Here is a 57,671-nt window from a genome sequence, read left to right as displayed (position 1 = left end):
ATCCGTCGCGGCTTTGCACGCCGCGACATCGCCGCGCACCATGGCGGTCACCAGGCCCCCGCCGATCTGTTTCACTCCCACCAGCTTGACGCGAGCCGCTTTGACCATGGCGTCGGAGGCCTCAATCAGTGCAACCAGGCCCCGGGTTTCAATCATTCCTAATGCTTCCATTGTGTTTTCCTCTCATAAGGGGTCCTGAAGGGGACCATTCATTCAACCAGCGTGGACGAGTCGGGGATCCGGCTTGCGTCCGTCTGGCGCGGTACCGACGCCACCAGCGCCAGTTCGATAATTTCCTCTACGCTACAGCCTCGCGAGAGGTCGTGAAGCGGGGCGGCCAGGCCCTGGATCAGCGGCCCGATGGCGCGATATCCGCCCAGCCGCTGGGCGATTTTGTAGCCGATGTTGCCCGCCTCCAGCGACGGAAAGACCAGCACATTAGCCCGGCCCTGCAGCGGGCTGCCGGGCGCTTTGTGCGCAGCGACGTCCGGTACAAAGGCGGCGTCAAACTGCAGCTCGCCATCGACCATCAGCTGCGGCGCCCGCTGACGCACGATCTCCGTGGCCTGCTGGACGTTAGCCACACAGGGATGCCGGGCGCTGCCGTGTGTCGAGAAGGACAGCATTGCCACCCGCGGCGCTTCGCCAGCGATCGCTTGCCAGGTCTCGGCGCTGGCAATCGCGATATCCGCCAGCTGCGCCGCGGTCGGCTGCGGCACCACGCTGCAGTCGGCAAACCCCAGCGGCTGTCCGGTATACTGCGGCAGCATCAGAAACAGCGAAGAGAGCGTTTTACACCCCGGCTGCAGGCCGATAAGGCGCAGACCAGCGCGCAGCACGCTGGCGGTTGACGAGAGATTTCCGGCGATACACACCTCGGCCTGCCCGGCGCTGACCATCGCCGCGGCGAACATCAGCGGGTCGGCCAGCTTGTCGACCGCGTCAGCGGGCGCTTTATCGCCGGCGCGCGCCTGCCAGGCGGCGGCAAACGCCTCGCGCATCGCCAGGTTGCTGTGCGGATCGATGACCTGCACCCCGGTCAGCGGCAGACGTTCGCCAAGGGCGAACTGCCGCAGCGCGAAGGGGCTGGCGACGAGGATCGGATGCGCCAGGCCCTGCTGCTGCAGATAATGCGCCGCCTTCAACACGCGGACGTCCAGCGCATCCGGGAACACCACCCTGGCGGGGGCGCGCAGCGCCAGTTTGCGACACTGGTCAATGATCATCTTCACCTCCCAGCTGCTGCAGTTGGCTGAGCGCCGGCGGCGCGTCCGTCACGCCCAGGATCATCATCACGTAGACCGCGCTGGAGAGGCGGTTGAGCGCCTGTAGAATATCGGCACGCTGGACCGCAAATTGCGGCGTAATAAACACCTGCGCCGCGGTCACCTCCGCCTCGCGCACTTTGCCGCGCAGCAAATTAAGCAGCGCGACATCGCGCCCATGGCGGGCCTCCGGCACCAGGTGATCGTGACCCAGGTAACGCAGCGGCTGATGGGACAGACGATGCAGCTGCGCCTCGCTGAATCCGGCTATCGACTGCGCCGCCAGCGGTTCCTCCAGCGCATCGGCGCGCATGATGTTGCCCAGCCGCGAACGGATATCCGTCAGCCACGGCTGCCAGGGCTCCGCCAGTTCAATTTGCAGCCACACCGTCAGGGCGATGGTGCTGTCCAGCACCGCGCGGAAGGCCAGCCGCGGATCGTTTTTCGCCACCAGGGTATCGGCCGTCAGATGAGTTAAGGTGTCCGGCTTTTTGCCCACCGGCTGGTGACAAAGCTCGCAGCAGGCCTGGGGCGGATGGTCGCTGCTGGTCAGGACATGCACCGGCTGCGGCGTCTGTTCGTCATCCTCGACAAACAGGCGCCCCTGGCGGTCGAGAAATTTGACCCGCAGATGCCGACTTTCCAGCAGTTCCCTCGCCGAGGGCGTCAGGCGGGCATCGGCAGGAAGATGGATTTCACCGCCTTCGCTGAGCGTATGATTCGCTCTGAGCCACGCTTCGGTAATGAAATCGTTCATAGCGATTGCCAGTTTGCCGGCCAGGCGACGTACAGGAAGCGCACCGTCGACGGGGTACCGAATTCGATGCTGGAGCCTTTCGGGATGAACATGACGTCCCCCGCTTTGGCGACCAGCGTTTCCCCCTGATGGCGCACATGCAGCTCGCCCTCCAGCACCATATCGATTTCGTCGTAGTTCAGCGTCCACGGGAAGAAGGCGTTCTCCCACTGCATAAATCCGGCCGCCATGCTGCTGCCATCCTGGTCAGTCACCAGGTCCGTTAAGCCAACGCAGTGCGGCTGGGCGCCGTCGAAGCGGCCAAACTTCACGCTGCTGCCGTCGATCACTTTGATGCCGCCTTTGCCGGTCACGGAGTCAAATCCCGGCTGCATCGCCTCCTGCTCCAGGGACTGCTTCTCCTTCATCACCTTTTCCATCAGCTGCGCCACCAGGCTTTCGGTAAACTGGCCTTCCGGCAGCTGCGCCAGGATGGTTTCCCGGATCCGCTGGCTTTCCGTTTTGTCGCTGTCCGCCGCTGTCGCCGCCGGCGCGGCGCCATCGTCTTCGGTGATAGTGAATCCCAGCAGCTCGGCGACTTCGCGCGCTTCCGGGGTGATAATGCTGGCGCGCAGAACTACTGACATCGCCTGTTCGCCGCGCGCGTGGGCGGCACGAATATCGTTAGCGGTAATGAGTTTCTTCACCTGGCCCTTCCTCCTTTTGGCTGAGCTCACTCAAGTAATTCTCCAGCGGCGCAACGCTTTGCGGATCGCAACCGTTGAGGGCGAAAACCGGCGCCTGAAACCCCATCCCGTCCAGCAGCTGCCGCACCGCGGCGACATTGGCATCCGGCAGATCCGTTTTGCTGATCGCCACGATAAGGTGCTTTCGGCTGCCAATATCCAGCAACCCGGGTGGCAGGCGACTTTCGGTATCATTGGCCGCATGGACATAAATCAGGGTGTCCACATCCTGCAAGGTGGTAATTAAGGCGTGATACCAGCGCGGATGGCTGAAATATTCCCCGGGTGTATCGATGTCGCCACGATCGTTAAATTCCAGCGCCTGCGTTTTTCTGGCGAGGGAATAATTCCCCTGCAGGGCATTAAATAACGTGGTTTTTCCTGCACCGACGGCGCCGACAATCGCAATACGCTTCATGGTCGCTCTCAATTAACTTTTCGTTAATTCGCACAAGGTATAATTTAATAAGCGGCCTAATCCGCCGATGGTCTGCAGAAGCGCCTCCTCCACCGCGCCGACCGAGCCGTAGATCACCAGCGCGCCGCTAAACCGGTCGAGAAAACCGATGTGCACGTCGGCGGCCTTCATCGCCAGATCGCCGGCGATCATCGCTGTTTCTCCCGGCGTCAGCGTCATAATGCCGATCGCGCCGGATTCGGGTACGCCGATCTTTTTCGCCAGCTCCGCTCCCGGGTGGGCAATCAGATGCGCCAGCGTGACCTGTTTGCCTGGTACGAATTCCTGAATAATGCGTTCTTTATCCATGACTGATTGCCCCCTGAAATCTGTCCTCATGGTGACGACATTTCAGCGCGGCAAATAACAAATTTCGGCAAGTGGGGTTAAAAGGTGAAGTGGATCACTCAGGAGAGAAAATAATATTGCGGTGGAATTAAAAAGGCAGGCTCAGCGTTTTTTACTCACCGGCCTGCCTGATATTGCGCGCGGAAACGGATCCGCGCGTTAACGGGGGAAATAGAAAATTACAGCGGTTCGGTTTGCGCTTCAACAACCGCCAGCGCCACCATATTAACGATCCGACGTACGGAGGCGATCGGCGTCAGGATATGCACCGGCTTCGCCACCCCCATCAGCACCGGCCCGACGGTCACCCCTTCCGAACTGGAGACGCGCAGCAGGTTATAGCTGATCCGGGCGGCTTCCATATTCGGCATCACCAGAATATTGGCCGCCCCCTTCAGCGGGCTGTCCGGCATGCGATCGTTGCGGATGCTTTCCACCAGCGCGGCGTCGCCATGCATTTCGCCATCGATCATCAGCTCCGGGGCGCGGGCCTTCACCAGCTCCAGGGTTTTACGCATTTTGCTGGCTGACGGACAGTCGGCAGAGCCAAAGTTGGAGTGCGACAGCAACGCCACGCGCGGTTCAATACCAAAGCGTCGCACGCTTTCCGCCGCCATCAGGGTGATCTCCGCCAGCTCTTCCGGCGACGGATCGTGATTGACATAGGTATCGGCGATAAAGGTGTTGCCGCTCGGCAGCAGCAGCGCATTCATCGCCCCGGCGGTGCTGACGCCGTCGCGATAGCCAAACAGCGGCTGCACCACGCGGTAGTGATCGTGGTACTCGCCAATAGTCCCGCAGATCATCGCATCCGCTTCACCGCGATGCACCATGATGGCGCCAATCACCGTGGTGTTGCTAATCACCGCCCGCTGCGCCTGCTCCTGGGTAATGCCGCGGCGCTTCATCAGCTGGTAGTACTCGCTCCAGTACTCTTTAAACCGCGGGTCGGATTCATTATTGACGATCTCAAAGTCAACGCCGGCCTTGATCTGCAGGCCCAGCTTCTGGATGCGCATTTCAATCACGCTCGGGCGCCCCACCAGAATCGGTTTGGCCAGTCCCAGAGACACCAGCTCCTGGGTGGCGTGCAGCACCCGGGTCTCCTCCCCTTCCGCCAGCACCACGCGCTTCGGCTCTTTGCGCGCCTGAGAGAAGATAGGCTTCATAAACAGGTTGGTTTTATAGACGAACTCGCTCAGCTTCTCGATATAGGCGTCAAAATCAGCGATGGGGCGCGTTGCCACGCCGGAATCCATCGCCGCCTTCGCCACCGCAGGGGCGATCTTGACGATCAGCCGCGGGTCGAACGGTTTCGGAATGATGTAGTCCGGACCAAAGCTTAAATCCTGATCGCCGTAGGCAGAGGCCACCACTTCGCTCTGCTCGGCATGGGCCAGCTCGGCAATCGCATGCACCGCCGCCAGCTTCATCTCTTCGTTGATCGCCGTCGCGCCGACGTCCAGCGCGCCGCGGAAGATGAACGGGAAGCAGAGCACGTTGTTGACCTGGTTAGGGTAGTCGGAGCGGCCGGTACAGATGATGGCGTCATCGCGGACCTGCTTCGCCAGCGGCGGCAGAATTTCCGGCTCCGGGTTGGCCAGGGCGAGGATCAGCGGCGCCCGCGCCATCTTCTTCACCATCTCCTGAGTCAGCACTTTCGGGCCAGAGCAGCCGAGGAAAATGTCGGCGCCGTCGATCACGTCATCGAGGGTGCGTTTGCCATCGTCTTCCACTGCATAGGCCGCTTTGGTTTCCGCCATGTTCGGCTCACGGTCTTTATAGATAACGCCTTTCGAATCGCAGACCACGATGTTGTGCTTTTGCATCCCCAGCGCCACCAGCAGATTCATACAGGCGATCGCCGCCGCGCCCGCGCCAGAGACCACCATCCGCACGTCGGACAGATTCTTCTCGACGACGCGCAGACCGTTGAGGATCGCCGCGGTGCTGATGATCGCCGTGCCGTGCTGATCGTCATGGAAGACCGGGATATTCATCCGCTCGCGCAGCTGCTGCTCGATGTAGAAACACTCCGGCGCTTTAATATCTTCCAGGTTGATACCGCCGAAGGTTGGTTCGAGGGCGGCGACGACGTTAATGAATTTGTCCGGATCCAGCTCATCGACTTCGATATCAAACACATCGATACCGGCAAATTTCTTAAACAGGACGCCTTTGCCCTCCATTACCGGCTTACCGGCCAGCGCGCCGATGTTGCCGAGCCCCAGCACCGCGGTGCCGTTGGAGACGACCGCCACCAGGTTGCCGCGGGCAGTGTATTTGTAGGCGGCCAGCGGATCTTTTTCGATTTCCAGGCAGGGGGCTGCGACGCCCGGCGAGTAGGCCAGCGCCAGATCGCGCTGGGTGGCGAGAGGTTTGGTCGGCGAGACCTGGATTTTTCCGGGAACCGGAAATTCGTGGAAGTCGAGGGCGCTCTGTTTTAACTGCTCATCCATTTTCTATTCCTTTCTTTCACGTATCGTTCGTAGGGGAAAAGCGTGATGACCATCCTGTCGTTCACCTTTCAGTGGCAGACAGTATCCCTCCTGGCGGGGCGATAAACTTTGAACACCGCCAAACTCTGGCCATCGTTATGATTTTGTTGTTATCAATTTATAGCGGTTATGTTACCCGGAATCGCCGCCAATAATAGCCCTGTCTGCTATGCTTTTTGGTTATGTACCTCATCAATGTTTATACCGTATACCGGCAAGCACTCATGTAACACCTTGTTCCAGGAGGACTTATCCATGAATCAGTTAGACAGCATCAAGCAGTTCACCACGGTGGTCGCCGACAGCGGAGACATCGAATCCATCCGCCACTACCATCCGGAAGACGCCACCACCAACCCCTCTCTGCTGCTGAAGGCCGCCGGCCTGGCGTCCTATAGCGGCCTCATCGACGACGCTATCGCCTGGGCCAAAAAACAGGGTGGCGGCCGCGAAGCGCAGGTGGCTCACGCCTGCGATAAGCTGGCGGTCAATTTTGGCGCGGAGATCCTCAAAAGCATTCCCGGGCGGGTCTCCACCGAGGTGGACGCCCGGCTCTCCTTCAACCGCGAGAAAAGTATCGAGAAGGCTCGCCACCTGGTGGCGCTGTATCAGGAGATGGGCATTGATAAGTCGCGGATCCTGATCAAGCTGGCATCCACCTGGGAGGGGATCCGCGCCGCGGAGGTGCTGGAGAAAGAGGGGATCCACTGCAACCTGACGCTGCTGTTTTCCTTCGCCCAGGCCCGGGCCTGCGCCGAGGCCGGGGTTTATCTCATCTCCCCGTTCGTTGGGCGTATTTATGACTGGTATCAGGCGCGCAAACCGCTGGAGCCTTACGTGGTGGAGGAAGATCCGGGGGTGAAATCGGTGCGCAATATCTATGACTATTTCAAACAGCATAAATACAACACCATCGTGATGGGCGCCAGCTTCCGCCGCACCGAGCAGATCCTGGCGCTGGTCGGCTGCGACCGGTTGACCATCGCCCCGCCTTTATTAAAAGAGCTGCAGGCCAGCGATACCCCGGTGGTGCGCAAATTGATCCCTGCCAGCCAGATCCTGCCGCGTCCGGTGCCGCTCAGTGAAGCGGAGTTCCGCTGGGAACATAATCAGGATCCGATGGCGGTCGAAAAGCTAGCGGAGGGGATCCGCCTGTTCGCCGTCGATCAGCGCAAACTGGAAGATCTGCTTGCCGCCAAACTGTCACTTTAGTCTCACGGAGAAAAATATGTCCCGAAGAGAGCTTGCCAACGCCATCCGCGCCCTGAGTATGGACGCCGTGCAGAAAGCCAACTCCGGCCATCCCGGTGCGCCGATGGGGATGGCTGATATTGCCGAAGTGCTGTGGAACGATTTTCTCAAGCACAATCCGCAGAACCCTGACTGGGTAGACCGAGACCGTTTCATCTTGTCCAACGGCCACGCGTCGATGCTGCTCTACAGTCTGCTGCACCTGACCGGCTACGATCTGCCGCTGTTTGAACTGAAGCAGTTCCGTCAGCTGCACTCTAAAACGCCCGGCCACCCGGAGCATGGCTATACCCCTGGGGTGGAAACCACCACCGGCCCGCTGGGCCAGGGGCTGGCGAACGCCGTCGGGATGGCCATCGCCGAACGGACGCTGGCGGCGCAGTTTAATCGCCCCGGCCATGAGATCATTGACCATCACACCTGGGTGTTCATGGGCGATGGCTGTTTGATGGAGGGGATCTCCCATGAGGCCTGTTCGCTGGCCGGCACGCTCGGACTGGGCAAGCTGATCGGTTTTTACGATCACAACGGCATCTCCATCGACGGCAAAACCGAAGGCTGGTTTTCCGATGATACGGCGGAACGCTTCCGCGCCTATCACTGGCACGTCATAGGCGATATCGACGGCCACGATCCGCAGGCTATCAAACAGGCGATAACGGAAGCGCAGGCGGTGAAAGATAAACCGTCACTGATTATCTGCCGGACCATCATCGGCTTCGGTTCGCCCAACAAAGCCGGCTCAGAGGAGTCTCACGGGGCGGCGCTTGGCGAAAAAGAGGTAGCGCTAGCCCGCCAGCAGCTTGGCTGGAAATATCCTCCGTTCGAGATCCCGAAAGAGATCTACGCGGGCTGGGATGCGCGTCCGCGCGGGGAAAAAGCGGAGCACGCCTGGAACGAGAAATTCGCCGCCTACCAGCAGCAGTTCCCGGAGCTGGCCGCTGAGCTGACCCGACGTATGAATGGCGCCCTGCCGGAAGACTTTGCCGCGACCGCCCGCGACTACGTGGCGAAACTGCAGGCCGAGCCGGCGAAAATCGCCAGTCGCAAGGCTTCGCAAAACGCGCTGAACGCCTACGGCCCGCACCTCCCGGAACTGCTGGGCGGTTCTGCGGATCTTGCGCCGAGTAACCTGACCATCTGGTCTGGATCGACATCGATTAAAGAAGATCCTGCGGGCAATTATATCCACTACGGGGTGCGCGAGTTTGGCATGACCGCGGTGGCCAACGGCATTGCCCTGCACGGGGGCTTTATTCCTTATACCTCGACCTTCCTGATGTTTGTGGAGTACGCCCGCAACGCCGCGCGCATGGCAGCCCTGATGAAGGCCCGGCAGATCATGGTCTATACCCATGACTCGATCGGTCTTGGGGAAGACGGGCCGACGCACCAGGCGGTGGAACAGCTGGCCAGTCTGCGGCTGACGCCCAACTTCAGCACCTGGCGCCCCTGCGACCAGGTGGAGACCGCCGTCGCCTGGCAGGCGGCTATCGCGCGACAGAGCGGGCCGACGGCGCTGATCCTGTCGCGACAAAACCTGGCGCAGATGCCGCGTACCCCGGAACAGGTGCAGGATATCGCCCGGGGTGGCTACGTGCTGAAGGATGCCGGCGGCAAGCCCGACCTGATCCTCATCGCCACCGGCTCGGAAGTGGAGATCACCGTCCTGGCCGCGGAAAAACTGTTGGCCAAAGGGGTAAATGTGCGGGTCGTCTCGCTCCCTTCCACTGATGTGTTTGACGCCCAGGATGAGGCCTGGCGCGAATCGGTGCTGCCGTCGGACGTCAGCGCCCGGGTGGCGGTCGAAGCCGGGATAGCGGACTACTGGTATAAATATGTCGGCTTAAAAGGCAAGATCGTCGGCATGACCGGCTATGGCGAATCCGCCCCGGCAGAGCAGTTGTTCCCGTTCTTTGGCTTTACGGTCGACCATATCGTCGCCACCGCCGAACAGGTGCTTAACGGGTGATCCACAGCGTGGGCCAGGCATCTGGCCCCTGCCAGTTGTCGCACGTCGGCTGCTGCGCGTAGCGGGAGAGGCTGAACCGCTGGCCGTCAAAACGCCAGCGGGTTTGGATCCCGCAATCGCCGGCCCCGCGGCCTTTATCCAGGGTCACCAGCTCATGGCGGCGGTCATCATAGCTGGCGTTGATCAGCTCAATCTCACGCGGCGCCTCGCCCGGCGGCTGGAATGGCAACGTTAGCCGCACCTGACGGGCAACATAGGGGCGCTGGCGGGAGACCAGCCAGGCCAGCCAGACGGTGTTGTAGGCGCCGGATTCGCAGCTGGTCATCAGCAGCACTTTGTCATCCGTCAGCGCAGTAACGCGAATTTCACGGCGGAAGGGATCGAGGGAGCAGTGGCTGTTGGTCATCCGCTCATTACCGTAGTCCATCAGATCGTTGAGCTCCTCACGCCCCAGCGGCGACTGCGCCGTTTCCGCGCTCGCCACCGCGCGCAGCGCCGGCGCCGGCGGTACGCTGAGCGGCGGCTCTTCCCCTTTGCCGACCCAGGCCGTTTCGCTACCTACCCGCTTTTGCCGATCGTCGATAAAAAACAGAGCCGCTTTCAACCCCTGCAGGGAGATGGTCTGCAGGCCATTGGCCAGCGAGAGCGCTTTACCCTCCTGAACCTGCTGGAGAAACGCATCGATCGTCACGCTGTCGGCGGTTTTAATGAGCTTATCTTCAATGTGCCAGCGCTTGTCGGTCAGGGACAGCGGTTTACCATCCAGCAGCAGGCGCGGCGCTATCGGCGCGAGCGTCGCCACTGGATTGCCGGTGCCGCCCAGCTCGATACGCAGACTGGCGTCAGTGACTGCCCCAGCGCTGCGGCTGAGGGTCATCACCAGGCCATGATGCAGCCCCACGTTACGGGTGACGCAGAAATTTTGGTTGTTACAGGTGACCAGCCAGTCGTTGAAGCGCTGCTGCGTCGGTGCCGACCATGCCTGCGAGCAAGGCAGCACCGCCATAAAAAGGAAAAAGATGACGCGAAAAAGCATGAACCGCCCGACCCCAGATAAACCCGACCACGGCGCCTATCCTGGACAACGGCAGCGGGTTACTCAATCGGATTTGTCAGAGTTCCCCGACATCAGGCCGGAGGTTTGCAGATATTGCAGCAGAATGACCGCCTTACCGTCGCGGATCTCCCCGTCAGCGACCATCTGCAGCGCCTGGCTAAAAGGCAGCTCCAGCACCTCGATGGCTTCATCATCCACCCCGCCGCCGCTGGTGGTTCGCTGCGCGTCGCTGTACTCGGCGATAAAGAAATGCACTACCTCGGTGACGCCCCCTGGCGACATAAACAGCTCAAACAGCTTTCTCACCTCGCCCACTTCGTAGCCGGTCTCTTCCACCGCCTCTTTACGAATGCAGGCTTCCGGCTCGTCGTTGTCCAGCAGCCCGGCGCAGGTTTCAATCAGCATGCCGTCATGATTGCCATTGACCCAGGTGGCGACACGGAACTGACGCACCAGGACCACCGTCTGCTTATGGCGGTTATACAGCAGCACGGTGGCGCCATTGCCGCGATCGTAGACCTCGCGCTTGTGGCGCACGACGCTGCCGTCCGCCCGCGTCAGCTCATAGGTCATGTTGCGTAGTACGAACCAGTTCTCAGAGAGGATTTTATCTTTAATGACGTGAATATTGAGTGACATACCGACCCCACAGCGTAAAAGGACGCCCTCATACTACGCTGCGGAGCCGGGTTTGTCGTCAGTGAAGCGGCGTCGTTTTCCGCGCCAGATAGTCCAGGATCCCCTGCGCCGCGTGACGGCCTTCCGCCATCGCCGTCACTACAAGGTCTGCGCCGCGCACGGCATCGCCGCCGGCAAAGATCTTCTCCTGACTGGTCTGATAACGGTAACGGCTCTCCACTCCGGCTTTAATACGCCCCTGACTGTCCAGCGCCACCCCCGCCGCTTCCAGCCAGGGCATGCGGTGCGGGTGGAAGCCAAAGGCCATGATCACCGCATCTGCCGGCATAACAAACTCGCTGCCGGGGATCGGCGTCGGGCGGCGTCTTCCCCCGGCGTCCGGAGCGCCCAGCTCGGTGCGCAAAAAGCGTACCCCGTTAACCCGCCCGTTCTCGTCCAGCTCAAGCGTCACCGGCTGGACGTTAAACTCAAAGAGCGCCCCCTCTTCGCGGGCGTTTTTGACCTCTTTTTTCGAGCCCGGCATGTTGGCTTCATCTCGCCGATAGGCGCAGGTCACCTGGCGGGCGCCGTGGCGCAGCGCGGTGCGCACGCAGTCCATCGCCGTATCGCCGCCGCCCAGCACCACCACGTTCAGCCCGGCGGTGTTGACATAAGGCTCTTGCGCCGATGCCGCCAGCCCCATCACCTGTTTTGTGTTGGCGATGAGGAACGGCAGCGCATCGTAGACCCCGGGGGCCTCTTCGTTCGGCAGCCCCGCCTTCATGGAGCGATAGGTTCCGGCGCCGACGAACACTGCGTCATAATCGGCCAGCAGTGTCGCCATGGAGATATCTTTCCCCACCTCGCAATTGAGCTCAAAGCGGATACCCATCTCGCTGAAGATCGCCCGCCGCCGGGCCAATAGCGATTTATCCAGCTTGAACGCCGGAATGCCGAAGGTCAGCAGACCGCCAATCTCCGGATGACGGTCGAAGACCACCGGCTGGACGCCGTGGCGCACCAGCATATCGGCGCAGGCCAGCCCGGCAGGCCCGGCGCCGATAATCGCCACCCGCTTGCCGCTCGGCTTAACCTGCGAAAGGTCCGGACGCCAGCCGCTGGCCAGCGCCTGGTCGGAAATATAGCGCTCAATATTGCCGATGGTGACTGCCCCGCTTTCATCGCGCAGGGTGCAGGCGCCTTCACACAGCCGGTCCTGGGGACAGACGCGGCCGGTGATCTCCGGCAGGCAGTTGGTCTGATGGGAAAGCGCGACCGCGGCGGCGATATTCCCCGCTTTAACCAGCTCGATCCACTGCGGGATATGGTTATGCAGCGGGCAGGTCCATTCGCAAATACTGTGCTCCCCACACGTGAGACAGCGGGCGGCCTGCTGCTGCGCCTGCTGCGGGGTGAACGGCTGATAGATCTCCTCAAAGTGGCTCTTACGCACCTCCGCCGCCAGCTTATCCGGCTCCCCGCGCGGGGGCGTCATCGCCATTTGCCTGACCTTCGCGCCAGCATTGGGCTGGCTGCAGAGCGACGTAGCGCGCTGCCACGGCTGCACCTCCTGGCATGCCGAGCGCAGTCGCCGCTGCTTCGCCAGGGTGATCAACGTCTCATCGTCGGCGAGAGTCAGCGCCTGCGCGGGACAGTTTTCCACACAGGCCGGCCCCGCCTCGCGGCCCTGGCATAGATCGCACTTGTGCGCGCTGGCTTTCACCAGGCCTGCGGCCTGCGGCGTCACCACCACCTGCATCACCCCGAACGGGCAGGCCACCATGCAGGATTTACAGCCAATGCATTTCTCCTGACGGACCTGAACGCTGTCGCCGGACTGGGCGATGGCGTCGTTGGGACAACTGCGGACGCAGGGGGCGTCCTCGCAGTGGCGGCAGGTGATGGCGTTACGCTGGCCCTCCGCTTTGATCACGGTGATACGTGGCAAAAAGCGCTGCGGGGTCAGCACGTGTTGCTCCTCGTTATGCGCCATCACGCAGGCCACTTCGCAGGCCTGGCAGCCGATGCACTTTCGGCTATCGCTCAAAATAAAGTGGTTCATGGCTTCCTTTTGTCTTCTTGGTGAATAACCCCTCAATGCGCATGCCTATTTATTACCCGACAAGATGCCGCCGGAACAATGTCCAATTGCCCAGGATAAACTTTTTCTGGAGAGAATCCGTTTTGGATCAATTTTTTTGACTTAAATGAAATTAGGTTTCACACCGGCAAGGGATAATGCGCCGGTCTGCGGTGACGAAGCAGACTCGCTACCTGCTGGCAGGAAAGCTCGAGGTTTCTTTACGATACGGCAAAAGCAACATGATAAATTACACTATCTCCTTAATTTCTCCACGATTGCCGGAGAGGCTGGCGCTAAAGTGGCACAGGCTGTGCAATAACAAGAAAATGTGCATATGAGGTTTTTATTCTGATGGCGAATTTCTTTATCGATCGCCCCATTTTTGCATGGGTGCTGGCAATCCTGTTATGCCTGACGGGCACCCTTGCCATTTTGTCGCTGCCGGTTGAACAGTATCCCGACCTCGCCCCGCCGAATGTGCGGATCACCGCCAACTATCCCGGCGCCTCCGCGCAACCCCTGGAGAATACCGTCACTCAGGTTATCGAACAGAATATGACCGGCCTCGATAACCTGATGTATATGTCCTCCCAGAGCAGCGCCACCGGCCAGGCGACGATCACCCTCAGCTTTACCGCCGGTACCGACCCGGATGAAGCCGTGCAGCAGGTTCAGAACCAGCTACAGTCGGCGATGCGTAAGCTGCCGCAGGCGGTGCAAAACCAGGGGGTGACGGTGCGCAAGACCGGTGATACCAATATCCTGACGCTCGCCTTCGTCTCCACTGACGGCAGTATGGATAAACAAGATATCGCCGACTACGTCGCCAGTAACATCCAGGACCCGCTCAGCCGCGTCAACGGCGTGGGGGATATCGACGCCTACGGTTCGCAATACTCAATGCGCATCTGGCTCGACCCGGCGAAGCTCAACAGCTACCAGATGACCACCAAGGATGTTACCGACGCCATCAGTTCGCAGAACGCCCAGATTGCCGTCGGCCAGCTTGGCGGGACGCCTTCGGTCGATAAGCAAGCGCTGAACGCCACCATCAACTCGCAATCTCTGCTGCAAACCCCGGAGCAGTTCCGCAATATCACTCTGCGCGTCAATCAGGATGGTTCAGAGGTGACGCTGGGCGATGTCGCCACCGTCGAGATGGGGGCGGAGAAGTACGACTATCTTAGCCGCTACAACCGCCAGCCGGCCTCAGGCCTCGGGATCAAGCTGGCTTCCGGCGCCAACGAAATGGCCACCGCGGAGCGCGTGATCAATCGCCTCAATGAGCTGGCGCAGTTTTTCCCCCACGGTCTGGAATATAAGGTCGCCTACGAGACCACCTCCTTCGTGAAGGCTTCCATCACCGACGTGGTGAAAACCCTGCTGGAGGCGATCCTGCTGGTCTTCCTCGTGATGTATCTGTTCCTGCAGAACTTCCGCGCCACCCTGATCCCGACCATCGCCGTGCCGGTGGTGCTGATGGGCACTTTCGCGGTGCTGTATGCCTGTGGCTACAGCATCAACACCCTGACGATGTTCGCGATGGTGTTGGCGATCGGCCTGCTGGTGGATGACGCCATCGTGGTGGTGGAGAACGTCGAGCGCATCATGAGCGAGGAGGGCCTGTCGCCACGCGAGGCGACCCGCAAATCGATGGGACAAATTCAGGGCGCGCTGGTGGGGATCGCGATGGTGCTGTCGGCGGTATTCGTGCCGATGGCCTTCTTCGGCGGCACCACCGGCGCCATCTATCGCCAGTTCTCAATCACTATCGTCGCGGCGATGGTCCTCTCGGTGCTGGTGGCCATGATCCTCACCCCTGCCCTTTGCGCCACGCTGCTTAAGCCTGTTAAGCCAGGTGAATCCCATGAAAGAAAAGGCTTCTTCGGCTGGTTCAACCGCACCTTCAACCGCAGCGCCAGCCGCTACGAAACCTTCGTCGGCAAAATACTGCACCGCTCGCTGCGCTGGATGCTGATCTACGTCGTCCTGCTCGGCGGGATGGTGTTCCTGTTTCTGCATTTGCCGACCTCGTTCCTGCCGCTGGAGGATCGCGGGATGTTCACCACCTCAGTCCAGTTGCCGAGCGGCAGCACCCAGCAGCAGACGCTGAAGGTGGTGCAGAAGGCGGAAGATTACTTCCTCAATAACGAGAAGCAGAACGTCGAGTCGGTGTTCGCTACCGTTGGCTCCGGCCCCGGCGGCAATGGGCAGAACGTGGCCCGTATGTTCGTTCGTCTCAAAGACTGGGACCAGCGCGACCCGCAAACCGGCACCTCCTTTGCCATTATTGAACGCGCCACCAAAGCGTTTAATCAGATTAACGAAGCGCGGGTTATCGCCAGCAGCCCGCCGGCGATCAGCGGCCTCGGCAGTTCGGCAGGCTTCGATATGGAGCTGGAGGATCATGCCGGGAAGGGGCACGATGCGCTGATGGCGGCGCGCGATACGCTACTTGAGCTGGCCGGGAAAAATCCGCTGTTGACCCGCGTCCGGCATAACGGGCTCGATGACAGTCCGCAGCTGCAGGTCGATATCGATCAGCGTAAAGCGCAGGCGCTTGGCGTCTCCATTGACGACATCAACGATACGCTGCAAACCGCGTGGGGGTCGAGCTACGTCAACGACTTTATGGATCGCGGCCGGGTAAAGAAAGTCTACGTCCAGGCGGCGGCGAAATACCGGATGCTGCCTGACGATATCAATCTTTGGTACGTGCGCAACAGCAGCGGCACGATGGTGCCATTCTCGGCCTTCGCCACCTCGCGCTGGGAGACCGGCTCGCCGCGGCTGGAACGCTACAATGGCTACTCAGCGGTCGAGATCGTCGGTGAGGCGGCGCCGGGTATCAGTACCGGTACCGCGATGGACATGATGGAGAAGCTGGCCGCGCAGTTACCCACCGGCTTTGGCCTCGAATGGACCGCCATGTCCTACCAGGAACGCCTCTCTGGCGCTCAGGCGCCGGCCCTGTACGCGATTTCTCTGCTGGTGGTGTTCCTGTGCCTGGCGGCGCTGTACGAGAGCTGGTCGGTGCCGTTCTCGGTGATGCTGGTGGTGCCGCTGGGGGTGATTGGCGCCCTGCTGGCGACCTGGATGCGCGGGCTGGAGAATGACGTGTACTTCCAGGTGGGTCTGTTGACGGTGATCGGCCTGTCGGCGAAAAACGCCATTCTGATCGTCGAGTTCGCCAATGAGCTCAACGAGAAGGGCCAGGATCTGCTCAGCGCCACGCTGTCGGCTTGCCGTCAGCGCCTGCGCCCCATCCTGATGACCTCGCTGGCGTTCATCTTCGGCGTGCTGCCGATGGCGACCAGCACCGGCGCCGGTTCCGGCAGCCAGCATGCGGTCGGCACCGGAGTGATGGGCGGGATGATCTCCGCCACCGTGCTGGCGATCTTTTTCGTGCCGCTGTTCTTTGTGCTGGTGCGTCGCCGTTTTCCGCTAAAGGAGCGTCCGCAATAAACCGACGAGCTTCGGCGGCGAGGCGTAATAACAGAAAAGGCGACCACGGTGGTCGCCTTCTTTATGTGTTCAGAACCCTAGCGCGCTTATTTACTTCGCGTTATTCCCCTGCTCACATTGCGGAAATTTATTTACGAAGCATGCCTTCAATAAAGTCTTTCCAGTTCCCCAGTTCATGTTCAATCATAATAGCCTCTCTTATTATTATGGTCGATTCTATATAACTTCATTACCGATGGGAAGTTGTGCTCCCCTATTGCTCTGATTGTCTTATGGACCGCTGACAGAGATAAAACCTCTGGTTGTCGCTACTATGCCGCTTCGTATGTAAACATAATGTGACGTAGAGCAACCTCAGACAACATTTTTGCAATAATGTTAAAGCCCTCACATCATGCCCACAGGTGGCCAACATTTAACCACCCGATATATCGAATGAGATCCCCGGTAAAAAGTTATATTTATTCATCTGAATCACGTATTATTTCAGTAAGACTTATATATTCGGAAATATCTGAGTTAACCGCTTAATTGAATGTAAAAGGTTTATCTATGCTCACCATGTACGGAATTAAAAACTGCGATACCATTAAAAAAGCCCGCCGCTGGCTGGAAGCGCATCAGATTGAGTATCGCTTCCATGATTACCGCGCCGATGGCCTTGAGCGTGCGCAACTGGATACCTTTATTGCCGAGCTGGGCTGGCAGGCGCTGCTGAACACCCGTGGCACCACCTGGCGCAAACTTGACGAGTCGCTGCGCAATAGCATCGATAATGCCGACGCCGCAGCCGCATTGATGCTGGAAATGCCGGCAATTATCAAACGCCCATTGCTCTGCGCGCCCGGTCGTCCTATGCTGCTGGGTTTTAGTGAAGCAAGTTATCAGCAGTTTAACGAGGTATAGTCTATGTCTTGCCCGGTCATTGAGCTGGCTCAGCAGCTTATTCGCCGCCCTTCCCTTAGCCCCGATGATGCGGGATGCCAGGCGTTAATGATTGAACGCCTGCGTGCGATCGGCTTTACCGTTGAACCGATGGATTTCGGCGATACGCAGAATTTCTGGGCCTGGCGCGGCCACGGCGAGACGCTGGCCTTCGCCGGCCACACCGACGTAGTCCCGGCAGGCGACGCCGACCGCTGGATCAATCCCCCGTTCGAACCGACCATCCGCGACGGGATGCTGTTTGGCCGCGGAGCGGCGGATATGAAAGGCTCGCTGGCGGCGATGGTGGTTGCCGCAGAGCGTTTTGTCGCGCAGTACCCGAACCATAGGGGCCGACTGGCGTTTTTGATCACCTCTGATGAAGAGGCCAGCGCCAAAAACGGCACCGTCAAAGTGGTGGAGACGCTGATGGCGCGTAACGAGCGTCTGGACTATTGTCTGGTCGGCGAACCTTCCAGTACCGAAGTGGTCGGCGATGTGGTGAAAAACGGCCGCCGCGGCTCGCTGACCTGCAACCTGACTATTCACGGCGTGCAGGGGCATGTCGCCTATCCGCACCTTGCCGATAACCCTGTCCACCGCGCGGCGCCGATGCTGGCGGAACTGGTCAATATCGAGTGGGATAAAGGCAATGAGTTCTTCCCGCCGACCAGCATGCAGATCGCCAACGTGCAGTCCGGCACCGGCAGCAATAACGTGATCCCCGGCGATATGTTCGTCCAGTTCAACTTCCGCTTCAGTACGGAGCTGACGGACGAGATGATCAAATCCCGGGTGATCGCCCTGCTGGAAAAATACCAGCTGCGTTACAGCGTGGAGTGGTGGCTCTCCGGCCAGCCTTTCCTCACCGGACGGGGCAAGCTGGTGGATGCGGTCGTCAACGCGATTGAGCACTATAATGAGATCAAACCGCAGCTGTTAACCAACGGCGGCACCTCAGACGGACGGTTTATCGCGCGCATGGGGGCGCAGGTGGTTGAGCTGGGCCCCGTAAACGCAACGATTCACAAAATTAATGAATGTGTGAACGCCGCCGACCTGCAGCTGCTGGCGCGGATGTATCAACGCGTCATGGAACAGCTGGTCGCCTGACGAATTGACGTAAAGAGGAAGCGCGCATGGAATGGCTTATTAAACACTGGTGGATTCTGGTGCTGGTCTTTTTGGTGGGGGTAATTATCAACGTGATTAAAGATCTGAATCGCGTTGACCACAAAAAATTCCTCAACAACAAACCCGATCTGCCGCCGCACCGTGATTTTAACGATAAATGGGACGACGATGACGACTGGCCGAAGCACGACCAGTCGAAGAAACCGTAAGTTTGCCTTTATCGCGGTACCGCCCGCCTGTAACCCCGCTCTCCGGGGTTACAGCATTTCGATGATATCGTCCCCTTTTGGCGTACTGCCGCTCAGCGCCTCATCAAAATAGTGCTTCGGCACGGTATAACGCAGACGCTCGATCGCCAACTGCATACTGCGATCGTCAATGGCATGCCCGAGATCGTCGACAATATCTAAGGTCACGTCGCCGCCCGCCTGCTGTAACGCCTCCTCGGCCGACACCGCCCACGCCAGGTCGATAACCCGATCTTCACCACCGTGGATCAGGTGAATGGTGGTGGCCGTCGTTGCCGTCTCCGGCAGCGTCGCATAGCGGCCATTAAAGGCGATGACCCGCGAAGCCAGATCCGGCGCCGCTTTGATACTCTCCAGCGACATAATCGCCCCCTGAGAGAAACCGATCAGCGCGGTGGCCAGTGGACTGACGCCGCTTTTCTCCTGCCAGTAGCGCACAATTTCAATGAAGGTCGGCATAATGGCGTCGATGCGCTGCTGACGATTCTCTTCCGTCACCCCCTGCAGCGAAAACCACTGCCGACCGTTGGGGCCGCAAGGTTCCACCCCGCCAATGCTGACGATCAGCGCATCGGGAAACTGCGGCGCGAACCAGCTGCCGATTTGCCCCATGGAGACCGGGTTATCCCCTACGCCATGAAACAGCAGCAACAGCTGTTGCGCAGGCGTCGCAGGACTTTGAACAATAAAATGATCGTGTTTCATGGCTGTCTCCTTAGTGTTTGCGGGCAGTGTACGCCGCTCGCCAGATATGACCATGCCATTTAACTGAATGAGTTAGTTAAAAAAATTGCAGATGCGCCACCTGCTGACGCAGCGCCTCAGCGCGCGCTGCATCAAGGAAGCGCAAGGCGTCAGCGGCCTCCCGACGCCATCTCGCCTGCAAGGCTTTTCGCCCCGTCAGCTGCAGCACGGCGCAGAGTGCGGCCTCCTCTTTGCCCTGCAGTCGTCCCCGCAGGGCCGGCAACGGCATGTCGGCCTGCATCAGTAGGCGGTTGAGGCAGCCCAGCGCCGCTGCCAGCGGGCGGTGGGCGAAGGCAAAGCTCGCCGCTTCCAGCCAGTCCTCATCACTAAGCATAGCGTCTGCGACGGCCGGCAGCGGCGCGGATTCCTCTCGCCACGGGCGAAGCCAGTATTCATCGCGCTGCAGCCGCTGCGCCTCCCGCTGCGCCAGCTGGCGCCCTGCCGCGGTCAACGGATAGAGGGCCATCGCCGTATAGCAGCCGCTGCTGGCCTCGCGATGGGTACCCAGCCGTACGAGGGTAAACCCGCAGCGTTGCCAGAAGCGCCACAGCTCAGCGGTATAGCCGAAGCTGACGGAGAGATAGTCATAGCCAGCGGCATCGGCGGCGATATCGGCGATCATCTTCCGCCCGAGGCCTTCCCGCTGGCGGGTGGGATGGACAGCGATCCGACTGACCCGCAGCCCGCGCAGCGTCGCCGCCAGGGGACTGCCGCCGTGCGCCGCCAGCGACTGGGCGACCAGATTCCCGCGCGGCCGGCGAAAACCCGCCCATACCGCCCGGCTAAGTTCGGGAGAAAGTCCCCCCTCGGCCACCAGCCACAGGGCGCCCGCCACCGCGCCGCCGGCGCGAGCGCAGCGGAAAGCCAGGCCCGGAGCATCCATCATGCGCCGCAGATCGAGCGGGGAAGTTCGGTAATGCGCCCCGGACAATAGCTGGTACATCGCCTCCGGTAGCGCTGGCTGCGTTTGCCAGCAGGACTGATTGACCGCCTCCAGGTCTAGCTCCCCCATCGGCGCGTCGCGAAATGCCTCATCGTTAAAGATAAGCAACTGACTGATGGCTGACTCCAGCGGACAGCCCGCCGCCCAGCGGATCGGGGCGCTCAGGGTGAACGATTGCAGATGGGGCAGACTGGCGCAAAATTTCAGCAGGAACCCGCGACCGGTGCCCTCGTACCCTTGCACCGTCGTGGTGAGTAGCGTGCGGGGAAAACGGCTCACCAGCTGCCGGAGAAGCGGAGCCGGGATAGCCGCGGCCTCATCGACTATCAGCCACGCCGCCTTTTCTTTCGACGCCAGCAGCGCATCGGGCGCCATAAAGCGCAACGTCTCCCCGGCAAAGCTGGCCAGCACCTCGACAGCGCTACGCGTTGGGGCGGTGACGATGGCCTCGCCCCCAAGCTGGCGCAGGAGCATGCCCGCCAGCGCGGACTTCCCCCGTCCACGCTCCGCCGTCACCGCCGCGATACCGGGCGGCAGGCGTATCAGTTGCTCAAGGATTGCCGCCTGCTCGGCCTGCGGGCGGCCATCGGCGGGATGCCAGTCTGGACGCGGGGCGGTCAGCGGGAAACGTGGCCGGTCCGACTGCCGCCAGAGCAACACCTCCGGATCGGCGATAAACTGCCGACAGCAGCGGTGAACAAAGTTAGGGGTAACGATAGGGTCAGGCGTATCGCTCCAGCGCAGAGAGTCCTCATCCGCCCGGGTCGGCCAGTCGGCGAAGGGGGGCGTCAGCAGCACCAGCCAGCTTCCCGCCCGCAGCGTGCCGCTCAGGGCCGCCATGGCGGCCACATCAAACCCGTGCCGGGCATCGAAAAAGGCGTGCATCACTTCCCGCCCCAGCAGCGTTTTCAGCGCGCCGGGCGCCACGCAGGGCGCAGAAACCGGCTCGGGGCCAACCCACAGGCCATCGCCGCCGAGCCTCTCCCGTAGCGCCTGCGCCTGCTGCAGCGTCCAGCTCTCATCGCCGCTGAGCACCAGCAGGCGACGGATCCCCTCCCGCGCCATTTGCGCGGTGAGGTTAAGCAGCGCGTCCATCATGGGGGACGATTACAGCGCGCTGCCGAAGGTATTGCACTGCGCCGGATCGCCGCTATCGAAACCGCGTTTGAACCAGGTGTAGCGCTGTTTCGAGGTGCCGTGGGTAAAACTGTCCGGCACCACGCGTCCCTGGCTCTGCTGCTGTAGACGATCGTCGCCGATGGCCTCGGCGGCGTTCAGCGCCTCCTGCAGATCGCCAGTTTCCAGAATATCCTGCTGCTGCATATTATGACCCCAGACGCCGGCGAAGCAGTCTGCCTGCAGCTCCATCTTAACCGACAGGCGGTTGGCTTCGGCCTGCGTGGCATGCTGCTGTTGCTGGCGGACCTTCGGCTCAATGCCCAGCAGTTTTTGTACGTGATGACCCACTTCATGAGCAATGACGTACCCCTGGGCAAAGTCGCCGTCGGCGCCCAGTTTATTTTTCATCTCATCGTAGAATGACAGGTCAATATAGACCGTACTGTCGGCAGGACAATAGAAGGGGCCCATCACCGACTGACCGGTGCCGCAGCCGGTACGGGTCGCGCCGCGGTAGAGCACCAGCTTTGGCTGCGGGTACTGGCGGCCCATCTTTTCAAAGATCGGCCCCCAGGTATCTTCGGTGGTAGCCAGAATGACGGAAGTAAACTTCGCCGCTTCATCGTCTTTCGGACTGATGGAGCGCTGCGTGGAGGTCTGCTGCTGCGGCATCGGTTCGCCGGTCAACATGCCGGTCAAATCCACGCCGTAGTAGCCCGCCACCAGCACAATAATCAGCAGTACAATGCCGCCCTTCCCGCTCGGCAGACGGAAGCCGCCGCCCCCGCCGCCGCCAAACGGCGAGCCTGATTGTCCACGTCGATCTTCAACATTGTCGCTTTCGCGACGCCCTTGCCAGCGCATAAGCACCTCATTCCCTGTTATGTATCAATAGCAGAGATCGTAGGCGGTTCAGCGCAGGATTACCACAGGAAACAGCAAGAGACGCCAGAAGATGAGGCCATCTTCTGGCGGCGGGCGGGTTAGTCGAGCTTAACGCCCAGGCGGTGAGCCACTTCTTCGTAGGCTTCGATCAGGCCGCCAAGGCTCTGGCGGAAGCGGTCTTTGTCCATTTTATCGAGGGTGTTTTTATCCCACAGGCGGCTGCCGTCCGGCGAAAACTCGTCGCCCAGCACCACTTCGCCTTTGAACAGACCAAACTCCAGCTTAAAGTCCACCAGAATCAGACCGGCGTCATCGAACAGTTTTTTCAGCACGTCGTTGGCTTTGTAGGTCAGCTCGCGCATCCGCGCCAGATTCTCTTTACTCACCCAGCCGAAGGTTTCGCAGTAGGAGTCGTTGACCATCGGATCGTGCATAGCATCGTTTTTCAGGAACAGGTCGAACAGCGGCGGATTCAGCTCGATACCTTCTTCAATGCCTAAACGTTTTACCAGCGAGCCTGCCGCACGGTTACGCACCACGCACTCTACCGGCACCATATCCAGTTTTTTCACCAGACATTCGGTATCGGAGAGCAGCGCTTCCATCTGGGTAGGGATGCCCGCTTCTGCCAGTTTACTCATAATGAAATGGTTGAATTTGTTGTTCACCATGCCTTTACGATCGAACTGCTCGATGCGCGCGCCATCACCTGCTGACGTATCGTTACGGAATTCCAGTACCAGCAGGTCCGGATTATCGGTGCTGTATACTGTCTTCGCCTTACCACGATACAACTCAGCTTGCTTTTTCATCTTTCACTACTCCAGTGATATTGAGCCAAAAAATGACGTGTCGGTCTTACATAACATCCTGCAACGGGCGTTGGAGCGGATGCTGTACGCTTGCGGGGCGAACTGCAGTCAGGCGACTGGAGCAGCCTTAACGCGGCGATTTACAGGATTATATGGCCACGCACACGTTTGCGTCACTATACATGAAAAAGGGCCGGATTGCTCCAGCCCTTTTGATTACTTGTTAAATGCGGCCTGGAATACGGCTACCAGGGCGTCATTTTGCGACTGCGTCAGGGTGTGGCCTTTCGGGTCGATAAACTGCAGGCTACTGCGGTTATCGAGGTCGCCGACCTGCAGTTTGTAGTCGCCGGAGACCAGCTGCGGGTCACGTGCGCCCAGCTCCTGCCAGCTGCTGTCAGACAGCGGCTTATAGGTCAGCGCCATGCTGCCCTGAGAGCGCGTGCTGTCGGTCACTTTCATCCCCACTTTCTCGAGGGCGCCCGGCAGACGCTGCCACACCAGGTTAAACGGCGCGCGAACAACGAGCATCGGCAGGCCGGTATCGTCGGCGGCGCTCTGCACGTCGAAGGTGGCCCCCGCGCTGCGCTGTGCGGCGTTCTGGGCGCTGGTGGCATTCATGTCAAGGCCTTCCGAAATGACGTTCAGCATAGCGGTGCTGTAGCGCTGCAGAGACGCCGGATCGGCAACCGGTTTACCCGCCTGCTCCAGATTCACCAGCTTAACGACCACCGCTTGCTGATAACCCTGCGGTTTGACGGAGATTTGATAACGACCGCGATACTGCTGATCTTCATCAAGACGGTTCCACTCAACCCAGTCGGTGTTCAGCGTCTGGCTCGCATCATCGCGCTTGGCGATAACGTAGTTCTTCGCCTGAAGAATACTGGTGACCTGTGCCCACAGCGAACCGCTGCGGCCGTTCTCGACCATCAGCGTCGCGGTATCGCCGTTAAACTGGGTCCGCGCACCGCTCACCAGCGCCAGCGGCTGCGCCGGCGGACGAATGTCCAGCGCTTTACCGACCGCGCCGGTGCTGTTAGCCACCGGAATATTGTAATCACCCACCTGAATCGGCAGGATCATCCCCGCCGGCGCGTGAAGTTCGCTCAACGGTGATGCCTGTAAATAGGCCTCATCACCGCTCACCTGACGCTTATAGCGCGAGTCGGAACTACAGGCCGCGAGGAGTAGAACCAGCGAAACACCCGCAACCTTCGCCAGGCGCGACTTCTGTACTGAGTAAGCCATCAAATCTCCCTAAACTTTACAGCAAACCGGCATGCTTCAGCGCGGCAGTGACGGCTTCACGACCATGATCGGTGATAGGCGTCATCGGCAAGCGCAGCGTATCGGTCGCCACAAGACCCAACGCCTTGCATCCCCATTTCACCGGGATAGGATTGGGTTCGACAAATAATTTTGTATGCAGTGGCATCAGACGCTGGTTAATCGCACGAGCTTCGGCAAATTGACCCGCCAGCGCCAGACGGCACATGTCGGCCATTTCGCGCGCCGCCACGTTGGCCGTGACAGAAATCACGCCTACGCCACCGAGCTGCATGAAGTCCATACCGGTCGCATCGTCACCGCTCAGCAGAATAAAGTCGTCTGAAACCAGCTCTTTGATCTGGTGAACGCGACTTAAGTTCCCTGTTGCTTCCTTAATACCGACAATATTTTTAATTTCCGCCAGACGGCCAACGGTTTCCGGCAGCATATCGCAACCGGTACGGGACGGCACATTATACAGAATTTGCGGCAGGTCAGTATGTTCGGCGATAGCTTTAAAGTGCTGGAACAGGCCTTCCTGGGTCGGACGGTTATAATAAGGAGTGACCGTCAGGCAGCCAACAACACCGCTATCGTTAAAACGTTTGGTCAGGCTAATCGCCTCTGCGGTTGCATTGGCTCCCGTTCCAGCGATAACCGGAATACGCCCGTCGGCCAGCTCCAGCGTCATCATCACCACGTCGCCATGCTCTTCATGGCTCAGCGTTGCGGATTCACCGGTAGTCCCTACCGAAACGATCGCCGAGGTTCCGTTGGCGACATGGTAATCAATCAGTTTTTTCAGGCTTGTCCGGCAGACATTACCGTTTTCATCCATCGGCGTGACAAGCGCTACAATACTTCCCGTGAACATGGGCCATCCTCAGAGCAGAAGTGCGACAAGATTCTCAATGTTACGTTTGGAGCTGTAATAAAAGCAAGAGACCCGACGCCATCAGGGATGTTGTATGGCGGTTTTTTTTATGCTTTCCTAATGTTACCTCACCTTTTTAAAGGAAGAACAGGTTTGACAGCCTCATTACAACACTATCTGGTTATTACCGCCCTGGGGGCTGACCGTCCCGGCATCGTGAATACGATCACTCGCCACGTCAGCAGCTGCGGTTGTAATATCGAAGACAGCCGGCTGGCCATGCTCGGTGATGAGTTTACGTTTATCATGCTGCTTTCCGGGTCGTGGAATGCGATTAACCTGATCGAATCAACTCTGCCGCTGAAAGGCGCGGAGCTGGAGCTGTTGATCGTGATGAAACGCACCACTGCGCGCCCGCCGCAGGCCATGCCAAACACCGTTTGGGTCCAGGTTGAGGTGCCGGACTCACCGCATATCATCGAGCGCTTTACTGCCCTGTGCGATACATGGAATATGAATATTGCGGAGCTGGTGTCCCGCACGCAGCCGGGAGACGGCGATTCCGCGCAGCTTTTTATCCAGATAACTGCCCACAGTCCTGCGACGCAAAATGCAGCAAATATCGAACAAGCGTTCAAAGCCCTATGTACAGAACTGAACGCACAAGGCAGTATTAACATCGTTAATTATTCACAGCATGATGAACAGGATGGAGTTTAACCCATGACCCCACTGAAAGCCGGTGATATCGCACCGAAATTTAGCTTACCGGACCAGGACGGCGAGGAAGTAAATTTAACCGACTTCCAGGGACAACGTGTCCTGGTTTATTTTTACCCGAAAGCCATGACCCCGGGCTGCACCGTACAGGCGTGCGGCTTGCGCGATAATATGGACGACCTGAAAAAAGCCGGCGTTGAAGTGCTGGGCATCAGCACCGATAAACCGGAAAAACTCTCCCGTTTCGCCGAAAAAGAGCTGCTGAACTTTACGCTGCTGTCTGATGAAAACCATCAGGTTTGCGAGCAGTTTGGCGTCTGGGGCGAAAAATCCTTTATGGGGAAAACCTACGACGGGATCCACCGGATTAGTTTCCTCATCGATGCCGATGGCAAAATCGAACACGTCTTTGATGATTTCAAAACCAGCAATCACCACGACGTGGTGCTGAACTGGCTGAAAGAAAACGCCTGATGCAAAGCAAGACGCCGGGAGAGGAAGCCCTCGCCCGGCGTCTTTTTTTATTCTCATTGCCTTAGTCGTCGACCGCCAAACCATCCGGCCAGGCATGCACCACTGCTTTAATCAGCGTGGCCAGCGGAATGGCGAAGAAGACGCCCCAGAATCCCCACAGTCCGCCAAAGATCACCACCGACAGGATAATCACCAGCGGGTGTAAATTGACCGCTTCCGAGAATAGCACCGGAACCAGCAGGTTACCGTCCAGCCCCTGAATAATCAGATAGACCGCAAACAGGCTCCAGAACTCGGTGCCAGCGCCAAACTGAAACAGCGCCACCCCCACCACCGGAATGGTCACCACAAACGCGCCGATATAGGGGATCAGCACCGAGAAGCCCACCAGCACCGCCAGCAGCAACGAGTAGTTGAGGCCAAAGAGAATAAAGCCTATCCAGGTGGCGACGCTGACGACAATCATCTCCAGCACCTTGCCGCGAATGTAGTTGGTGATCTGCTGGTTCATCTCTTTCCACACCTGCCCGGCAAGCCCGCGATTGCGCGGCAGAACGCGGCGCACCGCGTTGAGCATCTGCTCTTTATCCTTCAGCAGGAAGAAGACCATCAGCGGCACCAGCACCAGATAGACCGCCAGGGTGAGTAACCCCACCAGCGAGGCCAGAGAGTACTTAACCACCGAGTCGCCCACCGTCAGCATCCGGGTGCGCATATTTTCCGCCATCGCATCGATAATGCCGGCATCCATTAACGCCGGATAGCGCCGCGGCAGCGTGGCGGCGAAATCAGAGAGCTTATTTAGCATGCCCGGCATATCGCGGATGAGGTAGATCCCTTGCTGCCAGGCTACCGGCAGCACCACAAAGGCCAGCAACAGCAGGATGCCCACAAAGAGGATCAGCACCAGCGAGGTGGCCCAGGTGCGCGACAGACCGATGCGCGCCAGACGAACGGTCGGCCACTCCAGCAGATAGGCCAGCACGATAGCCACCAGCAACGGGGCCAGCAGGCCGCTGAAAAAGAACATAATGCCGAAACCGGCAAGCAAAATAACCAGCAGCGCTATCGCCTCAGGGTCGCTGAATCGACGGCGGTACCACTGCATTAACATCTCAAGCATAAAACCTTCCCTGAAGGGCCAAGCGGCGACAATCCGGGGAATTGTATCGAAATGTCACAAAAAAGACTTCGCTTTTTGATGCGCCGCAGTCAAACCGTTCTCCGCCATGAAGAACATATTTTCAAGGCGGCCAACGCCAGCTAAACTCGCTGGGATGCGGCCAGGGAACATTACGCCGCACAATCGGTCAAACTGGCACACCCACATTACAGGACAGAGGTTATGTTCAGGCAGTTGAAGAAAACGCTGGTGGCGATCGCGATCGCGTCGCTGACGCTGGGTTCGATAGGTCCTGCTTTTGCTGACTCCGCAGATACCCTGCCGGACATGGGAACCTCCGCAGGAAGCACGCTGTCAATCGGTCAGGAAATGCAGATGGGGGATTACTACGTCCGCCAACTGCGCGGTAGCGCGCCGCTGATCAACGACCCTCTGCTGGTGCAATATATCAACGGGCTGGGTATGCGTCTGGTGGCTCACGCCAACTCGGTGCGTACCCCGTTCCACTTCTATTTGATTAATAACGACCAGATCAACGCCTTCGCCTTCTTCGGCGGCAATGTGGTCCTCCACTCCGCCCTGTTCCGCTACTCTGATAACGAGAGCGAACTGGCCTCTGTCATGGCGCACGAAATCTCCCACGTGACGCAGCGGCATCTCGCCCGCGCGATGGAAGATCAGAAGCGCAACGCGCCGCTGACCTGGGTCGGCGCGCTGGGTTCAATTTTGCTGGCGATGGCCAGCCCGCAGGCCGGAATGGCGGCCCTGACCGGGACGCTGGCCGGTACTCAGCAGGGTATGATCAGCTTCACCCGCCAGAACGAAGAAGAGGCCGACCGGATTGGCATTCAGGTTCTGCAGCGCTCGGGTTTCGACCCACAGGCCATGCCGATGTTTATGGGTAAACTGCTTGACGAGTCGCGCTACTCGACGCGACCGCCGGAAATGTTGCTCACCCACCCCCTGCCGGAAAGCCGACTGGCCGATGCCCGTAACCGCGCCAACCAGATGCGCCCGGTGGTGGTACAGTCCTCGGCGGACTTCTATCTGGCGAAGGCGCGTACCCTCGGGATGTACACCAACGGCGACAACAAGCTGGGCACCGATCTGCTGAACGCCTGGGATAAAGGCAATATCCGCCAACAGCATGCCGCCCAGTATGGTCGCGCTCTGCTGGCGATGGAAAGCAACAACTTTGACCAGGCACGCAAAACGCTGCAGCCGCTGCTCAACGCCGACCCGCAAAATGCCTGGTATCTCGATCTGGCCACCGATATCGACCTCGGACAGAAGAAAACCAGCGACGCCATCAATCGCCTTAAAAACGCCCGCGAGCTGCGTACTAATCCGGTGCTGCAGCTGAACCTGGCCAACGCCCTGCTGCAGGGCGGGCAGCCCGGGGAAGCGGCGACCATTCTGAACCGGTATACCTTTACCTATAAAGAGGATGGCAACGGCTGGGACCTGCTGGCCCAGGCGGAAGGCGCGCTGGGCAATCGCGATCAGGAGCTGGCGGCGCGGGCTGAAAGCATGGCGCTGGTCGGCCAGCTGGAGCAGGCGATTTCCCTGCTCAGCAGCGCCAGCTCGCAGGTGAAACTCGGTAGCCTGCAGCAGGCACGTTACGATGCCCGTATCGATCAGCTACGCGATCTGCAGGCTCGCTTCCGTCCTTATCAAAAAATGTAAGGAGACCCCATGACCGACGCGGTAAAAATTTACCATAACCCACGCTGCTCCAAGAGCCGCGAAACGCTGAGCCTGCTGCAGAGTCGCGGCATCGATCCTGAGGTGGTGCTTTATCTTGAGACGCCACCGGATGCCGGGACACTGCGCCAGCTGCTGCAGCTGCTGGGTATGGAGAGCCCCCGCGAGCTCATGCGCCAGAAAGAGGAGCTGTATAAATCGCTCAATCTGGCCGACCCGGCTCTCAGCAACGCGGCGCTGATACAGGCGATGGTCGACAATCCGAAACTCATCGAGCGCCCTATCGTCGTCAGCCGCGGCCAGGCGCGTATTGGCCGCCCGCCGGAACGGGTTCTTGAGATCGTAAGCTAACTCACCCGCGCCGCGCTTGCGCGGCGCTTTTTTTACGTGGGCGATTCCAGATCTTTCACGCCAATATCTCCCGCCCGCCGGACGGTGCTACTGTTCATCCATCGCTCAATCCACTGGACGGATGAACATGAAAAAGCCGACCTCCACGCCCCATGACGCCGTGTTTAAGACCTACCTCTCCCATCCCGATACCGCCCGTGATTTCCTGCAACTGTATCTGCCCGAGACGCTGCTTAAAGTGTGCGATCTGCGTACGCTGCATCTCGAGTCCGGGCATTTTGTCGAAGACGATCTGCGTCCCTTTTACGCCGACATTTTGTATTCCCTGAAAACCACGGCGGGCGACGGTTATATTTATGCGCTTATCGAACACCAGAGCACGCCCGACCGGCATATGGCCTTTCGTCTGATGCGCTACGCCATCGCCGCCATGCAGCGCCATCTAGATGCCGGCCACGATCGCCTGCCGCTGGTGATCCCTGTTCTCTTCTACCACGGTCTGGTGAGCCCCTATCCGTTCTCTCTGCGCTGGCTCGATGAATTCGTCGCTCCGGAGCTGGCCGGCCACCTTTATCACGGGGCGTTTCCGCTGGCGGACATAACCGTCATTCCGGATGACGAGATTGCCACCCACCAGCGCATGGCAACGCTGGAGTTACTGCAAAAACATATTCGACAACGCGATCTGGCGCAGCTCCTCGACAAGCTGAGCGAATTATTATTGACTGGACTGGCGACGGAATCGCAGGTACAAGCCCTGATGCACTATCTGGTACAGGCAGGCAACACGCGCGAGCCGATTAAATTCATTCGCGAGCTGGCGTTACGTACGCCGCGGCATAAGGAGACGTTGATGACGATTGCGGAATATCTGGAACAACAGGGGCTGGAGCGGGGCCTGGCGCAAGGCCGTCAGGAAGGACGGAAAGAAGAGGCGCAGCGCATCGCTGTCGCTATGCTGCACAGCGGCCTTCCGCGCGACCTGGTCGCCCGGTTGACCGGGCTGACGGAGCAGGAGCTGACTCCCCTGGCGGACTAAAGCTTAAGGATCTCTTTCACGAAGGGGATCGTCAGCTTGCGCTGAGCGGTAATCGAGGCATGATCCAGCTGATCGAGGGTCATAAACAGCGAACGCATCTCGCGATCCAGCCGCTTCAGCAGGAAGCGGCACACATCTTCCGGCATCTCGAAGCCGCGCAGTCTGGCGCGCAGCTGCAGCGCCTGCAGTTTGTCTTCATCCGACAGCGGCTGCAGCTTATAGATCTGCCCCCAGTCCAGCCGTGAGGCCAGATCCGGCAGGCCAAGATTCAGCTGCCGCGGCGGCCGATCGCCGGTGATCAGCAGCCGGGTTTTGCCTGATTCCAGGATCCGGTTATAGAGATTAAAGATGGCCATCTCCCAGGGCTCATCGCCGGCGACGCACTCGATGTTATCGATGCACACCAGCGCCAGCTGTTCCATCCCCTCCAGCACCTCGGGCACAAACCACGTTCGTTTATCCAGCGGCACGTAGCCTACCGCATCCCCGCGCTGGGAAAGCTCCGCGCAGGCGGCGTGTAACAGGTGGCTACGACCTGCCCCTTCACGTGACCAGATATAAATGTACCCGCTGTGTTCCTGGCGCAGTACGTTCTGGAGGGCGGCAAGTAGGGAAGGATTATCACCCGGCCAGAAACTCGCGAAGGTTTCGTCGTCAGGAAGATACAGTGGCAAAGAGAGCTGTGCCGGTGCGTTCAGATGGACCTCAACATAGGCTTACAGAAAAACGCGAAGAGTTTACCACAGATTTAGGTCAGGAGAGAACCGGGCGGGATCGCCGCCCGGTCAGGCGATCGTTATTTAAACTCTTCGCTATCCGCCGCGTCGAGGACCACCTCTTCCGGACGCAGGACGCTGATAAGCTTGAAAATCAGGCTGAGGGCGATGCCCACGATAGTCGCCAGCGCCATCCCTTTCAGCTCGGCGGCGCCAATGTGCACTTTAGCGCCGCTAACGCCGATGATCAGGATCACGGAGGTGAGGATCAGATTCTGCGCTTTACTGTAATCCACCTTCGATTCAATCAGTACGCGGATCCCCGAGGCGCCGATCACCCCGTACAGCAGCAGGGAAACGCCGCCCATCACCGGCACCGGGATGATCTGGATAGCCGCCGCCAGTTTGCCGACGCAGGAGAGCAGAATCGCAATGATCGCCGCGCCGCCGATTACCCAGGTGCTGTAGACCCGGGTAATCGCCATCACGCCGATATTTTCACCGTAGGTAGTGTTGGGCGTCGAACCGAAGAAGCCGGAAATGATCGTCGACAGGCCGTTGGCAAACATCGAACGATGCAGGCCCGGGTCGCGGATCAGATCGCGCTTAACGATATTGGCGGTCACCACCAGATGCCCCACGTGCTCGGCAATCACCACCAGCGCGGCGGGCAGTATGGTGAAGATAGCAAACCACTCAAAGCGCGGAGTGTAGAAAGTCGGCAGCGCGAACCAGTGCGCCTCGGCGATCGGGGTGGTATCGACCACGCCCATCACAAACGACAGCGCATAGCCCACCAGCACGCCGATCAGGATCGGAATAATCGCCAGGAAGCCGCGGAACAGCACGGATCCGAACACCGTCACCGCCAGGGTCACCATCGAGATAATAATGGTTTTACTGTCCGGTGACTGGCCGTCGGCCGGCAGCAGCCCGGCCATATTAGCCGCCACGCCCGCCAGTTCGAGGCCGATAACCGCCACGATGGCGCCCATCGCCGCCGGCGGGAACATCACATCCAGCCAGCCGGTACCGGCTTTTTTGACAATAAAGGAGACGAGGCAGAACAGCACGCCGCACATAATAAAGCCGCCCAGCGCCACTTCGTAGCCCAGCGGCAACAGCAGCAGCACCGGGGAGATAAAAGCGAAGCTTGATCCCAGATAAGCGGGAATTTTGCCTTTACAGATAAAGAGGTACAACAGCGTACCGATGCCGTTGAACAGCAGGACGGTGGCCGGGTTAATGTGGAACAGAATAGGCACCAGTACCGTTGCGCCAAACATGGCGAACAGATGTTGCAAACTAAGCGGGATTGTCTGTAAAAGCGGCGGTCTTTCACTCACCCCGATGGCACGGCGCGTCATAGTGTATTCCTCTGAGAGTCGTCTGTTATTTGCTGCGGATTACTTTTATTCAAAAAAAAGCCGACTCTCAAAGTCGGCTTTTTTCGCGGTATATTTTATTTCGTTCCAAAAATCTTGTCGCCGGCATCGCCGAGACCGGGAATGATATACCCGTGCTCGTTCAGTCCCTTATCGACAGAGGCGGTGTACAGCTCAACGTCCGGGTGGGCTTTCTCCAGCGCGGCAATCCCTTCCGGCGCCGCCACCAGCACCAGCACCTTGATGCTGGTGCAGCCGGCGTTTTTCAGCAGATCGATAGTGGCGATCATCGACCCACCGGTGGCCAGCATCGGGTCAACGACCAGCGCCATACGTTCATCGATGTTAGACACCAGTTTCTGGAAGTAAGGCACCGGCTCGAGGGTTTCTTCATTGCGATAGATACCGACCACGCTGATACGCGCGCTTGGCACGTGCTCCAGCACCCCTTCCATCATGCCGAGGCCAGCGCGCAGGATAGGCACAACGGTAATTTTCTTGCCCTTGATCTGCTCGACTTCCACCGGACCGTTCCAGCCTTCAATAGTGACTTTCTCAGTCTCCAGATCGGCGGTGGCTTCATAAGTCAGTAAGCTGCCCACTTCTGAGGCGAGTTCACGGAAGCGTTTGGTGCTGATGTCGTGCTCGCGCATCAGGCCCAGCTTGTGTTTGACGAGTGGGTGTTTGACTTCCACAATCTTCATTCTCTTTCTCCTCTGAGGGGCAGCCAAAAAAAATCGCGGGATTATACCGCTTTTTGCGGATTGTGCCATACCCATCTTGCTTGACGTATATCAAGCAAAGTGATTTAGAGACAAAAAAACCGGAGGCGAGGCTCCGGCTTGGGTGCGGGGTGCAGTCCATACGCTTACGCGGGCCTACGTGTATTGTAGGTCGGTTAAGCGTTAGCGCCACCCGACTACGACAGGTTCTCCCCGTTGCTGGCAATTACCTGCTGATACCAGGCAAAGGACTTTTTCCGGCTGCGTGCCAACGTGCCATTGCCTTCATTATCTTTATCGACATAAATAAAGCCGTAGCGTTTTTTCATTTCCCCCGTGCCGGCGGAAACCAGATCGATACAGCCCCAGGGGGTGTAGCCCATCAGATCGACGCCATCCTCGACCACCGCCTTTTTCATCTCCGCGATATGGGCGGAGAGATAATCGATGCGATACTGGTCATTGACGCTGCCGTCCGCTTCGCGGACATCAATCGCGCCAAAGCCGTTTTCGACAATAAACAGCGGCAGCTGGTAGTGATCCCAGAACCAGTTCAGCGAATAGCGCAGACCGACCGGGTCAATCTGCCAGCCCCAGTCCGACTTTTTGACGTACGGGTTGGAGACCAGGCTGGTGGTTTCATCATAATCAAGCAAGGGGTTGTCTTCGGTGGCTTTGGTAGCGAACGACATATAGTAGCTAAAGCCAATGTAGTCGACACAGCCCTCGGTTAACGCCTGACGATCGGCTTCGGTGATATCCAGAGTAAAGCCGCGGCGGGCAAAATAGTTGAGCAGATGCTGCGGATAGCGACCGCGCACGTGGACGTCGGTAAACCAGTAACGGCGGTGCATGGCGTTCATCGCCATCATCATATCGTCCGGGGCGCAGGTCAGCGGATAGATGGGGCACATAGCGATCATGCAGCCAATCTGCAGCGCCGGGTTGATCTCGCGCGCCGCTTTCACCGCCAGGGCGCTGGCCACCAGCTCATAGTGCGCGGCCTGGTACATCACCGGTTCCCGGTCTTCATCCGGCAAATATTTCAAACCGGAGTTGGTGAAGGGGGCAAAGTCCTCATGGAAGTTGGCCTGGTTGTTGATCTCGTTAAAGGTCATCCAGTACTTCACTTTATGTTGATAGCGGGTGAAGACGACCCTGGCAAAGCGCACGAAAAAGTCGATTAGCTTGCGGTTGCGCCAGCCGCCGTACTCGGTGACCAGATGATAAGGCATTTCAAAATGCGACAGCGTAATGACTGGCTCAATGCCGTGTTTCAGGCATTCGTCGAACAGATCATCATAAAACTGCAGGCCAGCCTCGTTGGGCTCCAGCTCATCGCCCTGCGGGAAAATACGCGTCCAGGCAATCGAGGTGCGAAAACATTTGAAGCCCATCTCGGCAAACAGCGCCAGGTCTTGTGGATAACGATGATAAAAATCGATCGCCTCATGGTTCGGGTAGTTTTTCCCGGCCACCACGCCGTCGGTAATTTCCCGCGCCACGCCGTGGGCGCCGGCGGTCATCACATCCGCCACGCTGATCCCCTTGCCGCCCTCCTGCCAGCCGCCCTCTAACTGATGCGCTGCGACCGCGCCGCCCCACAGAAAACCTGCTTTAAATCCGGACATAGTCTCTCCCTAATGTCGATCGTCGTCTGGCGAACGATACAGCTGATTAAAATGGTAAACCGCGCCAATCAGGCCGGCATCGTTACCGTGACTGACGGTATCGAGATAGTCGGCAATGCCGAACCAGGCCAGATGCTGGCGCAGTAGCGTCAGAAATCCTGGGCGTTCCACAACGCCGCCACCGATAAAAATGGTCTGCGGATCGAAGATATGGACGAGGTTATAAAGGCCATGGCCCAGGCCATTGAAGAACTCGGCGACCAGACGCTGACAAACCGGGTCGCCGGCGTCATAGCGGTCGAAAATCAGTTCGCCTGTCACGCTATCCAGCGGCGCGCCAATATGTTGCGCATAGCGATGGCGCAGCACCCGCAGAGTGCAGTTCTCATTCATCGAATAGCGACGAGGATCGCGTCCGCCGGGACGGTCGGTAAGCATGTAGCCGAATTCGCCGGCACGAAAACGCGCCCCGTTGATCAGCCGGTGTTGGCAGAAAATCGCCCCACCGATGCCAGTACCGATAGTGAGCACCAGAAAATTGGCCATCTCCGCCGCTTTGCCCTGCCAGCGCTCGGCCAGCAGCACACAGTTGGCGTCGTTTTCCACCGAGACCGGCAGCCCGGTTCGCGTCTCGAGCCACGATTTCATGGCGAAGTTATCAAATCGACGGATAGCGCCGCCCATGGTGATAAAACCGCTGTGCGGATCGATGTAGCCCGGCGCGCTGATGGCTATTCCTTCACACGACGGATGGGCCGCCAGCCACGACAGCATTGCCTGTAAGATCCGATCGCCATCGCTGTCATTGATTGACTGCCTGGCGGTTTCCAGCAGCCTGCCGTCGCGGGCCATCACGCCCATCTTTAACGCGGTGCCACCGATATCAAATGCCGCAATCTTCATTCATCCCTCTCCTGACCCGCGTCAATCACCGACAAAATGCGTGGCAAACCAACACGGAAACCGGTTTCAGTCGTATAATGAGGATTCCTTTACGTAGAGGCAAGCACCAGACTGTACCCGGTTTCATTTTCGTGAGCAGTATCAAATTTAACCATTCATCAGCGGTTTTACGCCAACTGTAAAGCAGGCTCGCAAACGTTTGCTTTCCCTGTTAGAATTGCGCCGATTTTTCTTGCTTACCGCAAACGCGTGGAGACTTCGCAGTGACCGATAAAACCTCTCTCAGCTATAAAGATGCCGGCGTGGATATTGATGCAGGCAACGCTCTCGTCGACCGTATTAAGGGCGTGGTGAAGAAAACCCGTCGCCCGGAAGTGATGGGGGGACTGGGCGGATTCGGCGCGCTGTGCGCACTGCCGCAGAAATACCGCGAGCCGGTACTGGTCTCCGGCACCGACGGCGTCGGTACCAAGCTGCGTCTGGCAATGGATCTGAAGCGTCACGACACCATCGGTATCGACCTGGTCGCCATGTGCGTGAACGACCTGGTGGTTCAGGGCGCTGAGCCGCTGTTTTTCCTGGATTATTACGCCACCGGTAAACTGGACGTCGATACCGCAGCCAGCGTCATCAACGGCATCGCCGAAGGCTGCCTGCAGTCCGGTTGCGCGCTGGTCGGTGGTGAAACCGCAGAGATGCCCGGGATGTACCACGGCGAAGATTACGACGTGGCGGGTTTCTGCGTCGGGGTAGTGGAAAAATCAGAAATCATCGACGGCAGCAAAGTGACCGATGGCGACGTGCTGGTGGCGCTGGCGTCCAGCGGCCCGCACTCTAACGGCTATTCGCTGGTGCGTAAGATCATTGAGGTTAGCGGCGTTGACCCACAAACTACCGACCTTGACGGTAAACCGCTGGCCGACCATCTGCTGGCGCCAACCCGCATCTATGTGAAATCGGTGCTTGATCTGATCGCCAGCGTTGACGTCCACGCTATTGCCCACCTGACCGGCGGCGGCTTCTGGGAAAACATTCCGCGCGTACTGCCGGATAACACCCAGGCGATCATCGATGAGTCCTCCTGGCAGTGGCCATCCGTCTTCAACTGGCTGCAAACCGCCGGTAACGTCAGCCAGCATGAAATGTACCGTACCTTTAACTGCGGCGTAGGGATGATTATCGCCCTGCCGGCAGCGGAAGCGGACAAAGCGATTGCCCTGCTGAATGACAAAGGTGAAAACGCGTGGAAAATCGGGTATATCAAAGCCTCCGATTCCGAACAGCGTGTGGTCATTGCATGAAAAACATCGTGGTGCTGATTTCCGGTAGCGGCAGCAATTTGCAGGCGATCATCGACGCCTGCGGCCGGAAACAGATAAACGGCACCCTGCGTGCGGTATTCAGTAACCAGGCTGATGCGTTCGGCCTTGAGCGCGCGCGCCTGGCCGGCATCCCGGCCCATGCGCTGGCGCAAAGTCAGTTTGCCGACCGGGAAGCATTCGATCGTCAGCTGATGCATGAAATCGACGCCTACGCCCCGGATCTGGTGGTGCTGGCAGGCTATATGCGTATCCTTAGCCCGGCGTTCGTCAGCCACTATCAGGGACGTCTGCTGAACATCCATCCCTCGCTACTGCCGAAGTATCCTGGCCTGCATACTCATCGTCAGGTGCTGGAGAACGGTGACGAGGAGCACGGCACCTCGGTGCACTTCGTCACCGATGAGCTGGACGGTGGGCCGGTTATCCTGCAGGCCAAGGTGCCGGTCTTCGCTGGCGACAGCGAGGAGGAAATCACGGCGCGGGTTCAGGCCCAGGAACATGCCATTTATCCGCTGGTCATCAGCTGGTTCGTCGATGGACGTCTGCGCATGGCAGGCAACCACGCCTGGCTGGATGAGCGACAGCTTCCCCCGCAGGGCTATGCCGCCGACGAATGAACAACCAGCCCCGCATGAGCACATCGCGGGGCTTTTTTTTAATTTAAAAGTGTTTACTAATCAAACATCTCACAGAAATAATTCTTCTTACTGTCATATTGTTGTGACACAGTAAATCGCTATGCAGAAAAATTCGTCATAATAGTCTACGTCCTGTGAGTAAAACGGAGTGTGAGCGGTAATGGGCCAGGAAAAGCTATACATCGAAAAAGAACTCAGCTGGTTGTCTTTTAACGAACGCGTGCTGCAGGAAGCGGCGGACAAGAGTAACCCGCTGATTGAGCGCATGCGCTTCTTAGGGATTTACTCCAACAACCTGGATGAGTTTTACAAAGTGCGCTTCGCTGAGCTGAAGCGCCGGATTATTATCAGTGAAGAACAAGGCAGTACCGCCCATTCTCGCCACCTGTTAGGCAAAATTCAGGCCCGCGTTCTGAAGGCCGATCAGGAATTCGATAGTCTGTATAATGAACTGTTGCTGGAGATGGCGCGTAACCAGATCTTCCTGATCAACGAGCGCCAGCTGTCCGTCAATCAGCAGGCCTGGCTGCGCAACTACTTCAAGCAGTATTTACGCCAGCATATCTCGCCGATCCTGATCAACCGCGAAACGGACCTCGTGCAGTTCCTGAAAGATGATTACACCTATCTGGCGGTGGAGATTATCCGCGGGGAAAACATCAACTATGCTCTGCTGGAAATACCGTCGGATAAAGTGCCGCGCTTCGTGAACCTGCCGCCGGAAGCGCCGCGTCGCCGCAAGCCAATGATCCTCCTGGATAACATCCTGCGCTATTGCCTGGACGATATTTTTAAAGGCTTCTTTGATTACGATGCGCTGAACGCCTACTCGATGAAGATGACCCGTGACGCCGAGTACGATCTGGTGCATGAGATGGAGTCGAGCCTGATGGAGCTGATGTCCTCCAGCCTCAAGCAGCGCCTGACCGCCGAGCCGGTTCGCTTCGTCTACCAGCGCGATATGCCGGATGCGATGGTCGAAATGCTGCGCGATAAGCTCTCCATTTCCAACTATGACTCAATGCTGCCGGGCGGCCGCTATCACAACTTTAAAGACTTTATCGGCTTCCCGAACGTCGGTAAGGCCAATCTGGTCAATAAGCCCATGCCGCGCCTGCGTCATCTGTGGTTTGATAAATTCCGCAACGGCTTCGACGCCATTCGCGAACGCGACGTGCTGCTCTACTATCCCTATCACACCTTTGAGCACGTGCTGGAGCTGCTGCGTCAGGCCTCCTTCGACCCCAGCGTATTGGCGATCAAAATCAACATTTACCGCGTGGCCAAGGATTCGCGCATTATTGACGCGATGATCCACGCCGCCCACAACGGTAAGAAAGTCACCGTAGTGGTGGAGCTGCAGGCGCGCTTCGATGAAGAGGCTAACATTCACTGGGCGAAACGCCTGACGGAAGCCGGAGTCCACGTTATCTTCTCTGCGCCAGGTCTGAAGATCCACGCCAAGCTGTTCCTTATCTCGCGTAAAGAAGGCGATGAGGTGGTGCGCTACGCCCACATCGGCACCGGTAACTTTAACGAGAAGACGGCGCGGATCTACACCGACTATTCGCTGTTAACCGCCGATGCGCGCATTACCAATGAAGTCCGCCGGGTGTTTAACTTTATCGAGAACCCCTATCGTCCGGTTAGCTTCGACTACCTGTTGGTGTCGCCGCAGAACTCGCGTCGTCTGCTGTATGAGATGATCGATCGCGAGATCGCCAATGCGCAAAACGGGCAACCGTCCGGGATTACGCTGAAGCTGAACAACCTGGTGGATAAAGGTCTGGTGGACCGACTGTATGCCGCCTCCAGCTCCGGCGTGCCGGTTAATCTGCTGATCCGCGGCATGTGCTCGCTGATCCCGGGTCTGGAAGGTATCAGCGAAAATATCCGCGTCATCAGTATTGTGGACCGTTTCCTCGAGCACGACCGGGTCTACTGTTTTGAAAACGGTGGCGATAAACAGGTCTGGCTCTCCTCTGCCGACTGGATGACGCGTAACATCGATTATCGCATCGAAGTTGCCGCTCCGCTGCTCGATCCGCGTCTGAAGCAGCGGGTGCTGGATATTTTTGATATCCTGTTCAACGATACGGTAAAAGCGCGCTATCTTGATAAAGAACTGAGTAACCGCTATGTGCCGCGCGGCAATCGCCGTAAAGTGCGCGCGCAAATGGCGATTTACGATTATCTCAAATCACTCGAACAACCCGACTAACCTATGCCAATAAACGATAACACCCCTCGGCCGCAGGAGTTCGCTGCGGTTGACCTTGGTTCGAACAGTTTTCATATGGTCATCGCCCGTGTCGTCGACGGCGCCATGCAGATCATCGGACGCCTGAAACAGCGCGTACATCTGGCCGATGGCCTTGATGAAAACTCGGTGTTGAGCGAAGAAGCCATGACCCGTGGGCTGAACTGCCTGTCGCTGTTTGCCGAACGCCTGCAGGGGTTCTCCCCCTCCAGCGTCTGTATCGTCGGGACGCATACGCTGCGTCAGGCGACCAACGCGGCGGAGTTTCTTAAACGCGCGGAAAAAGTGATCCCCTACCCGATCGAGATCATCTCCGGTAATGAAGAAGCGCGCCTGATTTTTATGGGCGTTGAGCACACGCAGCCGGAGCGCGGCCGCAAGCTGGTGATTGATATCGGCGGCGGTTCAACCGAGCTGGTCATTGGCGAAGATTTTGAGCCCCGACTGGTGGAAAGCCGCCGCATGGGCTGCGTGAGCTTCTCGCAGGCCTATTTCCCTGGCGGCGTTATCAATAAAGAAAACTTCCAGCGCGCGCGCCTGGCGGCGGTGCAGAAGCTGGAGACGCTGGCCTGGCAGTTCCGTATTCAGGGATGGACCGTGGCGCTGGGCGCCTCCGGCACCATTAAAGCCGCCCAGGAAGTGCTGGTGGCGATGGGCGAGAAGGACGGATTTATTACGCCGGAGCGCCTCGAGATGCTGGTAAATGAGCTGTTGAAGCATAAAAACTTCGACGCGCTCAGTCTGCCCGGTCTCTCAGAAGACCGTAAAGCGGTCTTTGCGCCTGGGCTGGCGATCCTCTGCGGTGTGTTCGACGCGCTGGCCATCAAAGAACTTCGTCTGTCCGATGGCGCGCTGCGCGAAGGTGTCCTGTACGAGATGGAAGGCCGCTTCCGCCACCAGGATATTCGTAGCCGCACGGCACAGAGTCTGGCAAATCAGTACAACATCGATCGCGAACAGGCGCGCCGGGTACTGGAAACTACCACCCAGATGCTGGAGCAGTGGCAGGAGCAGAATCCCAAGCTGGCCAATCCGCACCTCGCGGCGCTGTTGAAATGGGCGGTGATGCTCCATGAGGTAGGGCTGAATATCAACCACAGCGGCATGCATCGTCACTCGGCCTACATTCTCCAAAATAGCGACCTGCCGGGCTTCAATCAGGAGCAGCAGATGCTGATGGCCACCCTCGTACGCTATCATCGCAAAGCGATCAAGCTCGACGATCTGCCGCGCTTTACGCTATTCAGGAAAAAGCAGTTTCTGCCGCTAATTCAGCTACTGCGCCTGGGCGTACTGCTGAATAATCAGCGTCAGGCTACCACTACGCCGCCGACGCTGCGCCTGCAGACGGAAGCTCACCACTGGACGCTGACGTTTCCGCACAACTGGTTTAGCCAGAATGCGCTGGTGCTGCTGGATCTGGAAAAAGAGCAACAGTACTGGGAAGGCGTGCCGGAATGGATGCTGAAGATTGCTGAAGAAGAGCCAGACGCCTGATCGTATCTCTGGCTATCAACCGAGCCGGGCGCTTACGCCCGGCTTTTTGCTGCTCAGCCGATCATCTCCTCCGCCAACTGCGTCAGAGGTACCGGTACCCCGATATCATAGCCCTGCATATAATCGATCCCCAGCGTGATGACCGCCTGACGTATTTCCGGCGACTCCACATATTCGGCCACCACCTGCATGTTCTTCATACGCGCCAGACGACAAATAGAGTCCACGACCTGGTAATCAAGACTGCTGGCAAGCAGATTGCGAATAAAACTGCCGTCGATTTTAAGAATGTCGACGTTCATTGTTTTTAACCGGGCGTAGCTGGCGTAGCCGGTACCAAAATCATCGATCGCCACCCGGCAGCCCAGCGCCCGCAGATGTTCTAAAGTCTGGCAGACCAGCTCGGGATTGCTGAGCGCGTAGTTCTCGGTCAGCTCGAAAATAATCTGCCATGGCTCAATGTTGTAGGCCTGCAGCAGCGCTTCGACCTCCTGAGGAAACTGGCTGCGGCTCAGCGACACCGGAGAAAGATTGATCGCCAGCCGCAGACCAGGCAGCGCCCGCCGGTTGGCGTCCATAAAGGCCAGCGTATGCTCAATAACCCACTGGTCCACCCGCGTGGACAGCCCAAACTCGTGCGCCACCGGCAAGAACTCGTTTGGCCCCGTTAGCTCACCCGACTCCCCTTCCATCCTCACCAGCACTTCATGATAGCGATCGCCGCGAATGCCCTGGATAGGCTGCGCCATCAGGACAAAATGGTCATGTTCCAGCGCTTTGAGAATGCGGTTCATCATCACGACTTTATCTTTCAGATCCTGCTGAACATGGCCCGCGCCGCGGCGCTGTAAATTTTCCGGATGGCCGCTGGCTAACGACATGTCGGCAATGGTGTTCAACTCGCCAAGCAGTAAATACAGATGCTTGACCGGCGAGCGAACGTTGCAATAGCTCATGCCGATCCGCGGCTGCAGGGGGACCCCGTCCCAGTGGAAACGGAACTGTCGCAGGGAGCGGTCAATTAAGTGAATGCGCGCCTGGTGCCCTTCGCTATTGAGACGGAACACTAAATCGTGACCGGCAAGATGATATACCGCTTCGTTGGGCTGCAGCAGCGTTCTCAGGTGGTTCGCCAGCATTTGCTTATACTGGATTCGCAAAAGTACCCCATAGTGGCGCCCCAGCAATTCAAGCTCAGGAATGCGCAGAAAACAGAGCGTCGACCAGCTCGTGCCGTTGAGCGCCCGGCTTAGCGCCCGCAAGTTCGGCATATGAACCACCGGGTCGAGGAAGGCCATCTGCCGGACGCGAGCGTAGATCAGCCGCTGCTGTGTCGCCAGCATCGCCGTATAGGCGACAATAAACGAGAATACCAGATAGCTTGATGACGTGATCGCCAACTGGGTGTTATAGCTTGGGTAAATTGGTAAGTAACGGTAATGAAAATGGATCACGGCAATCAGCACCGGCGTCCAGATCAGTGAGATAAAGCGATAGCCAAAACGCATGGCACCCCAGAGCATCACCGGCATCAGCAATGACAACGTATAATTCGTACTAAATATGGTGCTGCTATCATTAAGCGGCATCAATAATAGCCACAGTAGCAGAATTAATACCGTCGCCCAGCAAATAATTTCAATTTTTTTTATTTTTGGATCAATTTGTAAGCGAACCTGAGAAATAAAGCCGCGTAAATGAAAAGGATTACGAATGACCCGTAACACAAAATAACACAGCGGCATGCCGGTCAGGCACCCTACCATTAGCGCCTGAAAGGTGATTAATGAACGTAAACTAAATGGCGTAACGCCGGTCATTTCCGTTGTGCGCGGATGGAGTCCAAGATATTCGGCAATCTGTGACAAAATCAGAAAAATGACCGAGGGGAGCAGCATTTGCCAGAACAGACGATGCGGCATCAGTCGGACGTTGCCGTGTGAGACCTGCTGACGCTGGGGGACAAAAATGCGGTAGCCGCCCCAGCAGAGCACGCAGGGGATAAGGAAATGGAACAGTACACCGATGGACTGCTCAAACATCATGCCGTGGGCCAGAGTTAACAGCAGGCCAATAATAATGCCAGGGATCGCCGCCCAGCCAAAAAACATCATCAGGCTGAGCACCAGCGCCAGGGGAAGATAATACAAAAATACCATATGACCATTGAGCATGGTGTAGGTATTCGCCCATCTGGCGACCGGTAATAACAGCGCAGGCAGAACGAGCGGTAAAGCCCACCACTTGTCGCGATATTGTTGATAGTATTTTAATAAATTCATAGGTGCTCTACAGAGTGCCTCTGCTCCCGCGAGGCATATTCAGGCAGGCATCCAACCACCCATGCTGACCGCGTAAATAATAACGATACGGTAACGTCCGCTGATTTTAGTGGCCAAGAGAAGGAGACTATTGATATAAATCAACAAATGCTGACACCAACATTAATAAATCTTATTTTTCCCGACATTTCACGGCTAATAAAGTGAGCATGTAAATACGACGATTATCTTATATAACATTAATTAATGTTTTCACTGCCGCACTTTTACATCTGCATCAATTGACCCCATCTCGTTCCTGTGCCTTAATACCCCCATCGCCCATCTTCGGGTATACTTCAAGGATCCTTTTGTGAGTCAGGCACCCAGTATGCGTAAACGACATCGATTTAACCGTCGCATGACCCGTATCGTACTGCTTATCAGCTTTCTCTTCTTCTTTGGACGCTTTGTCTACTCCTCCATCGGCGCCTGGTACCATCATCAGGATAAAAAAGCGTCGCAGGAGTCATCGCTCACCGTCGAACCCTCCCCCCGCGAGTAATCCTTTGATTCTAATACTGCAAGCGCCACACTCCGCAGGCAGAGCCGCTCGCTGAAGTACTGTCTTTGATGCGGTAATTTTGCCGTCGGCGATTTATAAGCGCACGGTATGCAGCAGGCGCAGCATTTCAGCGATACCTTTTGTCACAATTTTGTCCTGACGCATGACTACCGCCAGCTGTCGGTATAGCCGCGGCGCCAGCGAGTGTACGCGTAATCCGTCGCGATCCTCCACCCGCTCCACCGCCATGCGGGGCACGATGCTGTAGCCCAGCCCTGCCCGCACCATGCGCTTAATCGCCTCGATGCTCCCCAACTGCATTACCGGCGTCACCGCCAGTCCCGCCGAGCGGAACCAGCGGTCAATCAGATCCCGCGTGCCGCTACCCGCCTCGAAGGCAATGAGCGGCTGCGCCTGCAGCTCGGCGGGAGTATAAACCGCCGGCATCTCCGTCTCGCGGCTGGCATAGATGGTCACGAACTCCTCATCTAACATCGCAGTCACCGCCAGACTGCGCCCCTGCACGGGCAGCGTGACCAGCCCGAGATCGAGCCGGTTTTCTTCCACCGCGCGGACGATATCCAGCGTGTTGCCGGTGGTCACCCCCACCGTCAGCAGCGGGTGCTGCTGACGAAGATGCTGCAGCAGCGGTGGAAGAAGATGAATGCAGGCCGTCGCGCCAGTCCCCAGCGTCAACGATCCATTAACCTCCTGACTGAATGCGCTGACCGACTGCACCGCGCTATTCACCGCCCGATCGATCTGCTCGCTGTGGGCCAGCAATGCCATTCCCGCCGCCGTCGCCTTGATCCCACGTCCGGTTCGCTCCAGCAGCCTGGTCTGTAAAAACTGCTCCAGCTGACGTACCTGCAGGCTGACGGCAGGTTGGGAGATCCCCAGCGCGTCGGCGGCGGCAGAAAAGCTGCCGCGCTGTACGACCAGCCGGAAGGTCGCCAGATTTCCCAGGTTCAGTGTTGTCATAAAAGTTTCTCTTATACCGCGCATAAGGTAGCCGCTCTGCCAGAACAATAGCCTGCCGGGTATGCTCAGGACAACTGTCTTAACGGAATGAAAAACCATGGAAATAAACGCTATTCCCCGACGCCTTGCCTTCACCGCGGGCGGTCAGCAACTCATCAACTGGGGGATCTCTTTTTATATGCCCGGCACCTTTGCCGGGGCTATCGCCGCCGACAAAGGATGGTCCTTGCCGCAGATCTATCTCGGCCTGACGCTTGCGATGCTGATGATGGCCGCTGTCTCCCCGTTCGTTGCCAGGCTGCTGGCTCGCTTTGGCGGAAGGCTGGTGGTCACCAGCGGTACCTTACTGATAGCCGCCAGCTGCGCCATGATGGCCTGGCGCCCTTCGCTGGCCGGCTGGTACGCCGCCTGGCTGCTGACCGGCATCGGCATGCGGCTCTCACTGTATGATGCGCTGTTCGCCGCAGTGGTGAATCTGTACGGTCAGCAGGCGCGGAAAACTATCTCTCATATCACTCTCGCTGGCGGTCTGGCCTCTGCCCTCTTCTGGCCGCTGGGCGAGGCGTTATTAACCATCATGCCCTGGCAGAATGCTCTGCGGATCTATGCGCTGTTTGGCCTGCTGAGCGCATGGCTGAGTTATCAACTGCCTCGCCAGCGGCTCAGTTCAGCGGCGAAATCACCAGCCTCGCCAGCGACAGCAGAGGGCGACCGGCGTAACGGGGCGCGTTACGCGATCTTTATTGCGCTGATCACCTTCATCTCTAACGGTACCTCTACCCATCTGCCGGAGTTTATCAGCCACTTTGGTCTGCCGGTTGCCGTCGGTATGCTGTGGGGATTCGGCCAGACCGGCGCCCGGCTGGGGGAAGTGCTGGCCGGTCCCCGGGTCACCTCACTCACGCTAACGCGTTTTACTGCGCTCGCCATGCCGCCCTGTTTTCTCCTTGGATTGAGCAGCACGAGCTATGCCGGATGCGCAGCCGGGTTTGTGCTGGGCTATGGCGCGATTAACGGGCTGGTGACGATTGTCAAAGCGACGCTGCCGCTGGCGCTGTTTAGCGCAGAAAGCTACGCCAGCCGCACGGGTCTCCTGCTGATCCCCGGGCAACTGATGGCAGCTGTTTCACCCTTTGCCTACGCATGGCTGAACCACCGGCTGGGCATTATCGGCGGAATGTGGGTGTCCACCGGGTTAACGTTGATCGTTACCGGACTGGCGCTGGCGATTGTGCGCGAGGCGGGTAAGGCGCAGGATGAACGTAATGTAGAATATCCGGCAGCGGCCGTTGACCAACCGATAGCCAAAAACAACCTTGCTGAAGAGTAAACGTGGATCACTACGCCCTTGATAATTTACGCCTGCCCTTATAGCCATATGGCAGGCATTATTCATATTATAAATTTTTAATGAAAATACATTCACCAAATCAATGATGAAATTTTTAAGAGAATAGCAGGGCATGCTGTCACCTGCGAAAAATAACGATACCGCCTGTATTTTTCGCTTGCATAATGATCCAAAAAATAAAGCCAGTCGCCATCGGTAACATTAGCCACACCTCCGGTAACACAATTAGCCTTACTCTCTTCCTCATCGAAACCGTTCGAGCATAGCAAAGAATGAGCGCTAATTTTAATACCGTAGCAAAACCCGGCGGCAATCGATGCAATCTGGCCTGTCGGTATTGTTTCTATCTGGAAAACGAGGTTCCGCGTCCAGGGTATGCCACCATGGACGACCTCACGCTGGAAGCATACATTCACAACACCATTTCATCGACCCCCTCGCAAAACGTCGAGTTTTGCTGGCAGGGCGGTGAGCCTACCTTATGCGGGCTGGATTTTTTTGCAAAGGTGGTCGAGCTCCAGCAGCGTTACCGTGGTAACAAAATCATCGCCAACAGCCTGCAAACCAACGGCATCTTGCTGAACGATAAATGGGCTCGTTTTTTGCGTCGTCATGGATTTCTGGTCGGATTATCCATTGATGGCCCTGCGTCACTCCACGACACCTGGCGTACGACGGGCTGCGGAAAACCCACCTGGGAAAAAGTTGTGCAGGCCATACGCTGCCTGCAGCAGCATGACGTTCCGGTGAATGCCATGGTGGTGGTCAGCCGCCAGTCTGCAAGCCAGGGGAAAAGTCTCTATCGCTGCCTGAGCCGCGAGCTAAACCTTCACCATCTCCAGTTTATTCCTCTCGTTGACTCCCCTGCTCCCTGGTCAGTTACCCCTGAGGGCTGGGGCAAATTTTTGTGCAGTGTTTTCGACGACTGGCTGGAAAACGATGTTGGCAGGGTGTTTATCCAGTACTTTGATAATCTGCTCGGCGTATGGGCCGGCCAGCCCGCCACGCTCTGCACCATGCAGCCTGTCTGTGGGCAGAGTTTACTGGTGGAGCAAAACGGCGATGTCTACAGCTGCGATCACTTTGTCTCAGAGGAATATAAGCTGGGTAATCTGAAGCAAGATGCTATGGCAGCGATGGCGAGCTCGCCATTTCAGCAACAGTTCGGGAAGCAAAAGGGCCAACTCTCTGCCCGCTGTCAGGGCTGCCACTGGCGCTTTGCCTGCCATGGGGGATGCCCTAAACACCGTTTTACCATCCATGACGACGAAGCACAGAATTACCTGTGCAGCGGCTATTTAGCCTTTTTCGGCCATATCACGCCCTATATGAACGTCATGCGAAGGCTTTTTTTAAATTGCCAGCCGCCCGCGCTCATTATGAGTCTTATCCCGGAGATTCGGCAAAATATATTACAATTAACGGAGTCTGAAGATGAAAGAACCAAATAAAATAGATGGAAATCGCCGCGATCTCCTCAAAGGTCTGGGGATTGCCGCTGTCGTGAGCCTGTTACCAGAGACGGGAAACGCCGCACAAAATAATGCCGCCCCGAAAGCGGCATGGGATATTCCTTTCACCGGCGAAATCCCTGACACACTGCCCGAAGGCTACAATATTTTACTAATAACCTGCGATCAGGAACGTTATTTCGAGCGGTATCCCTTTCCGGTGCCGGGCCGGGAACGCCTGATGAAAACGGGTATCACTTTTACCAATCATCAGAACACGGCCAACGTTTGTACGCCATCGCGCTCTGTCATGTACACCGGGCTCCATATGCCGCACACCCGGATGTTTGATAATCTTGGCTTCCCCTGGATGAATTACGATCTGGACCCGGAATTACGTACCGTGGGCCATATGATGCGTGAACTGGGTTATTACACGGCGTATAAAGGTAAATGGCATCTTACCCGGGAGATCGATCAGCCGGTCGCTGGTAAATCGGTAGAAGAAATGGACCTGGGCGAGATCCCGACGCCGCGACTGCATGAAATTATGGAAAAGTATGGTTTCTCTGATTATCACGGCATTGGCGATGTCATCGGGAAAAGTAAGGGCGGCTATTTCTTTGATTCAGTCACCACGGGGCAGACCATTAGTTGGCTACGTAACACCGGCCGCCCGCTGAATGATGAAAATAAACCCTGGTTCGCGGCAGTAAACCTGGTTAACCCCCACGATGTCATGTTTATCGACACCGATGAGCATGGTGAGCAGGTGCAGTGGAAAGGGCCAATGGATAAAGAAAACCACACCCTGCTGCCAACCCAACCCCCGCACAACCAAATCTATCAGCAAAGCTGGCCAGACTATCCGCTGCCTGCAAACCGCCACCAGCCGCTCGATGAGCCTGGCAGACCTGCCGCCCATAAAGAGTACCAGAATGCCAGGGCGGTGATGGAGGGACAGTTCCCCGATGAAGACCGGCGCTGGCGCAAATTACTGGATTATTATTTCAACTGTATTCGCGATAATGACCAGCATCTTGAGGCGATTCTCAATGAGCTGGATAACCTGCAGCTGACGCAAAATACGATTATCGTCTTTACCGCCGACCATGGGGAACTCGGTGGCTCCCACCAGATGCATGGTAAAGGTTCCTCGGTGTACAAAGAGCAGATCCATGTGCCGATGATCATTCGCCATCCGGCGTATCCGGGAAATATCCGCTGCAACAGTTTGACCAATCATCTGGATTTAGTACCGACCCTGATTGGTCTGACTGGACGCGATCGGTCGCTGCGAGAGAAAGTCCTGGAGGGCAGAAAAGGCCGGGATATGAGCCCATTACTGGCGCATCCTGAGCAAGCGGGCTTAAATGCGCTGCGTCCGGGTTCGCTTTATTGTTACGGCATGATCCTGTATATGGATGCGCAATACACGGCAAAATTCAGAAAGCTGGCTGGAGAAAAACTCCCGCACGATCAATTTAAAAAAGCGATCGCGTCACTCCATCCTGATTTTTCCCATCGCTCAGGGATCCGTATGATCAACGATGGACACTATAAATTTGCCCGCTACTTTTCGCTCAAGCAGCATCATATTCCTGCTACCCTGGCCGAGCTGCTGGAGAATAATGATGTTGAACTTTTCGATCTGGTTAACGACCCCGAAGAAAATCATAACCTCGCCCGGGAGCCAGAGAAATACCGGGATCTGTTAATGACAATGAACGATAAACTCAATCAGCTCACTGCCGCTGAGATTGGCGAAGATGATGGCAGCTATATGCCCCCGTTTGAAGGAAGCCAGTGGGATCTGACGGCGGCCCAGATGCATCAATATATGCGCGATTAGCGCTTGCCGTCAGGTGGGAGATCTTAATGTAGCAGCTATAAAAAAACCCTCTGTAAACACAGAGGGTTTCGTTTCATTCAGCTAACGCCGGGGATTATTCCCACTCAATCGTTGCTGGCGGCTTGCCGCTGATGTCATACACCACGCGGGAGATACCGTTCACTTCATTGATGATACGGTTGGAGACGCGGCCGAGGAAATCATACGGCAGGTGCGCCCAGTGCGCGGTCATGAAGTCGATGGTTTCCACCGCACGCAGGGAAACCACCCAGTCGTATTTACGGCCATCGCCCATCACGCCGACGGAACGAACCGGCAGGAACACAGTGAACGCCTGGCTGACTTTGTTATACAGGTCAGCTTTGTGCAGCTCTTCGATGAAGATAGCGTCCGCACGACGCAGCAGGTCGCAGTACTCTTTCTTCACTTCGCCCAGCACGCGCACGCCAAGGCCGGGGCCCGGGAACGGGTGACGGTAGAGCATGTCGTACGGCAGGCCAAGTTCCAGGCCGATCTTACGCACTTCGTCTTTAAACAGCTCACGCAGCGGCTCAACCAGGCCCATCTTCATCTCTTTCGGCAGGCCGCCCACGTTGTGGTGAGATTTGATGACGTGCGCTTTACCGGTGGCGGAAGCGGCAGACTCGATAACGTCAGGGTAGATGGTACCCTGCGCCAGCCATTTGACGTCGTCCAGCTTCAGCGCTTCTTCGTCGAACACTTCCACGAAAACGCGACCGATAATTTTACGCTTCGCTTCCGGATCGCTTTCACCCGCCAGCGCGTCGAGGAAACGCTGCTCGCCTTCAACGTGAACAATGTTCAGGCCAAAGTGGTCGCCGAACATCTCCATCACCTGCTGCGCTTCGTTCAGGCGCAGCAGACCGTTGTCCACGAATACGCAGGTCAGGTTTTTGCCGATAGCGCGGTGCAGCAGCATCGCGGTCACCGAAGAGTCCACACCGCCGGAGAGGCCGAGGATCACTTTGTCGTCGCCAACCTGCTGACGGATACGCTCAACGGCGTCGTCAATGATTTTCGCCGGGGTCCACAGCGCTTCGCACTGGCAGATGTCGCGCACGAAGCGCTCCAGCATACGCATCCCCTGACGGGTGTGGGTCACTTCCGGGTGGAACTGCACGCCGTAGAAGCGTTTTTCTTCGTTGGCCATAATGGCGAACGGGCAGTTGTCGGTGCTGGCGACGGTTACGAAGTCCGCTGGGATGGCGGTCACTTTGTCGCCGTGGCTCATCCACACGTCCAGCAGCGGTTTGCCGTCTGCGGTCAGGGAATCTTCGATACCGCGCACCAGCGCGCTGTCGTTAACCACTTCAACCTGCGCGTAACCAAACTCACGCTCGTTAGAACCTTCTACATGGCCGCCCAGCTGCATCGCCATGGTCTGCATGCCGTAGCAGACGCCAAATACCGGCACGCCGGCTTCGAACACATACTGCGGCGCGCGCGGGCTGTTCTCTTCGGTGGTGCTTTCCGGGCCGCCGGAAAGAATGATGCCGCTTGGATTAAATTCGCGGATCTGTGCTTCCGTGACATCCCATGCCCACAGCTCACAGTAGACGCCCAGCTCACGCACGCGACGCGCCACCAGCTGAGTATACTGAGACCCGAAGTCGAGGATGAGGATGCGATGTTTATGAATGTTTTCCGTCATTGACGCTAATTCCGAGGCAAGTGAAACAGAGTAAATAAATCGCCCGACGCAAGGTCGGGCGAAGAAATCAGGAGCCCAGACGGTAGTTCGGGGACTCCTTGGTGATGGTCACGTCGTGAACGTGGCTTTCCTGGATGCCCGCACCGCTGATGCGTACGAATTCAGCTTTGGTACGCAGCAGGTCAATGGTACCACAGCCGGTCAGACCCATACAGGAACGCAGACCGCCCATCTGCTGGTGAATGATCTCTTTCAGGCGGCCTTTATAGGCCACGCGGCCTTCGATACCTTCCGGCACCAGTTTGTCAGCGGCGTTATCGCTCTGGAAATAGCGATCAGAGGAGCCTTTGGACATCGCGCCAAGGGAGCCCATCCCGCGGTAGGATTTGTAAGAGCGACCCTGATAGAGTTCGATTTCACCCGGGGACTCTTCGGTACCCGCCAGCATGGAGCCAACCATCACCGCCGCCGCACCGGCGGCGATCGCTTTGGCGATATCGCCGGAGAAACGGATACCGCCGTCAGCGATAACCGGAATACCGGTCCCTTCCAGCGCTTCCACCGCGTCGGAAACAGCGGTGATCTGCGGCACACCCACGCCGGTGACGATACGGGTAGTACAGATGGAGCCCGGGCCGATGCCCACTTTCACCGCGCTGCAGCCGGCTTCCGCCAGCGCGCGCGCGCCTGCTCCAGTGGCGACGTTGCCGCCGATGATCTGCAGGTCAGGATATTTAGCGCGCGTTTCACGGATACGCTGCAGAACGCCTTCTGAGTGACCGTGCGAGGAGTCGATCAGCAGAACGTCAACGCCTGCCGCTACCAACGCGTCTACGCGCTCTTCGTTGCCGGCACCAGCGCCGACCGCCGCGCCTACGCGCAGACGGCCCTGCTCATCTTTACAGGCGTTCGGTTTACGTTCTGCTTTCTGGAAGTCTTTGACGGTGATCATGCCGCGCAGGTGGAAGCTTTCATCCACGACCAGCGCTTTCTCAACGCGTTTTTCGTGCATCTTAGCGAAGACCACTTCACGGCTTTCGCCTTCACGAACGGTGACCAGACGCTCTTTCGGCGTCATGTAGACGCTGACCGGCTGGTTCAGATCGGTGACGAAACGCACGTCGCGGCCGGTGATGATGCCAACCAGCTCGTTTTCTTCGGTAACCACCGGGTAGCCGGCGAAACCGTTGCGCTCGGTCAGCTCTTTCACTTCACGCAGAGTGGTCGTCGGCAGGACAGTCTGCGGGTCGGTGACCACGCCGGACTCATGTTTCTTCACGCGACGAACTTCTTCCGCCTGGCGCTCGATGGACATGTTTTTGTGAATAAAGCCGATGCCGCCTTCCTGTGCCAGGGCAATAGCCAGACGCGCTTCCGTTACGGTATCCATGGCTGCGGAGAGCATAGGAATATTCAGACGAATGGTTTTCGTCAGCTGAGTGCTGAGATCGGCAGTATTCGGCAGAACGGTAGAATGAGCGGGAACGAGGAGGACGTCGTCAAACGTCAGGGCTTCTTTAGCGATACGTAGCATGGGCAATATCTCGACCAGGGTGGATAAATATTGCCGTGGCATTATACAGAGCGTAACCGATTGCATCTACCCTTTTTTGCAAATAATACTTGCCATCCCCTCTGAACGCGTTACTATCGACTGAATAACCTGCTGATTTAAAGTTTGATCTTGCTCACATGTTACCCTCTCAATCCCCCGCAATTTTTACCGTAAGCCGCCTCAATCAGACGGTGCGTCTGCTGCTTGAGCGCGAAATGGGCCAGGTTTGGATCAGCGGCGAGATCTCTAACTTCAGCCAGCCCTCCTCCGGCCACTGGTACTTCACCTTAAAAGACGATAACGCCCAGGTGCGCTGCGCGATGTTCCGCAACAGCAACCGCCGGGTCACGTTCCGCCCGCAGCACGGGCAGCAGGTGCTGGTTCGCGCCAACATCACGCTGTATGAGCCGCGCGGCGACTACCAGATTATCGTCGAAAGCATGCAGCCCGCCGGCGAAGGGTTGCTGCAGCAGAAGTATGAGCAGCTGAAAGCGCAGTTAACGGCGGAAGGACTGTTCGAGCAAAAACATAAGCAGGCGCTCCCCTCTCCCGCCCACTGCGTCGGCGTCATCACCTCGAAAACCGGTGCCGCATTGCACGATATTCTCCATGTGCTCAGGCGCCGCGATCCCGGGCTGCCGGTGATCATCTACCCAACCGCGGTCCAGGGTGACGACGCCCCCGGGCAGATTGTGCGCGCCATCGCGCTGGCCAACGCGCGCCAGGAGTGTGACGTACTGATTGTCGGACGCGGCGGCGGTTCGCTGGAGGATCTGTGGAGTTTTAACGATGAGCGGGTGGCGCGGGCTATTTTCGCCAGCCAGATCCCTATCGTCAGCGCCGTCGGCCATGAAACCGACGTCACGATCGCTGATTTTGTTGCCGACCTGCGGGCACCGACTCCCTCAGCCGCCGCGGAAATCGTCAGCCGCAACCAGCAGGAGCTGCTGCGCCAGCTGCAGTCCGGACAGCAGCGGCTGGAGATGGCGATGGACTATTTCCTCGCCAGTCGCCAGCGCCGTTTTACCCAGCTGTTCCATCGCCTGCAGCAACAGCATCCACAGCTGCGCTTGGCCCGCCAGCAGACCGCCCTGGAACGCCTGCGCCAGCGGATGCGTATCGCCGTGGAGTCACAGCTTAAGCGCGCAGAACAGCGGCAAAAGCGCACCGTTCAGCGTCTGAATTACTACAACCCGCAGCCGCGGATCCACCGCGCGCAGTCGCGGATCCAGCAGCTGGAATACCGGCTGGCGGAAATTATGCGTGGCCGCCTCAGCGAGCGGCGTGAACGGTTTGGCAACGCGGTGACCCATCTGGAGGCGGTGAGCCCCTTAGCCACCCTGGCGCGGGGCTACAGCGTCACCTCGGTGAGCGACGGTACGGTGCTGAAGCAGACAAAACAGGTCAAAACCGGCGATCTGCTCACCACCCGCCTGAAAGACGGCTGGGTCGAAAGCGAAGTGAAGCAGATCGCGACGGTGAAAAAAACGCGGGCCAGAAAGCCTTCGCCCACTAAACCAGCGGAATAAATTCCACCCGTTTTTTCGAGATAAGGCCATGCCCATGCTGGCAAAAGTAATCCACCGCGCCGCACGCCTTCAGCACCTCCAGCGGCTGGTGGCATTCCGGGCAGCGGGCCTCAAGGGTAAATACCCTTTCGCACTGGGCGCAATGCGCGCTACTGCCTTTGACATCTAACGGCGCGTGGCACAGAGGGCAATCAAGTTCCATAACCATTCCTTTCAACGTTTATCTGCACCTATTTTATCATGTTCCGGGTTTAATGCGGGCCGCGTAATTGCTGCTGCAACCTGAGCAGCCATTCCACTTCCTCAAGCCTACGCTGCGTTAGCCCGGCCACGCTGTCCGGCGCCCGGATAAACAGATTATCAGCGCCGAGGATCTGCTCATCAAGACAGTGCGTATAGATCGCCCCGGGCCGGGTCCAGCGCTGCACCCGCTCGCCGTCCTGTAGCGTCACCACTTCGCCCTCAGGGGCGCGATCGAGGGTGATTATTCGCCCGTCCCGCAGTCCTATTCGCATTCCCTTTTGCCCGCCCGCGGGACCCGCATATTTGTTGAGCCAGATATTGAGCGGGATAGTGCCCAGGGTTCCCTGCAGATGCGCCTCCCCCTCGGCAGTGCTCGTATCCCCAGGAGCAATGTCATGGCCGAGGCGGTCTTTCGCCACCCGAAGGGAAAGGCTCAGCGCCGTATCGCTTCCGCTGGCGTGCAGGGTTTCGCGGAGCATCGCCAGGACATGGGTGCCGATATCGAGGATCACCCCATCAGGGTGACGCAGCTGCCGGGTATCCAGCTCCCCGGTGGCAAAATTGAGTGCGACCGGCTCACCAGCGCTGTTAAAGCCGCTTGGCTCCTGTAAATAGCCTTCGAGCCAGACGATATCCTGCGCTGACAGGTGCGGCGGCGGCAGGCGGCTGGCCTCCCCTTCCGCCCGCCACTGCGGGCCAGGAGCGTTCAGCGCAACGCCTCGCGCCATCCAGTGGTCAAGAGCCAGCACCCGCGCGGCCTGCTCAGGCGGCGCCAGCAGCGCCCGCAGCCGGGCGGCCTGCTCAAGGTTGGCCACGATCGGCTTTTCCACCACGATGCGGGAAATGCCGCTGGCTAACGCCCTCTCCAGTACGGGCAGATGCTGAAGTGATGAGGTGGTAATGAAGAGCGTATCCAGGGGTTCGGCCAGCAGCGCCGACAGCGAACTACAGCGCTGGATCCCCGGCAGCGCTCTGCTGCAGTCCAGGTCATAGCCCTGGCAGCGGTCGATGACGTCCCCCAGGCGACGCAGCGCCGGTAAATAGGCGGTTTCCACCACCGCGCCGAGGCCGATAAAACCAATCTGCATAGTAAGTCCACCTTTGAGCCGCTCTGTTCCCGGCGAAGTATCGCGGGATTATGGCGGAAGGTTTTGACATTTACCGGCATGGCGGCCACAAAAACCCACCAATATGAATTTCAACTTTGAATTGATGTATAAAATTGTACCTACTACGAGATACCTGGCATTTTTTGCGTGAGAATAATGGAGTCATGCACAACAACGGTCATTCCATGAGTCGCGGTAGTAAATATTTCCGTCCATGTATTTCCAGGTGATCGCCTCATAACGCATCTCGAGCGTTTCCAGATGGGTACTGCTCATACCAGTAGGTGATAAATACGGCGCAACCGTAGTGACTTTGACGTTCTCCAGGATGATGTTGAAATACTCGGCCTCAATGCCCGCCTCCAGAATGCGATACATCTTTATAATCGCCTTCTTCATCGGGCGCCCCTCACACACGGCACGATACAAAAGCGGTGTTGTCTGATCGAATTCCTTCACTATCGACACAGGACGATGTATTCGCGTACCTGTCAGTTTTCCCCAGCTTGGATCAACTGGAATAGTAATACCATGAGAGAATGATTTTAACTCAATAGATCCAAGACGCGTTGGCATCATGCAGCTTCCAATGATCGGCGAACCGTTTTCATCTTCAAGCCATAAATGTGCGGGAGTAGACATACAATTTCCTTATCATAAATAACGTTAGAATTACCATTTCACATAGCGCCCAAAGATAATAATCATAAGTACAGCGAATATACCAACAGGCCAAACCGGCCCCTCAGGAAAAATTTGAAAAAAAACCACTGCAAATATGACAATGCAAAGTGGCGGGGCATACAGCGAAATTAATTGCTGGAACAACCACAAAAGCGCTCTTTTAATAAATGACATCATCACTACCTAATCATTCTTTCGATGATATTAGGGAAGGTGCGAATAAGCAGGTCATTTCTTCCCAAGCTGACTCGCTGATTAAAATTTCGCGGATCTGGGCCGATTTTTTTCCCGCAAACAATCGAATCAGCCTATTTAGGCTATTTTTTCCACCATTTCTGGCGTTATTTCCGGTTTTTACTGAGATCTCTCCCACTGACGTATCATTTGGTCCACCCGAAACAGGTTGGCCAGGGTGAATAACATCGCCAGTTGGTTATCGTTTTTCAGCAGCCCCTTGTATCTGGCTTTCACGAAGCCGAACT

The 57,671-nt window shown here is 57.9% G+C and carries 51 protein-coding genes and 2 pseudogenes (1 of these 53 only partly in view); 20 read left to right on the top strand and 33 right to left on the bottom strand.

What is annotated here, in order from left to right:
* The 7 genes from eutM to maeB all read right to left on the bottom strand — a co-directional run.
* A protein-coding gene (gene eutM / locus HMPREF1024_RS04655; protein WP_000387720.1) for an ethanolamine utilization microcompartment protein EutM crosses the window boundary here: on the bottom strand, positions 1-171 show its 5' portion. The gene continues 120 nt to the left of window position 1, outside the view; only the first 171 of its 291 coding nucleotides appear in the window; its start codon is at positions 169-171; the stop codon falls past the left edge of the window.
* A gap of 38 nt (positions 172-209) precedes the next feature.
* Positions 210-1,226, bottom strand: a complete 1,017-nt coding sequence (gene pta / locus HMPREF1024_RS04660) for a phosphate acetyltransferase (protein WP_004213203.1) — start codon at positions 1,224-1,226, stop codon at positions 210-212.
* Positions 1,216-2,022: an ethanolamine utilization cob(I)yrinic acid a,c-diamide adenosyltransferase EutT gene (gene eutT / locus HMPREF1024_RS04665; RefSeq protein WP_002913723.1), complete on the bottom strand. Its 807-nt coding sequence runs from the start codon at positions 2,020-2,022 to the stop codon at positions 1,216-1,218. The genes pta and eutT overlap by 11 nt, the downstream gene beginning before the upstream one ends.
* Positions 2,019-2,708 carry an ethanolamine utilization acetate kinase EutQ gene (gene eutQ, locus HMPREF1024_RS04670; RefSeq protein ID WP_002913725.1) on the bottom strand — a complete coding sequence of 230 codons (690 nt, stop codon included), beginning with the start codon at positions 2,706-2,708 and terminating at the stop codon, positions 2,019-2,021. The genes eutT and eutQ overlap by 4 nt, the downstream gene beginning before the upstream one ends.
* Positions 2,686-3,165 carry an ethanolamine utilization acetate kinase EutP gene (gene eutP / locus HMPREF1024_RS04675; protein WP_002913727.1) on the bottom strand — a complete coding sequence of 160 codons (480 nt, stop codon included), beginning with the start codon at positions 3,163-3,165 and terminating at the stop codon, positions 2,686-2,688. The genes eutQ and eutP overlap by 23 nt, the downstream gene beginning before the upstream one ends.
* A 12-nt stretch (positions 3,166-3,177) precedes the next feature.
* The gene (gene eutS / locus HMPREF1024_RS04680) at positions 3,178-3,513 is read right to left on the bottom strand and encodes an ethanolamine utilization microcompartment protein EutS (RefSeq protein WP_002913729.1); all 336 of its coding nucleotides are present in this window, start codon (positions 3,511-3,513) and stop codon (positions 3,178-3,180) included.
* A gap of 218 nt (positions 3,514-3,731) precedes the next feature.
* Complete coding sequence (maeB, locus tag HMPREF1024_RS04685; protein WP_004185057.1) at positions 3,732-6,011, bottom strand: NADP-dependent oxaloacetate-decarboxylating malate dehydrogenase; 2,280 nt, start codon at positions 6,009-6,011, stop codon at positions 3,732-3,734.
* A gap of 294 nt (positions 6,012-6,305) precedes the next feature.
* On the opposite strand from maeB, the gene tal reads away from it, so the two are divergent.
* Both tal and tkt read left to right on the top strand, forming a co-directional pair.
* Positions 6,306-7,262, top strand: coding sequence for a transaldolase (tal, locus tag HMPREF1024_RS04690; RefSeq protein WP_004174884.1), 957 nt, complete (start codon positions 6,306-6,308; stop codon positions 7,260-7,262).
* 16 nt (positions 7,263-7,278) lie between these two features.
* Positions 7,279-9,273 (top strand): transketolase, encoded by a 1,995-nt coding sequence (gene tkt, locus HMPREF1024_RS04695; RefSeq protein WP_009309516.1) that lies wholly within the window; start codon positions 7,279-7,281, stop codon positions 9,271-9,273.
* Here the strand turns inward: tkt and HMPREF1024_RS04700 are convergent.
* From HMPREF1024_RS04700 to aegA, 3 genes are all read right to left on the bottom strand, one after another.
* Complete coding sequence (locus HMPREF1024_RS04700) at positions 9,263-10,309, bottom strand: DUF1176 domain-containing protein (protein WP_009309515.1); 1,047 nt, start codon at positions 10,307-10,309, stop codon at positions 9,263-9,265. The two genes, tkt and HMPREF1024_RS04700, sit on opposite strands and share 11 nt — an antisense overlap.
* 63 nt (positions 10,310-10,372) lie before the next feature.
* Positions 10,373-10,969 carry a GDP-mannose pyrophosphatase NudK gene (gene nudK, locus HMPREF1024_RS04705; RefSeq protein ID WP_002913754.1) on the bottom strand — a complete coding sequence of 199 codons (597 nt, stop codon included), beginning with the start codon at positions 10,967-10,969 and terminating at the stop codon, positions 10,373-10,375.
* A 58-nt stretch (positions 10,970-11,027) separates the two neighbouring features.
* Complete coding sequence (gene aegA, locus HMPREF1024_RS04710; protein WP_009309514.1) at positions 11,028-13,010, bottom strand: formate-dependent uric acid utilization protein AegA; 1,983 nt, start codon at positions 13,008-13,010, stop codon at positions 11,028-11,030.
* Between the two features lie 372 nt (positions 13,011-13,382).
* Between aegA and acrD the strand changes: the two genes are divergently transcribed.
* The gene (gene acrD, locus HMPREF1024_RS04715) at positions 13,383-16,496 is read left to right on the top strand and encodes a multidrug efflux RND transporter permease AcrD (RefSeq protein ID WP_009309513.1); all 3,114 of its coding nucleotides are present in this window, start codon (positions 13,383-13,385) and stop codon (positions 16,494-16,496) included.
* Between the two features lie 127 nt (positions 16,497-16,623).
* Here the strand turns inward: acrD and ypfM are convergent, their stop codons facing one another.
* Entirely contained in the window at positions 16,624-16,683 is a 60-nt protein-coding gene (gene ypfM / locus HMPREF1024_RS30805) for a protein YpfM (RefSeq protein ID WP_100181659.1), read from the bottom strand.
* A gap of 365 nt (positions 16,684-17,048) precedes the next feature.
* Here ypfM and HMPREF1024_RS04720 point away from each other — a divergent pair, with 365 nt between their 5' ends.
* Genes HMPREF1024_RS04720 through HMPREF1024_RS04730 form a run of 3 tightly spaced genes read left to right on the top strand, consistent with a single transcriptional unit; the run spans position 17,049 to position 18,763 of the window.
* Positions 17,049-17,402, top strand: a complete 354-nt coding sequence (locus tag HMPREF1024_RS04720) for an ArsC family reductase (RefSeq protein WP_002913764.1) — start codon at positions 17,049-17,051, stop codon at positions 17,400-17,402.
* 3 nt (positions 17,403-17,405) lie between these two features.
* Positions 17,406-18,533, top strand: coding sequence for a succinyl-diaminopimelate desuccinylase (gene dapE / locus HMPREF1024_RS04725; protein ID WP_002913766.1), 1,128 nt, complete (start codon positions 17,406-17,408; stop codon positions 18,531-18,533).
* A 26-nt stretch (positions 18,534-18,559) separates the two neighbouring features.
* Entirely contained in the window at positions 18,560-18,763 is a 204-nt protein-coding gene (locus HMPREF1024_RS04730) for a YpfN family protein (protein ID WP_002913768.1), read from the top strand.
* Positions 18,764-18,811: 48 nt separating this feature from the next.
* On the opposite strand, the gene ypfH is transcribed toward HMPREF1024_RS04730, so the two are convergent.
* The 6 genes from ypfH to dapA all read right to left on the bottom strand — a co-directional run bounded on the left by ypfH (position 18,812) and on the right by dapA (position 25,451).
* Positions 18,812-19,507 carry an esterase gene (ypfH, locus tag HMPREF1024_RS04735; RefSeq protein WP_002913770.1) on the bottom strand — a complete coding sequence of 232 codons (696 nt, stop codon included), beginning with the start codon at positions 19,505-19,507 and terminating at the stop codon, positions 18,812-18,814.
* A 76-nt stretch (positions 19,508-19,583) separates the two neighbouring features.
* Entirely contained in the window at positions 19,584-21,587 is a 2,004-nt protein-coding gene (locus HMPREF1024_RS04740; protein WP_009309512.1) for a tRNA(Met) cytidine acetyltransferase TmcA, read from the bottom strand.
* Positions 21,588-21,596: 9 nt separating this feature from the next.
* Positions 21,597-22,472: a neutral zinc metallopeptidase gene (locus tag HMPREF1024_RS04745; RefSeq protein WP_002913800.1), complete on the bottom strand. Its 876-nt coding sequence runs from the start codon at positions 22,470-22,472 to the stop codon at positions 21,597-21,599.
* Between the two features lie 119 nt (positions 22,473-22,591).
* Entirely contained in the window at positions 22,592-23,305 is a 714-nt protein-coding gene (gene purC, locus HMPREF1024_RS04750; RefSeq protein WP_002913801.1) for a phosphoribosylaminoimidazolesuccinocarboxamide synthase, read from the bottom strand.
* 216 nt (positions 23,306-23,521) lie between these two features.
* Positions 23,522-24,556, bottom strand: coding sequence for an outer membrane protein assembly factor BamC (gene bamC / locus HMPREF1024_RS04755; RefSeq protein ID WP_004149279.1), 1,035 nt, complete (start codon positions 24,554-24,556; stop codon positions 23,522-23,524).
* 16 nt (positions 24,557-24,572) lie between these two features.
* The gene (dapA, locus tag HMPREF1024_RS04760) at positions 24,573-25,451 is read right to left on the bottom strand and encodes a 4-hydroxy-tetrahydrodipicolinate synthase (RefSeq protein WP_002913803.1); all 879 of its coding nucleotides are present in this window, start codon (positions 25,449-25,451) and stop codon (positions 24,573-24,575) included.
* Between the two features lie 153 nt (positions 25,452-25,604).
* Here dapA and HMPREF1024_RS04765 point away from each other — a divergent pair, with 153 nt between their 5' ends.
* Together HMPREF1024_RS04765 and bcp are read left to right on the top strand one after the other, a co-directional pair.
* Entirely contained in the window at positions 25,605-26,171 is a 567-nt protein-coding gene (locus HMPREF1024_RS04765) for a glycine cleavage system transcriptional repressor (RefSeq protein WP_002913804.1), read from the top strand.
* Between the two features lie 3 nt (positions 26,172-26,174).
* Positions 26,175-26,645, top strand: coding sequence for a thioredoxin-dependent thiol peroxidase (gene bcp / locus HMPREF1024_RS04770; RefSeq protein WP_002913805.1), 471 nt, complete (start codon positions 26,175-26,177; stop codon positions 26,643-26,645).
* A gap of 61 nt (positions 26,646-26,706) precedes the next feature.
* Here bcp and HMPREF1024_RS04775 read toward each other — a convergent pair whose 3' ends face one another.
* Together HMPREF1024_RS04775 and HMPREF1024_RS31445 are read right to left on the bottom strand one after the other, a co-directional pair.
* The gene (locus HMPREF1024_RS04775) at positions 26,707-27,768 is read right to left on the bottom strand and encodes an AI-2E family transporter (protein WP_009309511.1); all 1,062 of its coding nucleotides are present in this window, start codon (positions 27,766-27,768) and stop codon (positions 26,707-26,709) included.
* 54 nt (positions 27,769-27,822) lie between these two features.
* Positions 27,823-27,939, bottom strand: a complete 117-nt coding sequence (locus HMPREF1024_RS31445) for a hypothetical protein (RefSeq protein ID WP_004221267.1) — start codon at positions 27,937-27,939, stop codon at positions 27,823-27,825.
* Positions 27,940-27,990: 51 nt separating this feature from the next.
* Between HMPREF1024_RS31445 and bepA the strand changes: the two genes are divergently transcribed.
* From bepA to HMPREF1024_RS04790, 3 genes are all read left to right on the top strand, one after another.
* The gene (gene bepA, locus HMPREF1024_RS04780) at positions 27,991-29,454 is read left to right on the top strand and encodes a beta-barrel assembly-enhancing protease (RefSeq protein WP_004149282.1); all 1,464 of its coding nucleotides are present in this window, start codon (positions 27,991-27,993) and stop codon (positions 29,452-29,454) included.
* Positions 29,455-29,463: 9 nt separating this feature from the next.
* Positions 29,464-29,823 (top strand): arsenate reductase (glutaredoxin), encoded by a 360-nt coding sequence (gene arsC, locus HMPREF1024_RS04785; protein WP_009309510.1) that lies wholly within the window; start codon positions 29,464-29,466, stop codon positions 29,821-29,823.
* Between the two features lie 127 nt (positions 29,824-29,950).
* Positions 29,951-30,862: an Rpn family recombination-promoting nuclease/putative transposase gene (locus HMPREF1024_RS04790; protein WP_009309509.1), complete on the top strand. Its 912-nt coding sequence runs from the start codon at positions 29,951-29,953 to the stop codon at positions 30,860-30,862.
* Here the strand turns inward: HMPREF1024_RS04790 and HMPREF1024_RS04795 are convergent.
* From HMPREF1024_RS04795 to bglK, 5 genes are all read right to left on the bottom strand, one after another.
* Positions 30,859-31,560, bottom strand: coding sequence for a DnaA inactivator Hda (locus HMPREF1024_RS04795; RefSeq protein WP_020947395.1), 702 nt, complete (start codon positions 31,558-31,560; stop codon positions 30,859-30,861). The genes HMPREF1024_RS04790 and HMPREF1024_RS04795 overlap by 4 nt on opposite strands.
* 98 nt (positions 31,561-31,658) lie before the next feature.
* On the bottom strand, positions 31,659-32,945 hold the full coding sequence (gene uraA / locus HMPREF1024_RS04800) for a uracil permease (protein WP_009309508.1): 1,287 nt from the start codon (positions 32,943-32,945) through the stop codon (positions 31,659-31,661).
* Between the two features lie 95 nt (positions 32,946-33,040).
* Complete coding sequence (gene upp / locus HMPREF1024_RS04805; protein WP_002913827.1) at positions 33,041-33,667, bottom strand: uracil phosphoribosyltransferase; 627 nt, start codon at positions 33,665-33,667, stop codon at positions 33,041-33,043.
* Between the two features lie 215 nt (positions 33,668-33,882).
* Complete coding sequence (locus HMPREF1024_RS04810) at positions 33,883-35,316, bottom strand: 6-phospho-beta-glucosidase (protein ID WP_009309507.1); 1,434 nt, start codon at positions 35,314-35,316, stop codon at positions 33,883-33,885.
* Positions 35,317-35,325: 9 nt separating this feature from the next.
* Positions 35,326-36,219: a beta-glucoside kinase BglK gene (gene bglK, locus HMPREF1024_RS04815; RefSeq protein ID WP_009309506.1), complete on the bottom strand. Its 894-nt coding sequence runs from the start codon at positions 36,217-36,219 to the stop codon at positions 35,326-35,328.
* Positions 36,220-36,482: 263 nt separating this feature from the next.
* Here bglK and purM point away from each other — a divergent pair, with 263 nt between their 5' ends.
* The 4 genes from purM (at position 36,483) to ppx (ending at position 41,936) form a co-directional block, all read left to right on the top strand.
* Positions 36,483-37,520, top strand: a complete 1,038-nt coding sequence (gene purM, locus HMPREF1024_RS04820) for a phosphoribosylformylglycinamidine cyclo-ligase (RefSeq protein ID WP_002913836.1) — start codon at positions 36,483-36,485, stop codon at positions 37,518-37,520.
* Entirely contained in the window at positions 37,517-38,158 is a 642-nt protein-coding gene (purN, locus tag HMPREF1024_RS04825; RefSeq protein ID WP_009309505.1) for a phosphoribosylglycinamide formyltransferase, read from the top strand. The genes purM and purN overlap by 4 nt, the downstream gene beginning before the upstream one ends.
* A gap of 181 nt (positions 38,159-38,339) precedes the next feature.
* A complete protein-coding gene (gene ppk1, locus HMPREF1024_RS04830; RefSeq protein ID WP_002913838.1) occupies positions 38,340-40,400 on the top strand; it encodes a polyphosphate kinase 1 in 2,061 nt (686 codons plus the stop codon).
* 3 nt (positions 40,401-40,403) lie between these two features.
* Positions 40,404-41,936 (top strand): exopolyphosphatase, encoded by a 1,533-nt coding sequence (ppx, locus tag HMPREF1024_RS04835; protein WP_002913839.1) that lies wholly within the window; start codon positions 40,404-40,406, stop codon positions 41,934-41,936.
* A 53-nt stretch (positions 41,937-41,989) separates the two neighbouring features.
* On the opposite strand, the gene HMPREF1024_RS04840 is transcribed toward ppx, so the two are convergent.
* Positions 41,990-44,218: an EAL domain-containing protein gene (locus HMPREF1024_RS04840; RefSeq protein WP_009309504.1), complete on the bottom strand. Its 2,229-nt coding sequence runs from the start codon at positions 44,216-44,218 to the stop codon at positions 41,990-41,992.
* 370 nt (positions 44,219-44,588) lie between these two features.
* On the opposite strand from HMPREF1024_RS04840, the gene HMPREF1024_RS04845 reads away from it, so the two are divergent.
* On the top strand, positions 44,589-44,762 hold the full coding sequence (locus HMPREF1024_RS04845; protein WP_004174861.1) for a YfgG family protein: 174 nt from the start codon (positions 44,589-44,591) through the stop codon (positions 44,760-44,762).
* Positions 44,763-44,855: 93 nt separating this feature from the next.
* On the opposite strand, the gene HMPREF1024_RS04850 is transcribed toward HMPREF1024_RS04845, so the two are convergent.
* Positions 44,856-45,767, bottom strand: coding sequence for a LysR family transcriptional regulator (locus tag HMPREF1024_RS04850; protein WP_004221278.1), 912 nt, complete (start codon positions 45,765-45,767; stop codon positions 44,856-44,858).
* 73 nt (positions 45,768-45,840) lie between these two features.
* Here HMPREF1024_RS04850 and HMPREF1024_RS04855 point away from each other — a divergent pair, with 73 nt between their 5' ends.
* The 3 genes from HMPREF1024_RS04855 (at position 45,841) to HMPREF1024_RS04865 (ending at position 50,397) form a co-directional block, all read left to right on the top strand.
* The gene (locus HMPREF1024_RS04855; protein WP_009309503.1) at positions 45,841-47,073 is read left to right on the top strand and encodes an MFS transporter; all 1,233 of its coding nucleotides are present in this window, start codon (positions 45,841-45,843) and stop codon (positions 47,071-47,073) included.
* A gap of 293 nt (positions 47,074-47,366) precedes the next feature.
* Complete coding sequence (locus HMPREF1024_RS04860; RefSeq protein WP_032451416.1) at positions 47,367-48,545, top strand: anaerobic sulfatase maturase; 1,179 nt, start codon at positions 47,367-47,369, stop codon at positions 48,543-48,545.
* Positions 48,529-50,397 (top strand): sulfatase-like hydrolase/transferase, encoded by a 1,869-nt coding sequence (locus HMPREF1024_RS04865; protein WP_009309501.1) that lies wholly within the window; start codon positions 48,529-48,531, stop codon positions 50,395-50,397. The genes HMPREF1024_RS04860 and HMPREF1024_RS04865 overlap by 17 nt, the downstream gene beginning before the upstream one ends.
* Before the next feature lie 94 nt (positions 50,398-50,491).
* Here HMPREF1024_RS04865 and guaA read toward each other — a convergent pair whose 3' ends face one another.
* Positions 50,492-52,069 (bottom strand): glutamine-hydrolyzing GMP synthase, encoded by a 1,578-nt coding sequence (guaA, locus tag HMPREF1024_RS04870; RefSeq protein WP_004151979.1) that lies wholly within the window; start codon positions 52,067-52,069, stop codon positions 50,492-50,494.
* A gap of 67 nt (positions 52,070-52,136) precedes the next feature.
* Positions 52,137-53,603: an IMP dehydrogenase gene (guaB, locus tag HMPREF1024_RS04875; protein WP_004151980.1), complete on the bottom strand. Its 1,467-nt coding sequence runs from the start codon at positions 53,601-53,603 to the stop codon at positions 52,137-52,139.
* Positions 53,604-53,761: 158 nt separating this feature from the next.
* On the opposite strand from guaB, the gene xseA reads away from it, so the two are divergent.
* Positions 53,762-55,153, top strand: a complete 1,392-nt coding sequence (gene xseA / locus HMPREF1024_RS04880) for an exodeoxyribonuclease VII large subunit (protein ID WP_009309500.1) — start codon at positions 53,762-53,764, stop codon at positions 55,151-55,153.
* On the opposite strand, the gene HMPREF1024_RS04885 is transcribed toward xseA, so the two are convergent.
* From HMPREF1024_RS04885 to HMPREF1024_RS30155, 5 genes and pseudogenes are all read right to left on the bottom strand, one after another.
* Positions 55,137-55,355 carry a zinc ribbon domain-containing protein gene (locus HMPREF1024_RS04885; RefSeq protein WP_004144303.1) on the bottom strand — a complete coding sequence of 73 codons (219 nt, stop codon included), beginning with the start codon at positions 55,353-55,355 and terminating at the stop codon, positions 55,137-55,139. The two genes, xseA and HMPREF1024_RS04885, sit on opposite strands and share 17 nt — an antisense overlap.
* Positions 55,356-55,404: 49 nt before the next feature.
* Entirely contained in the window at positions 55,405-56,484 is a 1,080-nt protein-coding gene (locus HMPREF1024_RS04890; protein WP_009309499.1) for a Gfo/Idh/MocA family oxidoreductase, read from the bottom strand.
* 183 nt (positions 56,485-56,667) lie between these two features.
* Complete coding sequence (locus tag HMPREF1024_RS0127365) at positions 56,668-57,147, bottom strand: type VI secretion system tube protein TssD (RefSeq protein ID WP_020317242.1); 480 nt, start codon at positions 57,145-57,147, stop codon at positions 56,668-56,670.
* 221 nt (positions 57,148-57,368) lie between these two features.
* Positions 57,369-57,562, bottom strand: a pseudogene (locus HMPREF1024_RS32110) (hypothetical protein).
* Positions 57,544-57,671, bottom strand: a pseudogene (locus HMPREF1024_RS30155) (IS5/IS1182 family transposase); the annotation flags it as partial. The pseudogenes HMPREF1024_RS30155 and HMPREF1024_RS32110, both read right to left, overlap by 19 nt.

It is taken from the genome of Klebsiella sp. 4_1_44FAA, from assembly GCF_000238715.1.
GTDB classification, from domain to species: Bacteria; Pseudomonadota; Gammaproteobacteria; order Enterobacterales; family Enterobacteriaceae; genus Klebsiella; species Klebsiella pneumoniae.
Note: the sequence above shows the minus strand (reverse complement) of the source record. Positions and strands in the feature narration are given on the sequence as shown.

Coding starts and splice junctions, on each gene's coding strand:
- pta (WP_004213203.1), bottom strand. CDS start 1,226: ATGATCATTGACCAGTGTCGCAAACTGGCGCTGCGCGCCCCCGCCAGG.
- eutT (WP_002913723.1), bottom strand. CDS start 2,022: ATGAACGATTTCATTACCGAAGCGTGGCTCAGAGCGAATCATACGCTC.
- eutP (WP_002913727.1), bottom strand. CDS start 3,165: ATGAAGCGTATTGCGATTGTCGGCGCCGTCGGTGCAGGAAAAACCACG.
- eutS (WP_002913729.1), bottom strand. CDS start 3,513: ATGGATAAAGAACGCATTATTCAGGAATTCGTACCAGGCAAACAGGTC.
- maeB (WP_004185057.1), bottom strand. CDS start 6,011: ATGGATGAGCAGTTAAAACAGAGCGCCCTCGACTTCCACGAATTTCCG.
- tal (WP_004174884.1), top strand. CDS start 6,306: ATGAATCAGTTAGACAGCATCAAGCAGTTCACCACGGTGGTCGCCGAC.
- tkt (WP_009309516.1), top strand. CDS start 7,279: ATGTCCCGAAGAGAGCTTGCCAACGCCATCCGCGCCCTGAGTATGGAC.
- HMPREF1024_RS04700 (WP_009309515.1), bottom strand. CDS start 10,309: ATGCTTTTTCGCGTCATCTTTTTCCTTTTTATGGCGGTGCTGCCTTGC.
- nudK (WP_002913754.1), bottom strand. CDS start 10,969: ATGTCACTCAATATTCACGTCATTAAAGATAAAATCCTCTCTGAGAAC.
- aegA (WP_009309514.1), bottom strand. CDS start 13,010: ATGAACCACTTTATTTTGAGCGATAGCCGAAAGTGCATCGGCTGCCAG.
- acrD (WP_009309513.1), top strand. CDS start 13,383: ATGGCGAATTTCTTTATCGATCGCCCCATTTTTGCATGGGTGCTGGCA.
- HMPREF1024_RS04720 (WP_002913764.1), top strand. CDS start 17,049: ATGCTCACCATGTACGGAATTAAAAACTGCGATACCATTAAAAAAGCC.
- dapE (WP_002913766.1), top strand. CDS start 17,406: ATGTCTTGCCCGGTCATTGAGCTGGCTCAGCAGCTTATTCGCCGCCCT.
- HMPREF1024_RS04730 (WP_002913768.1), top strand. CDS start 18,560: ATGGAATGGCTTATTAAACACTGGTGGATTCTGGTGCTGGTCTTTTTG.
- ypfH (WP_002913770.1), bottom strand. CDS start 19,507: ATGAAACACGATCATTTTATTGTTCAAAGTCCTGCGACGCCTGCGCAA.
- HMPREF1024_RS04740 (WP_009309512.1), bottom strand. CDS start 21,587: ATGATGGACGCGCTGCTTAACCTCACCGCGCAAATGGCGCGGGAGGGG.
- HMPREF1024_RS04745 (WP_002913800.1), bottom strand. CDS start 22,472: ATGCGCTGGCAAGGGCGTCGCGAAAGCGACAATGTTGAAGATCGACGT.
- purC (WP_002913801.1), bottom strand. CDS start 23,305: ATGAAAAAGCAAGCTGAGTTGTATCGTGGTAAGGCGAAGACAGTATAC.
- bamC (WP_004149279.1), bottom strand. CDS start 24,556: ATGGCTTACTCAGTACAGAAGTCGCGCCTGGCGAAGGTTGCGGGTGTT.
- dapA (WP_002913803.1), bottom strand. CDS start 25,451: ATGTTCACGGGAAGTATTGTAGCGCTTGTCACGCCGATGGATGAAAAC.
- bcp (WP_002913805.1), top strand. CDS start 26,175: ATGACCCCACTGAAAGCCGGTGATATCGCACCGAAATTTAGCTTACCG.
- HMPREF1024_RS04775 (WP_009309511.1), bottom strand. CDS start 27,768: ATGCTTGAGATGTTAATGCAGTGGTACCGCCGTCGATTCAGCGACCCT.
- HMPREF1024_RS31445 (WP_004221267.1), bottom strand. CDS start 27,939: ATGTTCCCTGGCCGCATCCCAGCGAGTTTAGCTGGCGTTGGCCGCCTT.
- bepA (WP_004149282.1), top strand. CDS start 27,991: ATGTTCAGGCAGTTGAAGAAAACGCTGGTGGCGATCGCGATCGCGTCG.
- arsC (WP_009309510.1), top strand. CDS start 29,464: ATGACCGACGCGGTAAAAATTTACCATAACCCACGCTGCTCCAAGAGC.
- HMPREF1024_RS04790 (WP_009309509.1), top strand. CDS start 29,951: ATGAAAAAGCCGACCTCCACGCCCCATGACGCCGTGTTTAAGACCTAC.
- uraA (WP_009309508.1), bottom strand. CDS start 32,945: ATGACGCGCCGTGCCATCGGGGTGAGTGAAAGACCGCCGCTTTTACAG.
- upp (WP_002913827.1), bottom strand. CDS start 33,667: ATGAAGATTGTGGAAGTCAAACACCCACTCGTCAAACACAAGCTGGGC.
- HMPREF1024_RS04810 (WP_009309507.1), bottom strand. CDS start 35,316: ATGTCCGGATTTAAAGCAGGTTTTCTGTGGGGCGGCGCGGTCGCAGCG.
- bglK (WP_009309506.1), bottom strand. CDS start 36,219: ATGAAGATTGCGGCATTTGATATCGGTGGCACCGCGTTAAAGATGGGC.
- purN (WP_009309505.1), top strand. CDS start 37,517: ATGAAAAACATCGTGGTGCTGATTTCCGGTAGCGGCAGCAATTTGCAG.
- ppk1 (WP_002913838.1), top strand. CDS start 38,340: ATGGGCCAGGAAAAGCTATACATCGAAAAAGAACTCAGCTGGTTGTCT.
- ppx (WP_002913839.1), top strand. CDS start 40,404: ATGCCAATAAACGATAACACCCCTCGGCCGCAGGAGTTCGCTGCGGTT.
- HMPREF1024_RS04840 (WP_009309504.1), bottom strand. CDS start 44,218: ATGAATTTATTAAAATACTATCAACAATATCGCGACAAGTGGTGGGCT.
- HMPREF1024_RS04845 (WP_004174861.1), top strand. CDS start 44,589: ATGCGTAAACGACATCGATTTAACCGTCGCATGACCCGTATCGTACTG.
- HMPREF1024_RS04850 (WP_004221278.1), bottom strand. CDS start 45,767: ATGCGCGGTATAAGAGAAACTTTTATGACAACACTGAACCTGGGAAAT.
- HMPREF1024_RS04855 (WP_009309503.1), top strand. CDS start 45,841: ATGGAAATAAACGCTATTCCCCGACGCCTTGCCTTCACCGCGGGCGGT.
- HMPREF1024_RS04860 (WP_032451416.1), top strand. CDS start 47,367: ATGAGCGCTAATTTTAATACCGTAGCAAAACCCGGCGGCAATCGATGC.
- HMPREF1024_RS04865 (WP_009309501.1), top strand. CDS start 48,529: ATGAAAGAACCAAATAAAATAGATGGAAATCGCCGCGATCTCCTCAAA.
- guaA (WP_004151979.1), bottom strand. CDS start 52,069: ATGACGGAAAACATTCATAAACATCGCATCCTCATCCTCGACTTCGGG.
- guaB (WP_004151980.1), bottom strand. CDS start 53,603: ATGCTACGTATCGCTAAAGAAGCCCTGACGTTTGACGACGTCCTCCTC.
- xseA (WP_009309500.1), top strand. CDS start 53,762: ATGTTACCCTCTCAATCCCCCGCAATTTTTACCGTAAGCCGCCTCAAT.
- HMPREF1024_RS04885 (WP_004144303.1), bottom strand. CDS start 55,355: ATGGAACTTGATTGCCCTCTGTGCCACGCGCCGTTAGATGTCAAAGGC.
- HMPREF1024_RS04890 (WP_009309499.1), bottom strand. CDS start 56,484: ATGCAGATTGGTTTTATCGGCCTCGGCGCGGTGGTGGAAACCGCCTAT.
- HMPREF1024_RS0127365 (WP_020317242.1), bottom strand. CDS start 57,147: ATGTCTACTCCCGCACATTTATGGCTTGAAGATGAAAACGGTTCGCCG.